Consider the following 57671-nt stretch of genomic DNA (forward strand, 5'->3'; position numbering starts at 1 on the left):
CTTCAACTCATACCGCTTATGACACCCGCTGATAATATTAGGGGCTAACTGTTCAGGTCCAAAAATTCTTGCAGCCTGTCAGTCCATTTAACGTAAAGCGCTCATTGAAGGCAATGATCTAAATTATTATTTCGCCGGACGTCTGATTAATTCCTCTTTATTCATTTCTAAAAAAGATGTGCATCTAAAAATAGACGCAGTATTTCAATAAGGTAAATATAAAACATTACCCATTCCCCAATCAGCATTCACCGCTTAAAAATGAACGGTCATCGTGTATAAGTCAGCGACTGGAGCATTGCTTTTAAAATATTCGCACGCATCACGTCTCTTATTGGTATATCGACATCAAGAACACTATGATCGATCGCGCTCAGCATCAGTCTTGCTTCCCTTTCACTAATCACCTGCTCCTCAAGCAAATGAATAATAATCGAATCAGCCATATTTTCAGTCAGTCTGTAATCAATTAAATTGATCATTTCATCAATTAAATCAGCATCCGTGACCGGTTGAACCTTGACGACCTGAATGTATCCGCCGCCGCCCCTTTTACTCTCGACCACATAGCCTCTCTCGATAGAAAAGCGAGTTTTAAGCACGTAATTAATCTGTGATGGTACGCACTGAAACTTTTCAGCAAGTTCGCTCCTCTTCAGCCTGATATTGTCGCTTGAGTTAAGTATTTCTTTTATATATTTTTCAATGATATCAGATATGTTCCTCATCGGGGCATCTCCTCCCTGACTTTGACTAACTTTGACTATATCACAATTATGACTGAATTTTGATAAATAATCAACTGCTCTTGTGCGGTCGATAATAGAAATATTCTGGAAGCCTTGTTTTCATATGATTCACCGCAAATTTTTACCTATAGTATTTAAAAGACATTAAAAGACGGTGCCTTTGCCTTTAGTGACAAAAACACCGCCTTTTAATAGCGCAATCATTAATAATGTTTTGTTCCAAATTATCAGCCTTGAAACAGTAAATGTAATGGAGCCTAGGAGGATCGAACTCCTGACCTCCTGCGTGCAAAGCAGGCGCTCTCCCAGCTGAGCTAAGGCCCCATAAAAATGATCGGGAAGACAGGATTTGAACCTGCGACCCCCACGTCCCGAACGTGGTGCTCTACCAAGCTGAGCCACTTCCCGATATGGTGCGCCCTAGAGAACTCGAATCCCCAGCCTTCTGATCCGTAGTCAGACGCTCTATCCAATTGAGCTAAGGGCGCAAAAACAGAATAAGTGGTGCCGAGGGCCGGACTCGAACCGGCATGGTAGTCACCTACCGCAGGATTTTAAGTCCTGTGCGTCTGCCAATTTCGCCACCCCGGCATAGCACAAAAATGGAGCGGAAGACGGGATTCGAACCCGCGACCCCCACCATGGCAAGGTGATGTTCTACCACTGAACTACTTCCGCATAATGATAATTGATTCTTATTAATAACAAATGGTGAGCCACGAAGGATTTGAACCTTCGACCCTCTGATTAAAAGTCAGATGCTCTACCCCTGAGCTAGTGGCTCATACCTCATGAAATGAGGAGTGCCGGTCAGAGGACTTGAACCCCCAACCTACTGATTACGATTCAGTTGCTCTACCAATTGAGCTAGACCGGCATAAAAATGGAGGATATAGGGCTCGAACCTATGACCCTCTGCTTGTAAGGCAGACGCTCTCCCAGCTGAGCTAATCCTCCAAATTGCCTGGCAGTGACCTACTCTCACAGGGGGACAGCCCCCCACTACCATCGGCACAGAAGAGCTTAACGGCCGTGTTCGGGATGGGAACGGGTGTGACCTCTTCGCTATAACCGCCAGACTAAATACCCGGCTCGAACGAGCCTTCAAAACCGGTAACGAACGAAACAAGCGCCTTGTCTTCCACAGACTGACCGTCTGGGTTAAGCCCTCGGCCGATTAGTATCTGTCCGCTCCACGCGTCACCGCGCTTCCACTCCAGACCTATCTACCTCATCATCTCTGAGGGGCCTTACTGGTTTGAAACCATGGGAAATCTCATCTTGAAGGGGGCTTCATGCTTAGATGCTTTCAGCACTTATCCCGGCCACACATAGCTACCCAGCGTCTGCTCCTGGCGGAACAACTGGAACACCAGCGGTGTGTCCATCCCGGTCCTCTCGTACTAAGGACAGCTCTTCTCAAATTTCCAACGCCCGCGACGGATAGGGACCGAACTGTCTCACGACGTTCTGAACCCAGCTCGCGTACCGCTTTAATGGGCGAACAGCCCAACCCTTGGGACCTACTTCAGCCCCAGGATGCGATGAGCCGACATCGAGGTGCCAAACCTCCCCGTCGATGTGAACTCTTGGGGGAGATAAGCCTGTTATCCCCAGGGTAGCTTTTATCCGTTGAGCGATGGCCCTTCCATGCGGTGCCACCGGATCACTAAGCCCGACTTTCGTCCCTGCTCGACTTGTGGGTCTCGCAGTCAAGCTCCCTTGTGCCTTTACACTCTGCGAATGATTTCCAACCATTCTGAGGGAACCTTTGGGCGCCTCCGTTACCTTTTAGGAGGCGACCGCCCCAGTCAAACTGCCTACCAGACACTGTCTCCGGACCGGATCACGGTCCCGGGTTAGAATGCCGGTATCGTCAGGGCAGTATCCCACGGGCGCCTCCCCCGAACCTAGCGGTCCGGCTTCTCTGGCTCCTGCCTATCCTGTACAAACGATACCCACATCCAATATCAAGCTGCAGTAAAGCTCCATGGGGTCTTTCCGTCCTGTCGCGGGTAACCTGCATCTTCACAGGTACTATAATTTCACCGGGTCTCTCGTTGAGACAGTATCCAAATCGTTACACCTTTCGTGCGGGTCGGAACTTACCCGACAAGGAATTTCGCTACCTTAGGACCGTTATAGTTACGGCCGCCGTTTACTGGGGCTTCGATTCAAAGCGGCTCCCCGAAGGGATGACCTCTCCTCTTAACCTTCCAGCACCGGGCAGGTGTCAGCCCCTATACTTCACCTTGCGGTTTCGCAGAAACCTGTGTTTTTGATAAACAGTCGCTTGGATCTTTTCACTGCGGCTCTCTGGGCCCGAAGGCCCGTCGAGCACCCCTTCTCCCGAAGTTACGGGGTGATTTTGCCGAGTTCCTTAACGAGAGTTCTCCCGAGCGTCTGAGAATTCTCTTCTAGCCCACCTGTGTCGGTTTCGGTACGGGCGCCGTGACACTCGCTAGAGGCTTTTCTTGGCAGTGTAGGTACAGGCCCTTCGGTACTCTATTTCCCTCCTCATCACCGCTCGGCTTCCTGCAGCGGGATTTGCCTCGCTGCCGGCCTCACGGCTTGAACGCACTCTTCCATCCGTGCGCTGGCCTTGCCTTCCTGCGTCCCCCCATCACTCAAACGTGTCTTGGCGGTACAGGACTTTCCACCTGTTGTCCATCGCCTACGCCTCTCGGCCTCGGCTTAGGTCCCGACTAACCCTGAGCGGACGAACCTTCCTCAGGAAACCTCAGGCTTTCGACGGAGGAGATTCTCACTCCTCTTTTCGTTACTCATACCGGCATTCTCACTTCCAAGCGCTCCAGCCCACCTTCCGGTGAACCTTCTACGCCCTTGGAACGCTCCCCTACCATGACCCATCGGGTCATCCGCGACTTCGGTGCTGTGTTTGAGCCCCGTTACATTTTCGGCGCAGCGCCACTCGACCAGTGAGCTATTACGCACTCTTTAAATGGTGGCTGCTTCTGAGCCAACATCCTGGTTGTCTGGGCAACGCCACATCCTTTCCCACTTAACACACACTTGGGGACCTTAGTCGGCGGTCTGGGCTGTTTCCCTTTCGACGACGGATCTTATCACTCGCCGTCTGACTCCCGGACGTAAGCGCCTGGCATTCGGAGTTTGACTGAACTCGGTAATCCTGTGGGGACCCCTTATTCAATCCGTGCTCTACCTCCAGGCCTCACGCGTCCGAGGCTAGCCCTAAAGCTATTTCGGGGAGAACCAGCTATCTCCGTGTTCGATTGGCATTTCACCCCTACCCACACCTCATCCCCGCATTTTTCAACATGCGTGGGTTCGGGCCTCCATTCAGTGTTACCTGAACTTCACCCTGGACATGGGTAGATCACACGGTTTCGGGTCGGCAACCCTAAACTCATTCGCCCTCTTCAGACTCGCTTTCGCTGCGGCTCCGCCTCTTCAGCTTAACCTAGCTTAGAATCGCCACTCGCCGGTCCATTCTACAAAAGGTACGCTGTCACCCCCCGAAGGGGGCTCCAACTACTTGTAAGCACACGGTTTCAGGATCTCTTTCACTCCCCTTCCGGGGTGCTTTTCACCTTTCCCTCACGGTACTGGTTCACTATCGGTCACTGGGGAGTATTTAGCCTTGGGAGACGGTCCTCCCTGCTTCCGACGGGGTTTCTCGTGTCCCGCCGTACTCAGGATCCACTCCGGAGGACGCGCCGCTTCGGCTACAGGGCGTTTGCCTTCTCTGGCCGGCCCTTCCAGGCCGTTCGCCTGCTGCGCGTCTTTCTGACTCCATGTGGAGTGTCCTACAACCCCAGGGGGCAAGCCCCCTGGTTTGGGCTGTTTCCGTTTCGCTCGCCACTACTCAGGAAATCGCATTTGCTTTCTCTTCCTCCGGGTACTGAGATGTTTCAGTTCCCCGGGTCTGCCTTGACGCGCCTATGGATTCAGCGCGCCATCCTGCCCGTTCGGGCAGGGGGTTCCCCCATTCGGAAATCTCCGGATCTCAGCTGACTTACAGCTCCCCGGAGCTTATCGGAGTTCGTTCCGTCCTTCATCGGCTCCCAGTGCCAAGGCATCCACCGTGCGCTCTTTAAAACTTAACCACTCGATCAAAGACGCCATCTTTGATGCTCGGTCGTTATGGAATGACTTGACTTGTTGCTTGTTTCTTTCGTTATCCAGTTTTCAAGGATCGTCCCACGCCCCCGAAGGGACGCCGGGTCTGAAGGAATGCTTCCTTCAAAACCAAACAAAAGCCCAAACGCTTCGCTGAGTCTCTTTTTCCTTAGAAAGGAGGTGATCCAGCCGCACCTTCCGATACGGCTACCTTGTTACGACTTCACCCCAATCATGGGTCCCACCTTCGGCGGCTGGGTCCATAAAGGTTCCCGCACCGACTTCGGGTGTTATCCACTCTCGTGGTGTGACGGGCGGTGTGTACAAGGCCCGGGAACGGATTCACCGCGGCATGCTGATCCGCGATTACTAGCAATTCCGGCTTCATGCAGGCGGGTTGCAGCCTGCAATCCGAACTGGGGGCGGCTTTATGGGATTGGCTCAACCTCGCGGTCTCGCAGCCCTTTGTACCGCCCATTGTAGCACGTGTGTAGCCCAGATCATAAGGGGCATGATGATTTGACGTCATCCCCACCTTCCTCCGGTTTGTCACCGGCAGTCACCCTAGAGTGCCCAACTCAATGCTGGCAACTAAGGTCAAGGGTTGCGCTCGTTGCGGGACTTAACCCAACATCTCACGACACGAGCTGACGACAACCATGCACCACCTGTCACTCCGTCCCCCGAAGGGGAAAGCCTGATCTCTCAGGCGGTCGAAGGATGTCAAGACCTGGTAAGGTTCTTCGCGTTGCTTCGAATTAAACCACATGCTCCACTGCTTGTGCGGGCCCCCGTCAATTCCTTTGAGTTTCAACCTTGCGGTCGTACTTCCCAGGCGGAATGCTTAATGTGTTAACTTCAGCACTAAGGGGTTGGACCCCCCTAACACCTAGCATTCATCGTTTACAGCGTGGACTACCAGGGTATCTAATCCTGTTTGCTCCCCACGCTTTCGCACCTCAGCGTCAGTAACAGACCAGAGAGCCGCCTTCGCCACCGGTATTCCTCCACATCTCTACGCATTTCACCGCTACACGTGGAATTCTACTCTCCTCTTCTGTACTCAAGCTCCCCAGTTTCCAATGGCCGCTTGCGGTTGAGCCGCAAGATTTCACATCAGACTTAGGAAGCCGCCTGCGCGCGCTTTACGCCCAATAATTCCGGACAACGCTTGCCACCTACGTATTACCGCGGCTGCTGGCACGTAGTTAGCCGTGGCTTTCTGGCCGGATACCGTCACTGCAAGAGCATTTCCTCTCTCACTCATTCTTCTCCGGCAACAGAGCTTTACGATCCGAAAACCTTCTTCGCTCACGCGGCGTTGCTCCATCAGACTTTCGTCCATTGTGGAAGATTCCCTACTGCTGCCTCCCGTAGGAGTTTGGGCCGTGTCTCAGTCCCAATGTGGCCGATCACCCTCTCAGGTCGGCTATGCATCGCGGTCTTGGTGGGCCGTTGCCCCGCCAACTAACTAATGCACCGCGGGCCCATCTGTAAGCGATGGCCGAAACCATCTTTCAACCCTGCACCATGCGGTGCAGCGTGTTACCCGGTATTAGCTCCCGTTTCCCGGAGTTATCCCCGTCTTACAGGCAGGTTGCCCACGTGTTACTCACCCATCCGCCGCTCACTTCCGGGGGCAAGCCCCCTTCCGTGCGCTCGACTTGCATGTATTAGGCACGCCGCCAGCGTTCGTCCTGAGCCAGGATCAAACTCTCCAAAAAATACTCTTCCAGGAAGCCGAAGCTTCCGCTTGTTTCTTTTTCGTTCTGTCGATCCTCAGCAAAAATTTTGAATTGACTTAAGGGTTTCACCCTTTAAATCACGCTTGGCTTTTGTTCAGTTTTCAAGGAACATTCCGCATCGCTTCTCTGAGCGACTTATCTATTCTATCAATAAAAGTTTTCTTTGTCAATAAAAAAATGACAAACGAAAACATTGCCGGTAACAGACTGGCGATACCTGCTTAGCGGAAAGCAGTTTTACTCCAAAATGCTTTTCTGCTTAACTTGCCATCTGCACAAAGACAAGCTCTTCAGCAACATTAAAGATATTATCAGCATTCCTCCGTTTTGTCAATGGGGCAAAGCACTGCAAAATTCATCGACAGCCGCTGCTGTATTTTCGTCACCCTATTAGAGTCTGTTCAAAAAGGCGACGAAGGAGGATGGTTGCAGGCTAAAACCGCAACATCGTGTTGCATCGCCTCATTCATGACCATCGGAAGGTCGAGACGGCGAAGTCCCAAGGATCGGAGCGTAGATTGACGCTACGTGAACGGGCAAAGGATGTGCTGACTTCTGCGTTGTACGCTGGCGCACTTCCGCAGGATACGGTGCCTTTTGCGTTGTAAGCAGGATGTGTACGTATTTAGCGAAAGATCCTTTCAACTAAAGCGGGCGTTGAGATTCGCCGCTGATCATTCGGTGATTTTTCGAACAACTTCTATATAAAAAAGCATAATTAAAAAGCTGCTCCCATCGGCCCAGTATCCGGCAGGAAACAGCTTTCATAGATCACTTTTACTTGACTTCACGATTCCTCATTTGAGGGAAGAGCAGCACGTCGCGGATAGAGACTGAATTTGTCAGTAACATAATCAGCCGGTCAATGCCGATACCCAATCCCCCGGTAGGCGGCATGCCATATTCCATCGCTTCGAGAAAGTCTTCATCGATAATCTGTGCCTCATCATTTCCCGCCTCTCTTTCGCGCATCTGCTCTTCGAATCGCGCGCGCTGATCGATCGGGTCGTTCAGTTCACTGAACGCGTTGGCATGTTCACGTCCGACAATAAATAGCTCAAACCGGTCGCTGAAACGGGGGTCATTAGGATCTTTTTTAGCCAGAGGGGAAATGACAACCGGATGTCCAAATACAAAAGTCGGCTGGATTAATGTCTCCTCCACTTTTTGCTCGAAGAATTCGTTGACAACGTGTCCATAAGTCATGTCATCTCTGACTTCTACACCGTTTTCAACTGCCAGTTTCCGGGCCTCTTCATCAGACATTTCGGGCCACAGATCCACACCGGTTGTTTCCTTAATGGCGTCAACCATGTGAACTCTCCGCCAGCTTGGTTTGAGATCAACTTTTTTATCTTCGTAAGTGATCTCCATCGTGCCAAGTACCTTTTTAGCCACTGAGGAAATCAGGCTCTCAGTTAGAACCATGATGTCCCGCAGATCATCATAGGCTGCATAGAGTTCAAGCATCGTAAACTCTGGATTGTGCTTCGTGTCGATGCCCTCGTTGCGATAGACGCGGCCGATCTCATAGACTTTTTCAAATCCACCGATAATCAGCCGTTTCAGGTGCAGCTCGATAGCAATTCTCATATAGAGATCCATGTTCAACGCATTATGATGCGTAATAAACGGACGTGCCGCAGCACCGCCGGGAATAGAATGCATCGTAGGCGTTTCTACTTCCAGATAATTCTCACCATCCAGATAGTCGCGGACGGTCTGGACAATCTTACTCCGCAAAACAAATGTCTTCCTGACCTCCGGATTCACAATCAGGTCCAAGTATCTCTGGCGATAACGCTGTTCCACATCTTTCAGCCCGTGAAACTTATCCGGCAGCGGACGCATTGCCTTTGAAAGAACGCTGAAGTTTGTGACCTTAATGGAAAGTTCACCTACATGCGTTTTAAAAATCGTACCCTCTACTCCAACAAAGTCTCCGATGTCGATACGCTTAAATATCTCGTACTGTTCGTCGCCTACATTGTCTTTTCTGACATAAAGCTGAATTCTTCCGTTAAAGTCCTGCATATCTGCAAAACCGGCCTTACCCTTGCGCCTTTTCGCCATTAAGCGACCGGCCATGACAACGGAAACAGGTTTTTCTTCCAACTCCTCTTCAGTCATCGAGCTATAGAGCGTGCGGATTTTTTCTGTATCATGGGTGCGCTCATAGCGGCCGCCGAAGGGATTAATCCCTTGTTCAATTAAATCCTTCAGCTTCTCGCGTCTTGCCTGAAGCTGATCGGTCAGATCTACTTCCTGACTCATGTGCTTTCCAACCTCCAGTCATTTCTTGCTGTACCGTGGCCTCTCCGGTTGATACAGCTTTAGCCAGCAATGCGGCCGTTGGATGAGGCCGGCAGCTGGCAAACTTTTTTTGCAACAAGTTTCTTCTTGACGATGCAGATTATTTATTAGATCATAAATAAAACTGCCAGTAACACCACCGGCAGTTTGATATCTATCAAAATTATAGAGAATTTCAGAATTACTGTCAACTTTGTCCGGCTGATGCCAATTCTTCCTCTGACTCCCGCGCATATTGCTTCAGCAGTCTGTGCAACTCATCAGCACCATTGCAAACATTGATTTTCTTTCTGACCTCATTTCCACCGCGCAGTCCTTTAACGTACCAGGCAGCATGCTTTCTCATTTCTAGAGCAGCAAGATGTTCTCCTTTTAATTTGATCAGCTGGTCAAAATGAAAAAGGCAGACATCTATTTTTTCCTTCGCTGTTGGTTCCGGACATAGTATGCCGCTTTCCAAATATTTCACCGTACGATAGAGCATCCACGGATTCCCGAGCGCACCCCGGCCAATCATCACGCCATCCGCTCCCGTTGTTTCCAGCATGCGTTTGGCATCCTGAGGCGTCTGGACATCGCCGTTTCCAATCACCGGAATGCCAACGGATTCCTTGACTTGGCGGATAATATCCCAATCGGCATTCCCTTCGTACATTTGTACTCTCGTCCTGCCGTGAAGAGCAACAGCCCGCCCGCCGGCTCTTTCTACAGCCTGTGCATTACGGACGGCAAAGATATGATCGTCATCCCAACCCTTGCGCATTTTGACCGTAACCGGCTTGTCCACGGCGTCAACGACAGCTGCAACCATTTCATAAATTTTGTCCGGATCAAGCAGCCATTTGGAACCGGCATCGCACTTAGTCACTTTCGGAACCGGGCAGCCCATATTGATATCAATAATATCGGCATTTGTATTTTTGTCGACATACTTTGCCGCCTGAACAAGTGTTTCTCTCGAACCACCGAAAATCTGTAGGCTGAGTGGTTTCTCGCGATCATCAACATACAGCATGTTCATAGTTTTTTTATTGTGATGAATGATTCCCCTGTCAGCCACCATTTCAGCACAGACCAAACCTGCCCCGAAACGTTTGGCAATCAACCGGAACGCAGAATTGCAGACCCCGGCCATCGGTGCAAGAACCACTCTGTTTTTCAATTCTACTGATCCTATTTTAAGCATGAGAGCACCTCATTATTTCAATTCATCTGTATTCGGAAATGGTTAACTATCAAAAGATGTGATGCAATTATAAATTTCTCATTTCCTTGACAGATATGCTCAGTTTATCACAAATTTTTTCAACAAGCTCTGCTGAAGGTTCTCGATTTTCTCTTTCGATTTCACCGAGAAAAGACAGCGAGATCTCTAGTTCTCGGGCCAATTCAATTTGCGTGTAGCCTTTCAATTTTCGAAAAGCCCGAATCTTCCTTCCCCATTGTTCTTTTTCCATAATCTTACTCCCTCTTCTGCATTAAGACTCTGCCAAAGCTCGATCACTGAGCGATTCATGCCTGGAACAATAACATGCGGGGCAATTTCGGAAAGAGGTTTTAGGACAAATGCACGACGGGGAATTTCCGGGTGTGGCAGGGAGAGTTTCTCCGTATTTATTCTGCACTGATTAAAGAGCAGTATATCGAGATCGATGGTTCTCGGACCCCAATGAATTTCACGCTTCCTCATCAGTGATTTTTCAATGCGCTGAATTTCTTCAAGCAAAGCCTGGGGCGGAAGCAGCGTCTCTATCTGTACCGCCATATTTAAAAATTTATCTTGCCCTACCGGCCCGTAAGGATCCGTTTCATAGATCGAGGAACAGCGGTCCAGCCGTACGCTGTTTATTTCGCTTAGTGCTATCAGAGCCTTTTTCAAAAAGTCTTCACGATCGCTGATGTTGGATCCCAGACCTAGGTAGGCCATTGAACGTTTACGTTCGATTTCCACGCCTACCGATTCATAGTGGCCGGCAATCGGCGGATCGGGTTTGGTCACCCGGATCCGGCAGGAAGCAGCCTGGGGAAAAGTTTTCAGGAGCCGCTCTGAGATGCGTTCGGCAACTGCTTCAATCAGTACGCAGGCAGGACCTTCAACAATTTTTCCGACCAGGTTGTAAACTTCCGCATAATCGACCGTCCGTTCGAGGTTGTCCGAGACGCCGGCCGCGTAAAGATCTGTATCCAACTCTACATCAACAATAAAACGCTGGCCTATCTTATTTTCTTCCGGCAAGGCGCCATGATAGCCATAAAAGCTCATTCTCTTCAAAATGATTTTATCAGCCACGGTGATCCTCCTGAAGCATCGTGTCCATCATCCTCGCCATCTGTGCGATTGGTTTGACATCGTGAACCCGCATAATCTGGCACCCCTTTGCAATAGCCAGACAGACGGTCGCGCCCGTACCTTCCACACGCTTGTCAACCGTCACATGGAGTGTTTTGCCAATGAACCCCTTCCTTGAAGTACCCAGCAAAATCGGATAACCCAGTTCATGAAAAGCTTCAATGTGATTCATAACGATTAGATTTTGTTCGTAATCCTTCGCAAATCCGATACCTGGATCAAGAATAATATTTTCAGGCGCAACTCCGGCATCAAGTGCCAAATTAATGCTAACCTGAAGATCCGTCTTCATATCTTCGATGATGTCCCGATAGTGATTATTGTCCCGATTGTGCATTAGAATGATTGGGGCGTTGTATTCGGCGGCGGTTGCAGCCATCTCCGTATCGGCTTTTGCGCCCCAGACATCATTAATAATGTCCGCTCCTGCATCCAATGCCTGTCGGGCTGTTTCTGCTTTATAGGTGTCAACCGAGATCGGAATATCCGTATGCTGTCTTATCGCTCGAATCATCGGCACGATCCGCTCAACTTCATCCTTCACCGACAACGGTGTATAACCCGGCCGTGTGGATTCGCCCCCGACATCGATCATATCTGCACCATCCTGCTCCATTTCCAGTGCGTGCTCTACTGCCAGATCAATCTTGTTAAATTTTCCACCATCCGAAAAGGAGTCCGGCGTGACATTTAAAATACCCATAATCACCGTTTTCACCTGATAATCAATGACCTTTTTTCTTGTTTTTAATAAATGATAGGGTGAAACCTGAAAGGAACATGCAGGCAATTCAAATCCTCCCTTACAAAGCTAATTCATCTTAACGTTGATAAAAACAGTATAGCACAGCGTCCCGTTTCCTCAGCCGTAAAATTTTCTGACGCAAGCCAAACCCGGTGCGCTGGACATACACAAAAGAGGACCCGCAGTCCCGGTCCTCTTCCTGAATCAACTTCACATTGTTACCTATTGTTACCTGATCAGCCGCTCAGTCTTCGGCCTGATACAGTGGTGTACTCAGATATCTTTCCCCGTTATCCGGTACGACCACAACGACTTTCTTTCCTTTTCCCAGCTGTTTTGCGACCTGTACACCGGCATAAATGGCAGCTCCACCGGAAATGCCGGACAAAACGCCTTCTTTTTTGCCCGCAAGGCGCGCATATTCGAAAGCCTGTTCATTCGAAACATCAATCACTTCGTCATATATTTCAGTGTTCAGCGTATCCGGGATGAAGCCGGTACCGATCCCCTGGATCTTGTGCGGTCCGCCTTTTCCGCCATTCAGCACAGGTGAATCCTTAGGTTCAACCGCAAAAATTTTAATATCTTTGAACTTTTCCTTGAGCGCTTTCCCTGTCCCGCTCAACGTTCCGCCGGTACCGACGCCGGCTACAAAAGCATCGAGGGAATCAAAAGCAGCAGCTATTTCTTTTCCTGTTGTCAGATAGTGAATCTGCGGATTTGCCGGGTTTTTGAATTGCTGCGGCAAAAAATAGCCTTTTTCTTCTGCCAGTTCCTGAGCTTTAGCGATGGATCCCTTGATCGCCTGGGCACCTGGTGTCAGAATGACTTCCGCGCCGTATGCTTTGAAAAGTTTGCGCCGCTCAATGCTCATCGTTTCCGGCATCACAAGTATCGCTCTATAGCCTTTGACCGCAGCAACAAGTGCCAAGCCTATCCCCGTATTACCGCTTGTCGGTTCAATGATCGTATCATTCGGCTTCAGTTTCCCGTCTTTTTCTGCAGCTTCAATCATGGCGAGCGCAATCCTATCTTTGACACTGCTCCCGGGATTGAAGTATTCGAGTTTCGCATAAAGCTCCGCATCATTTTCTTCCGTCAGGTGATTCAAACGGACAATCGGTGTATTCCCGATTAATTCAGTAACTGAGTTAGCAACCGTCATGTGCTCGCTCCCCTTTAATTAAAAATCGTAGTAATCATGTATGATTTATATATTATAGTATCAATATTCTTTTTTCTCGTCAATTTTGGAGAAAATAAAAAGGTCAGCGGCAGGCCGAACTACTTCAGCATGGCCTCTAATTCTTCTTCGGAAAAATGATAACTGTTTTTGCAGAAGCGACAGACAGCATCCGCTCCTTGATCCTCTCTGATCATCGTCTGAATCTCCTGAATGCCCAGTCCGGCAATTGAATGGCCAAATTTTTCTTTTGTGCATGTGCATTTAAAATGGACCGGTGCGTGTTCAAGAACCTGATAATCGTGATCCGGAAACAGATCTTCAAGCAGGTTATCCGCTGTACGGCCTTCATCAATCAGCCTGGAAATCGGCGGAATTTCGTTCAGGTGCTTCTCTACCTTCCCGATCACGGATTCCGGTGCTCCCGGAAGGACCTGTATCAGAAATCCTCCTGCCGCCTTGACCGAGTGGTCGGGATTGACCAGCACACCAACACCGACAGCTGAAGGGATCTGTTCAGATCTTGCAAAGTAATAGGTAAAATCATCGCCTATTTCACCGGAAACGAGCGGCACACGTCCAGTAAAGTTTTCCTTGAGACCAAGATCCCTGACAACGCTTAGAAAACCTTTTGATCCGACAGCCCGCGCAACATCCAGTTTACCTTTTTGATTGAGATCAAAATGAACCTCGGGATTTGTTACATAGCCGCGCACATTTCCTTGTGTATCCGCGTCGGCAACGATCACTCCTATCGGTCCCTCGCCTTGCACCGTGACCGTTATTTTCTCGTCACCTTTCATTTGAACTCCCATCATCATCGTTGCCGTCATCGTCCTGCCAATCGCGGCGGTCGCAGTTGGCCAAGTCCGGTGTCTTCGCTGCGCTTCACTCACGGTATCTGTTGTTACCGCTGTAATGACTCTTAATGTTTTATTGCAGGCGAGAGCCCTGACAAAATAATCACTCATTCGCACCCATCCTTACTCTTTTTCTTAGCAGTCACATATGCTGATTGCGCTGATAGATCAAATACAGCCCTTTTAGTGTCAGCAATTTGTCTACATGATCAATAGCATCTGTTTCTTTGGAAACCAATGTACATAATCCTCCCGTTGCCACCACCACCGGTTCGGAACCTGACTGCCTTTTCATACGTGATACAATGCCCTCAACCTGGCCAACGTATCCGAAAAGGACGCCTGACTGCATGGCATGAATCGTATTGCGTCCAACAATATCCGGCGGTTTTGCAATTTCAATTCTCGGCAATTTGGAAGCTTTTTCATAAAGAGCCTCAGTGGAAATATTAATGCCAGGGGCAATGGCTCCGCCGATATAATCGGATCTCTCATCGATATAACAATAGGTAGTCGCGGTTCCAAAGTCGATTACGATGATCGGCGGCCGGTAATCATGGATGGCTGCTACCGCGTTCACAATCCGGTCTGCACCGATTTCTCTTGGATTATCATATTTTAGATTTAATCCAGTTTTAATGCCCGGCCCAACGATCAGCGGGCTGACATGAAAATATTTCTCGCACATCCGTTCCAAGGCAAAAAGGAGCGACGGCACAACTGTGGAAATTGCCGCACCGCTGAAATCACTGAAAGACAAGCCGCTGTATTGCAATAAACTATTTACAACCATTGCAAACTCGTCTTCTGTTTTTTCACGATCTGTGGAAATCCTCCAATGGTATTCGAGCTTTCCGTTATTGAAAACGCCCATCATAATATTTGTATTACCGACGTCGCACACAAAAATCAAAACGATCACCACCATTTAAAAAGAGACACCTCCTGTTTGGAAATGCCTCTCTCATTATATCATGATACATTCATTGAATGACTATCAGAGTTTCCGGTCGTCCGGATGATTATTCCCGTCCTCTTCATTAGGTACACTGCTATCCTTTGGGAGGATGTTGACTTTGATATCAGTCGACGGATCAGAATCGGTACCTGCCGATGGCCGGGTATTCGGATTGGAAGACGAATCACTATTCGGTTCTTCTTTTTCCTGATCACCATTTTGATGACCATAACGGTTCTTGCTTGGTTCAATATATTTTCCTGTTTCATACAATGACTTGATCTGTCCCTCATCAAGTGTTTCAACCTTAAGCAGTGTTTGGGCAATCAGTTCAAGTTTATCGCGGTGCTCCGTAAGCAGCTTCCTACAGCGGTCATACTGTTCCTTCACAATTTCCTGGACTTCGGAATCAATTTCGAAGGCGATTGTATCACTGTAGTTCTGCTCATTCTGCAAATCGCGGCCCAAAAAGACTTGCCCACCGTCATTATTTCCATACTGGATAGGGCCCAACTTTTCACTCATACCGAATTCTGTAACCATTCGCCTGGCGATATTTGTGACACGCTGTAAATCATTGCTGGCACCCGTGGATATTTCACCGAAAATCACCTCTTCAGCGACACGGCCGCCGAGCAACCCGCAGATTTTCTCCTCAAGTTCGGGCTTAGTCATCATGCCGCGGTCTTCCTTAGGCAAAGACACCGTATAGCCGCCCGCCTGGCCACGGGGAATGACTGTCACTTTATGAACCTCATCGGCACCGTTCAGGGCCAGACCAACGATCGTGTGCCCGGATTCATGGTAAGCAACAATGTTCTGTTCCTTTTTCGAAATGACACGCGACTTTTTGGCTACACCGGCAATGACGCGCTCAACTGCTTCGTCAATGTCTTCCATGGTGATCACTTTTTTGTTCGCCCGGGCCGCAACCAGCGCGGCTTCGTTAAGCAGGTTTTCCAGATCGGCACCAGAGAAACCCGGCGTCAATTTTGCAACAGTCTTCAGATCAATATCTTTTGCCAGAGGCTTATTGCGCGCATGAACACGCAAAACAGCTTCGCGTCCGATAAGATCCGGGCGATTGACCGGAATCTGGCGGTCAAAACGCCCGGGTCGCAACAGCGCCGGATCCAGAATATCCGGACGGTTCGTTGCGGCAATGATAATAATACCCTCATTAGCTCCGAACCCATCCATTTCGACAAGCAACTGGTTCAGGGTCTGCTCACGTTCATCATGGCCACCGCCCAGTCCAGCGCCACGCTGGCGGCCGACCGCATCAATTTCATCAATAAAAATGATACATGGTGAATTCTTTTTTGCCTGATCGAAAAGATCGCGAACACGCGATGCACCGACACCGACAAACATTTCCACAAAATCCGACCCGCTGATTGAGAAGAATGGAACCCCTGCTTCTCCTGCAACAGCACGTGCAAGCAATGTTTTACCAGTACCTGGAGGGCCTTCAAGCAAAACACCTTTCGGAATTCTTGCTCCGAGAGCTACAAATTTCCTTGGATCCTTCAAAAAATCAACAATTTCCACAAGTTCCTGTTTTTCCTCATCGGCACCGGCGACATCTTTAAATGTAACTTTCTTTTTATCCTCGGAATAAAGTTTTGCTTTGCTTTTTCCAAAATTCATCACACGGCCACCGCCGCCCTGCGCCTGATTCAACAGGAAGAAAATCAGGAAGAAAATGATCGCAAACGGAACCAGCGAAGTAAGGAATGTAATCCATCCGCTCGTTTGCTGGGCAGGTTTGACATCGAGATTTAGCTTATGGTGCACCATATTCGTAACTTGGTTGACTGCCTGTTCGCTTGCCGGAATATACGTTTTAAATGTTGTGTTTGAATCATAACTCTTCAGTCGTCCGGTAACCGCATAAACACTTCCTTCAGGCTGAAGGACTGCTTGGTCCACCTGGCCAGCACTCAAATTCTTTTCAAAAGCCGTATAAGTCATCGGCCTGACGCTTTTATTGTTTTCAGTCAGCCAGCTGACAATGCCTATAATAACAACAAAAATAAACAAATATATAATGATGTTCTTAAAAAGTCGATTCATGCCTTACCTCCTCCCGCTCTAACAAAACCATATTTTATAGTACCACATACAACTGGACGGCCTCAAGAAAACAACCCATTACAACCTCAAAAAATATCTGCCGGAATATCCGAAACAGCAGCCGGTTCCCGCACCGGTTTCACGATTTATAAATTTCCGGCTTCAAAATGCCAATGAATGGAAGATTCCGGTATCTTTCAGCGTAATCAAGGCCATAACCGACAAGAAAGGCATCGGGAACTGCAAAACCGGTCATGTCAGGCATTACAGGCTTGTTCCTTCTTGAGGGCTTGTTCAGAAGTGTGACAATTTTAATCGACTTGGCCTTCCTCGTTTTGAACAAATCCACCAGATAGCTTAATGTCAGACCGCTGTCGATAATGTCTTCAACAATAAGGATTTCCCTGCCTTCTACTGAAGTATCCAGATCTTTTAATATTTTTACTTCACCGGATGAAACAGTTGAGTTGCCATAGCTTGAAACATCCATGAAGTCAATTTCAATCGGAACACTAATCTGTTTGATCAGGTCTGCCATAAAAGGAAGCGCGCCCTTCAGAACGCCGATAACGAGAGGGAAACGTCCCTTATATTCTTCAGAAAGTTCCTCTCCGAAATCACGAACCTTTTTCTGAATTTCTTCTTCCGTAATTAATATTTCCCTGATGTCTTCCTTCATCCCTGAGTCCTCCCAAAATCATCAGTCGGCATGAAAACCAGCTTAAGATACATCCTTTCACAATCCGCTGTTCTCTGCGGCAGCTCCCGGGCCCTTCTGAGCAGAGGCAGCCAGAGTATCGTACCCCTGCCATCAACCACGATCGGCCAGTTTTCGCGTTTCTCACGGTCAACCTTCTCATTGATAAAAATACGCTGCACTTTCTGTGCGTGGCTCATGCCGTTCGCATTCATCCGGTCTCCGGTTCGCCAGGTCCTGACTCTGAGAGGGGTCCTAACATCGTGCAAATCAAGGATCAGGCTGTTGCGCCCCCCGTCGGTCACCTGAAATCCTCCGTCCAGAAAATCTGCAATCATCTTCCCTCCTGGCAACACTGTCGTTCCCGGTACCTGTATCAGCCGATCATAACCTTGATCCGGGCTTTGGGGCGAGAATCCAATGATACAGACACCATAAGATTTTCTGGCGATAAGGTTTTTTGGAAAAAAAGTACCGCCGGAAGCCCGGTCGGAACGCATAAGCTGTATTAAATTTTCGATATGTATAGATTGATGCAAGGGCTTTATTTGTCGGTTCGTGTAAAGATAATTTAATATTAGATGAATCATTCTCCTTTGTAAAGGCAATGGAATCGATAACAAAGCAGAAATTGACAATTTTACCTGATCAGTCTTTTTTTTCAGGATGACCTTTTTCAGATCATCCTTTGCAAGTCGCAGCAGGAGATCTTCATCCTCCGCAATTCTTTCACTTTCATATTGAAATTTAAGATGAACGGTCGGATTTTCGTTTTTCAGAAAGGGAAGAACCACTTTTCTGAATCGATTACGTGTATGATTGTCGGAGTTATTGGAAGGGTCATAGCGTGCCTTGATACCCCGGGATGAGCAGTAATTTTCGAGATCGCTCTTTGTCTGAGACAAGAACGGGCGGATCAGTTCAGCACAGGCAAAAGGGCGCCGTATCGGAATCCCGGATCTTGACATGCCGAAGCTCCCCCTTGTCTCCCGCATCAGCATTGTCTCAATCTGATCGTCGCCATGATGAGCCAGAACCAGTGCATCGGCATGAAATAGATGAACGGCTTCTGCAAACGCCCGATAGCGAAGCTCGCGAGCACCGGCTTCAGTGCTTAGCTTTTCTTCCAGGCTGTAGCGCTGCGCATCCACTGTCCTTCCATAAAAAACAAGATCGTTCTTCCTGCAAAATGCCGCAACATATTCAAGATCTTTCTGACTCTCAGCACCCCTCAGCCGGTGATTAACGGAAACAACAGCGAGCTCAAGCCCCCATTTTTCCCTCATCCCGCACAGGAAACAGATCAGCGCCATTGAGTCGGTCCCCCCGCTTACTCCTGCGACAAGCCGCATACCGGGCACGATCAACTGATGTTCTTTAATAAATTGTAGCACCCGTTCTTCAAAAGTCATTGCCCTTTTTCTCCCTATGAAACTTCTGCCTTTCTCCTGTTTAAAACCACACAATCAGGAATGGTTGAATGAGAGCCGGGGAAGCGGCTGCTGCACCGCTAGAAAGAAAATTAATCCGGCTGCACTAATACTTCCTCACCAGCAGGAAGTCTTTCTGAAAGACTATGATTACATGATAAAGATCATTACAAAGATAACATAAAGGCCAAGCATCAGCGAAGCCGCCAGCCACGCTTTTGCCCAGTCCTTCTTTCCACTGCGTTTGGCTGTCCGTTTTGGGCCGGCGGATTTCACAGAATTCTGCTTCTCCATGATTTGGCTCAACAATTCACGGCGCATCTGGTCAGCCGACGCATATTTTCCCAACAGAGCGCTTGTAACAATCTTTTGATAGGGCCCAAGCTGCGGGATCGTTTTGATCACGTGAAGCAACTGCTGTGCAGGATGGGCAGATTTCTCGAACCGGTGGCCCAGCGAAGCATAGATCATGATCATCCCGCATGCAAATAAATCGTAGGCTGGATCGGCTTTACGGGTGCCGAGTCCCCAATAACCGCGGTCATAAAACTCAGTATATTCTCTAATGGATCTTCCCACACGTGTCGCGCCTCCAAAATCAAGGCAGCGGATCTGATGTCCGGGGTCCATAAGCATTAGATTTTCAGGCTTTAGATCACCAAATACGTATCCCAAATTGTGGAGATTTTTCAACTGTCTTAATAACTGTACAAGAAAAACAGCAGTCCAGTCAAACGATTTCTGCAGCAATGCCTCATTCAGTGCTTTGCCTCTAAGATATTCCATGGCGCAGAATGCTATAGTTCTGCCTCCGCCCGACCAATCATCGGTATCATATAAACAAGGTCCCAGCGGCTCACCGCCAAGCCGGCTGAACCGTTTCAGAACATTCATTTCGGATATCAGCGAACCGCGATCTTTCGCCAATTTTACGGCTACAATACCCTGGTCTGTACTTGCCAGATAGACCGTCCCCTGCGCACCGCTTCCGAGCCTCCTGATCAATCGATAAGATTTTCCGTGCCATTTTCCATGCAGAATGGTTCCCGGCAGCAGCCGAAAATCATCTTGGTCCATCGTCATAGGCTTCATCTTCGAAAATCATGTCCCGCTTTGAAAGCAGTTCGAAACTTTTTGCCGCTTCCCTGATCGCCGGCCCTGTCGGTGTCACGCCATGTGTATCAATTTTAGAGAATACCCGGTCAATACTTTCAAGCTGTGGTGTCCAGCCAATCACTTTATGAACCGGTTTTCTTTTCCCGGGAAATAAATAAAGGCAGAACTGATTACTCCCGGTCCTCGCAGATAGGCTCAGCGACAGGTCCGTCAGTGCTTCCCGTACAGTTGGGAGCTTCGTTTTCATGCTCGCACTGGTGTCAACAAGAATGCAGACGTCAAGATCAATCGTCTCGCCCATCTCGTCAATGACTTCCATGACTTTACCCTGTTTTTCAGGAGGCAAATCCTCTACGGTTCCTGTATCCCCGAGTATATCCTGCAGTTCCTGATTGATCACGCCTTTAATTGTTTGCGTCATTGCCTGTTTCGTCACCATCTGCACGGTTTGTGCCAACTGTTTCGTCTGCACAATTTGGCTGATACCGCCGCCGGCACGGGCAATCTCTTCCACTTCGCGGAGTCCCCTGCTGTCTTCGGAATCGAAATGATCAAGAACACCAATCACGTTGACTGCGATGCCCTGTTCCCTGGCCAGCGCCGCCATTGCCGCCGGATCTTCTCCCTGATTGGAGCAGCCGTCAGTGATTAATAGAATCTGTTTTAAGTTTCCTTTTTTCATGATTTAAGCACCCCTTCCTGAATCTAGCATCATCTTAGACAGGAAAGGCTTTTTCTATACAGGCTCAGCTAACGTTTCTCATGTCTGGCCAACCCGCTCCTTCCTTAAAACTGTCGTTTCTTTTTCAGCACCCGGGGAAATCGAGGACCATTTTGGAATATGGTGGCTAATCCGTGCCGCAATAACCGTCATATCGTCATTAATTTGACCATCCGCCATTCGGATCACTTCTTCAAGAAGTAAATCAGCAATTGCTTGAGGATTATCTGTCTGCAGTTCTCTAATCTTTCTTTTAACCCATGCTTCTTTATTTTCAATCTGTTTCTGCGCATCAAAAATACCGTCACTCATCATGATCAGTAAATCCCCCGATTTCAGTTGCTCGGTCCGGACATCGACATCGAACTCTTCAATCATTCCGATCGGCAGATTTCCCGCGTCAAGCATGAAGACGTGACTGCCACGCTTAACAAAGCTGGGATTAGATCCAATCTTCAAAAATTTTGATTTCGCATTCTGCAAATCAATCAATGCCAGATCCAGAGTTGCAAAAATCTCTTCTGTCGAGCGCAGCGACAAAATAGAATTAATAGATTTAATGGCCAGGGTTTCATGAATGCCAGACTTTAACACTTTTGCCAGAAGCTGAAGTGTCTCTTTGCTCTCGGCATCTGCACGTTCTCCATTGCCCATTCCGTCACTGATTGCCAGCGCATACTTCCCAGAACCGATATCAAAAAGTGCAAAGTTGTCCCCTGATACAAAACCACCCCCTCGCGCTGCTGTTGCGGCACCGGTTTCTATGTCATACGCTTTAGCAGAAGCAAAAGCCGCACGGCACGGCCCTCCAGAAAACTCGGAGCTGCTCCTCTTCTCAACGACTATTCCCTCCCCTAAAATTCCCGATAACATGGGCGCAATCACTTTTTCACACGCTTGATAATCATCCTGCGGCAACAGCATCTCAATGTCCACTGCTCCGGACTCAAGACTGTATATCTCTACACTTTCCACCAGCAGCCCGGCCCCGTTCAGTTTCGCAAGAATGATTTCTTCCTGCCAGTCATGAAGTCCGCGTTCACGCTTCATCTCGCCTGCAAAATCGCGCATAACCTGGGAAACACCATGCAGCTGATCGGCGACCAGCCTGCGGCTCTCCTTGACTTGCCTCATCATCCGCTTCCTCACTTCCTCCAGCCCCTGCTCCCGTGAAATCAAATCCATTGTCTTTTCTGATCGGGCACAGTGATCCCGCCATTCGCGGTGGAGCCTGGCATTCTCCCCTTTTCGCCCGGCACGGGATTCATCCCTGAGCTGCAGCATCAGCTGCCGTGTCTGTGCAGCATTCTTTACCCAACAGTATTCTTTCTTGAAACAATTTCTGCAGGACTTTGCCGTCACTTTGCTCAAAAAAACTTCTTCTTCCCCCGGAACTTCTTCGGCAGGCGGTGAAAAACTTTTAGCCAGCATCTGAAACAGGCTTGAAAATTGTTCAACACGGCTTACCGTTGCATCTCTTAATTTTCGGATATATTGCTGCTGCTCTTTCTGATACTCCCGTGTTCCGGGAATATAAAAAGAAAGCCGTTGGATCAGTTCCTTCGGTGTTGCCAGAAAGAGAAGCACAGCAGTCAGTGAATCAATCACTTCTCCACTCAGGTTACTGTAACCGCCTCCATACAGGCCAATCAGAAGTGTGGCAATGATTAGCCCTGCTGCTGTCCCCATTTTCCCTGCTTCTTTCATCAGGCCCCCCAGCACACCCGAAAAAGCAAGAAGGCTCATCTGATAGAGGCTGGTCACACTCGCCATACCGACAACCAGCCCGATTACAACACCGACGGTCGAACCGATAGCTGCCCCACCCGCCGATGCGAAAAGCAGAACAGCGTACCGCGCCAGGACATGATCGACCGATATGCCCAAAGTCGTCCAGCCGATTGTTCCCGCTAGAATTGAAGAGAGCAGAATAACAAAACAAATCATCTCCTCATTTTTGTAGAGCTTGCGGCTAACCCTTGCTGATAAAAGAGGCACACTCTGCATGAAAATCAACATCACCAGAAATGCGAGGGAAGATTCTGCGGCAGCTGTCAGAGCATCCGACCAGACAAGGTCCAGTGTGAAAACCGCCTGATACAACAGCCGGACAAAAAAACCAATAAGGAGGACAAGAACAGGGAGCCATCTGCCCTCTTTATTTTTCATCAAAGTCTGCATCATTTTCCAGGCAACAAGAAAAGCAAGGAGTGCAAGTACAGCATAAAAAGCCTGTCCGACCGATACAGTGAGCGCTCCGGCTATTGGAGCAGCTGAAACTCTCCATTTTTTCCTTCGGTTCAGCCAGAAGATCGTTGCAAAAAAAGGCAGGATAAAGGGAGTCAGGGTGGAAAGGATCACTGCTCGTCCGAGTAAAAAGCCTGCGATCAGAAAGAAAAATTCCGTACGGCAAAAAAATTTCAAGACCGCGGTGCGCAGTGCCCTGATTATTCTGTGGTTTCCTTGGACAGGCTGTCTCCCGGCTTCCATCGAGCCTGACACTCTTTCTCCAAAACTGAATGATCTTTGAATCATGCCTCTCGCCACCCTCAGCTTAATATTGTATGATCCATTAAAGCACATCAGTCAATCATAATTTGTCATAAAAGCAACGCCCGCAGCAAAAAAACTTCGACGTGATTCTTCCGTGTTAGCCATGTTGAATGCCGATGCGCCGGACCCGTCGCGTTTTCTCACGCCAATCATCCCATACTCATGCGGAAAGCGGGCGAATCATCCCTAACGTGCAAAAATAAAGGCACTCAGAATATTGTTCTGAGTGCCTGATGACGCGTTATATTATACGATCGGCCGAATAACCGCTTTACCCTCGGCGTGCACCGCGGCCGCCCCGTTTGGATTCAGTCTGGCGCTTAATAGTCGAAAGCCGGTCTTCACTTTCTTTTAGATAGCGGGAGATTTTGTCCTCAAAGCTGGGCGCATGTGTAAACCGTTTTCCACCATTTTTCGGGGCCCGCGACGTACTTCTAGGCCTTTCGGGTTTATCAACAGCTTTGCGGATCGACAGACCAATCTTTCCGTCAGGTGCAACCTGCAGCACTTTCACTGTGACTTCATCACCGATTGACAGAACATCGTGAATGTCTTTAACATACCGATCCGCAACCTCACTGATATGAACCAGCCCGGTCTTGCCATCGGGCAAATCAACGAAGGCTCCAAAGTTTGTAATCCCCGAAACTTTACCCTTCAGCTTGCTGCCTGCTTCAATTGACATAAAAAAAAGCTTCCTCCTAAAATGGTATCCCTCATTATTGTATTATACATAGTAAAAAAAGAGCCTGTCAATGTCCGCTATGGCTCGGTTTTGAAAAAATAATTTCGCCTTTTTTAGATAACAAATAATCCTGGTGTGCAATTTCGCCAATATAGTTCTTGTTGTGTAAGAGGTTGATGCGTTTTTTAAGCTGTGCGATGTTTTGTTCTGAGACGCTGACCTGTTTCTCCAGCGCGGCTTTCTGCTCCAGTGTACGATTTAGCTGGTGGCTCTGTGAGGCAAGAGATGACAGCATAAATGAACCTGCTGCAGCAACAATAATCGCAAAAGCGATCAGGCGCCGGATGAGACCCTTTCGATGCTTTCTCACCCTTTTTTCTGCAATCTCCTGCGACCGGAAATAATCTGTCTGAAGATGCATTACTCGCTGCGATTCTGCCTGGTTCATTCCCATCCCCCTATCTACGCCTCGTAATCACCGCCACCCATTTCATGATCTTCCGGCGGATTCCAATCATCTTTTTTTCCATGCTGGCCAACCATTTCCCCGGCAGAAGCAATCGAGCAATCCCCCGAAGAACTTTAAACGGCAAGAGCAACAGAAACAATAAGATTTTCAGAATAGCGTTTACTGTCATTCTACACAATCTATAGACGAGCTTCAATAGAAAATAAAGAGGATAGAGCAATAAAATATAGACAGACTTTATAATAAAACGTCCTAATCGGACAACGACTGCCAAAATACTGTCGAAGAAGTACAGAAACGGTCTTTCCAGAATCCATTTATAAAAAGAAAACCCAAGAGCGACACCCAGAAACAAATAAAAACGCAGCACACCCTCATTTGCAGGCAAGAGTAGGGCAAACAGCAGCAATGCCTGAATGATCCAGAAAAGAGGATCGGTCGCCAGCAGAATCCAGCGCTTTTTTCCACGCGGATGAACAAAATGCTGATAAATCGAAAAAGAAGCGCCTATCCATACACCCATCAGAACCATCAGGCCAAGGGATCCGAATTGTTCATTCAGCGTCATCGAAACAGTTTTCCGAAAAAGCCCTTATTTGACTCTGCGGCCGGCTCATCCAGATAGCTGATTTCGAGTATTTTCCCTTCGATTGCCACCATACCCTGCTCAACATTCAAATTCTGCATTTTTAACGCCGTACCTTTAACCGCGAGAAAACCCATCACCGTCTCCAGCAGGAATTCTTCGTGGTCAAAGCTTTCTACATGCTTGACGCCTGTTATTTCAATCGTTTTCCTGTTTTTTACCACAATATCATGATTTTGCAGCGGCTTGTCTTTATTGGGTGCCTGAGATGGATAGAATTGATTCATTGGACTCCCTCCTCTTTTCCATACCGTATGAGGAAGCTGTCCAGTTTAGAACCCAAGTCAGGCCCTGCCCGAAAAAGCTGTTACCCTTTATTATCTGCCTGCTGTTCACTGATTAATTCGTACAGAGAGTCAGCTTCTTCTTTTTTTACCGATTCTTTCAGAAGTGTAACCTTCACTTTTGTCTGCTTCTGACCGAAGTGAAGAGTCAGCATGTCACCTGCACTGACATTGGAGCTTGCCTTACCTGGCTGGCCGTTTATATCGACACGACCCTGGTCCGCCAGTTCCTTGGCAACCGTGCGCCTTTTGATCAGGCGAGAAACTTTCAAAAATTTATCAAGCCTCATTTTTTTACAGCATCCTTCAGTTTATTCCCCGCCCTGAATCCCGGAACTTTTGTTGCCGGTATGGTAATTGCTTCGCCTGTCTGCGGATTGCGCCCGGTGCGGCTGGCTCTTTCCCTGACTTCAAAAGTTCCGAATCCAACAAATTGAACCTTCTCGTTTTTGTTTAATGCAGAAATGATTTCCTCCAGTGTTTCATTAACGATTTTTTCCGTTTCTTTCTTAGATACCCCGGTTTGTTCTGATACTTTCTGAATCAGTTCGTATTTGTTCATGCTTTATTCCTCCGTTTATATTACAGATATCTGCCCGATTCAGACATCTGCCTGTTTTTTTCTTCACTCTAGCATAACACAAGCCACGATCACAGTTCATCTTACCCGCATCCGTGCAATGGACTTTCTCCCCCCTCGTTTTTTTTTGAGGACTTTCAGAAGGCAGAGACCCAGCCGGTCGCCAATCATTGGATAGCGGTGTAGCTCTGCCGGGCTGAAATAACATAAAGCCGGCAGCAAAGTGTTGATAGGAGACCCGATACACCATTCAACTTTTTTGAAGAACAGTGCTGCGCCTGTCAGATCAGGCAGCTCTCTTCTTTTGTTTCCAGTACCAATGCCCTCCACCTTTGCCCTGAATTCTAAAATGGATTATACCATAAGTTATCTATTTTGATGGAATATGAAAAGAGTTTTATTTTTGTCCACAGGGACAGTAAAAAAAGAGGCCATATCCTGCCTCTTTTCAGATTTTTTCATTTACATTTCAAAATTGTGCCCAATGACGCTTTTTCTCAATGTTCCATCTGCCGTCCCAGAAATCCGGCTGCGGTCTCCGACAATTTTACTTCCACATCGCCAAGCGACCCCTGATCCTTATCAACCAAAATCACCGTGCCGATGGGATCACCGCCCGCAATAATCGGGGCGATAACATATGGGCCCACAGCCGTATTCTGTCCTTCAACCAGCGGTTCATTTTTGCCCTGCTCAATTGTGGTCTGGCGGAATTCCATTGCCCTTTCCGGTGCTGCAAGAATACGCTTATCAAGAAAATCCTTTTTGGGTCCGCCGGCGAGTGCGATCACTGCGTCACGGTCGCTGATGATCGCCAGTTTGCCCGAATTGTCTGCCAGTGATTCGGCATACTCTTTTGCGAAATCACCGAGTTCGCTCATCGGTGAGTATTTTTTCAAAATGACTTCCCCATCATGGTCAACAAAAATCTCCAGGGGATCTCCTTCCCGGATGCGCAGCGTACGGCGTATTTCTTTCGGGATCACAACACGCCCAAGATCATCAATTCGGCGGACAATACCAGTTGCTTTCATATTAAGGATATCCTCACTTTCCATTGTGGAGGCTATTCAGATCTTTGATGATCGGCAACGGTTGCTTGCCCAGCTTTATACCCGCGCCTGATCTGAACGCCCGTTCATGATCATCTATTCCTTGAAATTATTATCTGCGCACCCGGCCAATCTATGCATGTTCCGCCAAAATTAACCGGCTTTTTCCGGTGTCTTTTGCATTTTAATGATCTCTTTCAGCAGATCCAGTGCTGCATCAAGCACTTGGCTGTTCATCGCACTTTCTTTTATGGTGAGTTTCATCTTCGTATTGGCAGAACCGAGGCCGATCCCAGGCCCCATCCGGCTGATTGACTTGAAAAGCAATTCCCGATCCAGTGATTTCCAGCCTTTTTCCGAGAATACGACGCTCAGTCCGCCATTTGTCTGCTTGATGTCTTCAATCATCAGTTGGTCCGCAATCACACGCAGCAAAGCTGCTTTGAGCAGGTCAGCCACTTCCTGCGGATAATCTCCGTACCGGTCAATCATCTCGTCTTCAATATCCTGAATAGACTGCATGCTGTCCGCTGCCTTAAACCGCTTGTACATATCAATCTTCTGAATCGAATCCTTAATGTAGCTGTCGGGGATATAAGCATCGGCGTCAATTTCAATGGATGCACTGACTGGTCTTTCGGCGGGCTTCTGAATGCCCTTCCGTTCATCGACCGCATCTTTAAGCATCTGCGAGTACAGATCGAAACCTACAGAGTCAATAAATCCATGCTGCTGGGCGCCAAGCAGGTTGCCAGCACCTCTGATCGACAAATCCCGCATCGCTATCTTGAATCCGGAACCGAGTTCCGTGAACTCCTTAATGGCCTGCAGGCGTTTCTCGGCAACTTCGTTCATCACCTTGTCCCGTTGATACGTAAAGTAAGCATAAGCGACACGGTTCGAGCGACCGACCCGTCCGCGTAATTGGTAAAGCTGCGCCAGACCCATTCTGTCCGCATCATAAACAATCAATGTATTGACGTTCGGAATATCAACCCCGGCCTCAATAATCGTCGTGCTGACCAACACGTCGTCCGTGCCGTCGAGAAAATCGATCATTGCCGATTCCAGCTCAGATTCCTTCATCTGGCCATGTGCAAAAGTCACCGCAGCATCCGGAACAAGAGAAGAGATCAGCTCCGTCATTCTTTGAATCGTTTCAACACGATTGTAAAGAAAATAGATCTGCCCACCGCGTGCCATTTCCCTCTCGATAGCTTCCCGGACGAGCATTTCATTGTATTCTGTCACATAAGTCTGGACAGGGAATCGATTTTCCGGCGGTGTTTCAATAATCGACAGATCCCGGACGCCCAGCATCGACATGTGAAGTGTCCTAGGAATAGGTGTCGCCGTCAGTGTCAGGACATCAATATTCGCTTTCAGCCGTTTAATTTTTTCCTTATGGGTCACACCGAAACGCTGTTCTTCATCGACAATCAGCAGCCCCAAGTCCTTAAACTTCACATCTTTTGAGAGCAGACGGTGCGTTCCGATTACCATATCAACTGTTCCGGTTTTCAGACCTTTAAGCGTATCCAGTTGCTCTTTTCGTGAGCGGAAACGGCTCAGAACTCCAATCGATACAGGGAATTCTTCGAAGCGTTCGCGTGACGTTTCATAGTGCTGCTGAGCAAGAATCGTGGTCGGGACAAGAAAAGCTACCTGTTTCCCATCGGCTATCGCCTTGAATGCGGCCCTCAGTGCCACTTCGGTTTTCCCGTAGCCAACGTCTCCGCAAAGCAGCCGATCCATCGGTTTCTCTTTTTCCATATCTTTTTTTATCTCATCTATGGCTTGGAGCTGATCCGCTGTTTCCTGATACGGAAAAGCCGCCTCAAACTCGTGCTGCGCCGGGCCGTCTTTTGTAAAGGCATGCCCCTTGCTGGCTTCACGCTGCGCGTACAGTTTGATCAGGTCGTCGGCAATGTCCTGTATTGACGATTTTGCTTTGTTCTTGACCTTTTTCCATTCACTGCCGCCCAAAGCATAGACTTTTGGTTCTTTACCTTCGGAACTGACGTATTTCTGAACCTGATCAATATGCTCAACGGGTACAAAGAGTTTGTCGTTTCCTTTGTAGATAATTTGCAGATAATCTTTGTGCGTGCCGTTAACCTCAAGCGTTTCAACACCCGCGTAGCGGCCGATTCCGTGGTCGACATGCACTACATAGTCGCCGACTTTTAGTTCGTTATAATTTTTCAAGCGTTCCGCATTGGATATTTTTCTTCCTCTGCGTTGTGTTTTCGGCGCTTTTTTCGTAAAAACCTCTTTCTCGGTAATGACAGCAAGCTTCTGAAGAGGTAATTCGAAACCGTTTTCCAATCCCCCTGCGACAATCTGGATACGGCCGAATGCCGGCAATGCATCCGCTTCCGCAGATTCAGCTTTGATTCCATAATCCTCAAGTACCCGTGTCAGTCGTTTTGCCCGCTCCTGATCAGAAGCCAGAAAAACAACGGCAAATTCACTTTTCAACCATCGGTCGGTTTCGGTTTTCAGCAAATTAATCTGCCCGTGAAAATTCTGCATGGAACGACAGGTAAAATTGATGACGTTCTGCGGCTGAAACTGCCCGTGATAGCGCAAAAACAAGGAAAGAAGAAGCAGCGGCCGGTGCAGATGTTCAGCCAGTGCCGACCCGTCCATGGTCAGCGGTACGCCCCCGACCATTTCTCCTTTCTGCAGCATTTCCACCAGCCATTCGGCTTCCTCACGATCCAGCTGCTGTGTCATTTCCTGTATCCTGCTGATCTCATCCAAAATGATCAGTGCGTTCTGAGGCAAATAATCGGAAATCGTTGTCGCTTTATTATAAAAAAGAGCTGTATATTTGGCCATATTCTGAAAAGACTGATGCTGCTTCAGCGCTTCAATGTCTGCTCCGGTCCGGTCATTCAGCAGATTCCTGACCTCAGGATCACCAGTCCTTGATAGCGCTTTAATCAGAGCAGCTTCAAGTGCAGTTGCTGCACGATCAAATCCTTCATCATAAAGGAGAAGTTCGCGGGCAGGGCCAATAACAGGCGCCACATTCAGCATGTCCAGTGATCGCTGTGTTTCACTGTCAAAGAACCGAATTGAATCCACTTCATCATCAAAGAGTTCAATTCTAAGCGGATGTTCCTCCGTCAACGGAAATATGTCCACAATGCCGCCTCTAATGCTGAACTGGCCGGGCCCGGTAACCATTGATTCCCGCTCATAACCCAGCGCAGAAAGTTTTGTGGCCAACTGATCAAGATCAACCTGTGCCCCATTCTTCAGGCGGATCAAACTGGCCTTCCACAAATACGGAGGTGCAAGCAAACGTTTCAATCCGGCTACCGGAATGACAATCAGGCTTTTCTTTTCCTCCGCCAAATGATTCAGCACGTCAATGCGCTGGGCTAGCAATTCCGGACTGGCAACGGCCATTTCTGATGCGATCAGATCATTCGTCGGGTACAGAAAAAGCTCCTCCGGGTCCACCAGCCCCGACAAATCATTATATAGTTTCTGCCCCTGATAAAGATTATGTGTTACAGCAATGAGTGTTCCCGGCCGCTCGCGATACATCGCGGCAATCCAGAGTGACTTTGCGCTTCCGGACAGCCCCGACACGAGTTGCTGATCCATACCGCTTTCGTACCCGTCGAGAACGGTTCTAATTTCATTGATCTTCCGTTCATAAAAGGTGCTCAGGCCAAACATTGGCAGTCCTCGCTTTCATTAAACCGAAAAACGCTTTGGCACGCTGCCAAAGCTTCTGCATTATTTCTGTTTTGATTATTTCCATGCAAAGTTTCACTTATTCGCATTATATTCGCTCATCACTTTCGGAAAAGGTATAGTCAGCCAGGCGGCCGCCGCTTCAGAAGCACGTTCAACCGCTTCTGTAATTGGCGCTTTTTCCTCTTCTGTAAAACCATTCAGCACATAATTAACGACCGCCTGTCGGGATCTTTCCGGATGACCGACACCTACCCTAATTCTTGCGAATTCCTGAGTGTGGAGATGCTGGATCAATGACTTTACGCCATTGTGACCTCCTGAGCCACCTTTCTGCCTCAAGCGGATTTTTCCTACTGGCAAATCCATATCATCATGAACAGCAATAAGATCTTCGGCAGTCAGTTTGTAGAAGCGAGTCAGTGGCCCAACAGCCTCTCCTGAAGCATTCATATAAGTGAGCGGCTTAACCAGTAACACTTCTTCTCCGTCGATAGTCCCTTTGCCGAACAGAGCATTGAACTTGCTGCGAGTCAGGCTGATACGATATTTAGCGGACAGTTCATCGATCACTTCAAATCCTATGTTATGCCTCGTATGCGCATATTCAGAACCAGGATTGCCCAGCCCGATAATGATTTTCACAATTTTCCCTCACTTTCCCCCGGGTAGTCGTAGAGAGCCCGGGGATCGGCAGAAATTCAGGCGCAGCCATCAGCGACCCGCTCTGCCGTTTTATGCCAGCCGTGCGCTATCCCATGGTATGAAAAAAGACGTAACTCAAATCGTTACGCCTCGTTTCATTTTGTGACGGAACCGCCTTATTCAGCAGGCGTTTTTTCAGTTGACGAAGTTTCAGTACTTGTTGCCGGAGCTGCTTCAGTTTCTTCAGTATTTTTGCCACTGTAGGATACAGATACAACAACGTCTTCAGGTTCGCCAAGAATCTTGTACCCGGATTCGGGAGCAATATCGCTAATTCTGACATTGTCGCCAACTGTCATTTTAGAAACATCGACTTCAATAGCGTTCGGCAAATCTTTTGGCAACGCGCGCACCGTCAGTTCAGACAGTTGGTGGTTAACGACAATTTCGCCAACTTCAACAATTTCAGCGCCCTTGATGACGACAGGGACGACAGCATCAATCGTTTCATTTACATTGATTGCCAGAAAATCAATATGCTGAATCGTGCCTTTTAGACTATTGTACTGGAGATCATGAGCCATCACCGTATACTTTTTACCATCAGCAATGTTCAGAGTAATAATTGCATTTCTGCCTTCATTGCGAAACAGTTTGCTGACTTCACCGGCATTTACCGAGATGGACTCGCTTTCCGTTGTCTTGCCATAGACTACTGAAGGAATTTTACCTTCCCGTCTCAATTGCTTTGCGATCGATTTTTTTGAATCATCGCGAATGGCCGCATTTAATGTTGCCATGTATTGCACATCCTTTCAAACCCAATAATTATATTTTTTAAGCAGCCTTGTCCAGCTGAATGGAAACCCGTATCCTGCCAGACAACCACCCTGCATCAGTTAAACAGACGGCTGACCGAAAGTTTCTCATGAATGCGGATGATCGCTTCACCAATGAGCGGGGCAACAGACAGCTGAACAATCTTTTCGATTTTCTTTTCTTCAGGCAGCGAAATAGTGTTGGTAACAACTAGTTCGCTGATTGCAGATGCCTGGATCCGTTCGATGGCAGGTCCTGATAGAACAGGGTGCGTACAGCAAGCATACACCTTTTTTGCGCCGCGCTCAACCAGAGCATTTGCTGCCAGCGAGATTGTTCCAGCGGTATCAATAATATCATCAATGATGATCGCCGTTTTACCCTGAATATCCCCGATAATGTTCATGACTTCCGAAACATTCGGGCGCGGGCGCCGTTTGTCGATAATCGCAATCGGCGCTTTCAGTCGATCAGCCATTTTTCTCGCACGGGTTACGCCGCCGTGATCCGGAGAAACAACGACAACGTCATCGATCTTCTTGCTTAAGAAATATTCGGACAGTGTTGGGACACCCAGCAGCTGATCAACCGGAATATCAAAGAAGCCCTGAATCTGAGGCGCATGGAGATCCAATGTCAAAATTCTTGTAGCACCGGCCGTCTCCAGCAGGTTGGCAACAAGTTTCGCGGTAATCGGTTCCCTGGAGCGGGCTTTGCGGTCCTGTCTCGCATAGCCATAATACGGAATGACAACATTAATTGTTTTCGCGGAAGCTCTCTTCAGCGCATCAATCATAATCAGAAGTTCCATCAGGTGCTGATTGACGGGATCGCAGGTCGACTGAATGACGTAAACCTCACTGCCCCGGATGCTCTCTTCAATGCTGATCTGAATTTCACCGTCACTGAACGAGGAAACAAGACATTTACCGAGTTTAATCCCGATGTGCTCGGCAATTTGTTTGGCGAGATCGGGGTTGGAATTAAGACTGAATACTTTCAAATTAGGATCTAAATAGCTGACCATCCTGATAGTTCCCTCCAGTTAGTTGTTTGTTCTGTAATTCAGCTTCAGCGCATAGTTCTCTTTGTTTGTTTGCCGCGACCGCGCAATCGCCAGCGCATCCGCATTTACAGATTCTGTAATCGTGGATCCGGCAGCAACAAACGCACCGGTCCCGATCGTTACCGGTGCGACAAGATTGGCATTGCACCCGATAAAGGCACCGTCCCCGATGATGGTCGCAAATTTATTTTTTCCATCATAATTCACAGTAATGGTACCGCACCCCATATTAACATCTGCTCCCAGCGTCGCGTCACCAAGATACGTTAAGTGAGACGCTTTGCTTCGCTCGCCGACTTCGGATTTTTTCACTTCGACAAAGTTGCCAATCTTCGCCTGATTGTGAATTCTGGACAGCGGACGGATATGAGCGAACGGCCCGATCTGTACATCATCGCCGATCCAGCTGTCTTCCAGAACCGACTGATCAATCTGAGTATCAGAACCAATGGTGCAGTTCGTAATCTCGGTATGGGGGCCGATGACGCATCCGCTACCGATGTTCGTATCGCCCTTAATGACCGTACCCGGATAAATGATCGTGTCTCCACCAATGGAGCATTCGGCGGACAAGTAAGTGGTTTCCGGATCAATCAGTGTGACACCCTGTTCCATATGTTTCCTGTTGATCCGCATCCGCATATATTTTTCGGCTGCCGCCAGCTGCACGCGATCATTTACCCCGACTGTTTCCTCAAACCGTTCCGTAGGGTAGGCAAGAACCTTCTCAGACGCCTTCACCAGAAGGCCAATGACGTCAGGCAGATAATATTCTCCCTGCGCATTGTTATTGCCCACCTTGCTAAGCAGTTTAAACAGCAAACGATTATTAAAGCTGTAAATTCCGGTATTGATTTCCTTTACCTTTTTCTCTTCATCCGTAGCGTCCTTGTCCTCGACAATTTTCTCCAGGCTTCCGGTAGCGGAACGGATGATCCGGCCGTACCCTGCAGGGTCTTCCAGCCTTGCGGTCAAAACAGCTGCTGCTGCGTGCTCTTTTTCCTGAAAATCAATTAGTTTCTCAACCGTTTCATGAGTGATCAGCGGCGTGTCGCCATAAAGCACGATCGTCGTTCCATCCAAACCGCCCAACTGTTCCGAAGCTTGCAAAACCGCGTGAGCCGTGCCCAGCTGTTCTTTCTGAAGAATGCAATCAGCGTCGTTTCTGACACAAGAACGGACGTCTTCAGCTCCATGGCCTACAATCACAAACACTTTTGAGAAACGTGCCTGCCCGATCTCATCAACCACATGGCGAATCATCGGTTTCCCACAGACTTGGTGCAGCACTTTATATAATTTCGATTTCATTCTGGTTCCCTTGCCGGCAGCCAGAATGACCGCATACCGAGTTGACATGATAGACCCCCATAATGAACCTAAACTCCTTTTTAGACTATAGCTTAAATAACGCCCTTTTTCAAGGAGGATAAGCACGTAGCCGGAGGGCAAAAAGCTGTTGCCGTAGTGCAGAATATACTGAAACGCAATCTGTTCGAAGACTATTCCCGCAGTACATTTTGAATAAAAAAATGGGAACCAAATCAATTGGCTCCCTTCCGAAATGATGCTTGTTTTAGGATGCACCCGCCTGCTCAAAGGACGGATCCTCCGCACATGCCTGCTGATATTCGGCCAGTACCGCAGCCTGTATTTTTTCGCGTGTTCCCGGTGTAATCGGGTGTGCTATATCCCTGAATTCACCATCAGGCGTTCTCTTGCTCGGCATGGCGACAAACAGCCCGTTATTCCCATCAATGACGCGGATATCATGCACAACAAATTCTTTGTCAATTGTTATTGAAGCAATCGCCCTCATTCGGCCATCTGTATGAACCAGCCGCAGCCTGACATCTGTAATTTCCATCATTCAGACACCACCCTTTCATGAAATCCAAAGCCCCTTAATAGAGGTTTCAACATGAAAGGGTGAATTCCTGCAAATAGCAATAGGTATTTCAAATATTTTCAAAGTATTTCCATCGCTCGGATCGTTCATGCCTGCTCTTTCGGCGGTTTCATGTTCCGGACCACTTCCATGACATTGCCATCTTCCATAAACAGCCTGTCTTCCTGCTCAATAATGGATAACTTTAATAACGAGATATAGTGATCCACCAGCTTGGGCTGCTCATCTTTCTTTTCAACAAAAACCGCCATTCCTGCGACAGTCGCGCCAAATTCCTTGGTCAGATTCATCATGCCCTTCATCGTCCCGCCGGCTTTCATAAAATCATCGACGATCAGAACGTGTGCCCTTTCCTTCAGACTTCTTCTGGGCAAAACCATAGTCTGAATCCTTTTCGACGATCCTGAAATATAATTAATGCTGACAGTCGATCCTTCAGTCACCTTGCTGCTCCTGCGAACGACAATGACCGGAACATTGCACTGTGAGGCAACTGCATAAGCCAGTGGAATACCCTTTGTTTCCATAGTCATGATCGTATCAACCTTATCCTCAGCATAAACCGAAGCAATCAGGCGGCCAATCGCATTAACCACATCAGGTCTTCCCAGAATATCCGTCATGTACAAATAACCGCCAGGAAGCAGCCGGTCGGGATTTGTCATTTGTTCTTTCAAATCCCCCAGCAAGATCCGGGCTTCACTGCAGCTCATGCATGGCAGATAGCTGACACCGCCCGCAGCTCCGGCTAATGTCTGAAGTTTGCCGACGCCCTGTGATTCAAAGTTCTCTTTTATAATGGTCAAATCCTCACTGATTGAGGATTTTGCTGATTCATACCGTTCGGAAAAATAAGAAAGCGGGATAATCTGGTGCGGATGTTGCAGCAGAAATCCTGTCATATCTACTAGTCTGCTGCTTCGCCTGAGTTTCATGGTAATCCTCCAAACACGAATAATTTAAAACAATTCTACTCCATTATTCGTATTTAGACAAGAGTGTAAACGGTTTACACAGACGGACGGCATAGACTTGCGAACAATAACCCTTCATGCCGTTCAACAGTCTCTGCATCCGTGATTCGTGTTGTGTCAGCCCGAACACCGTCGGACCGCTTCCACTCATCAGAATCCCTTCCGCCCCAATTTGCCGCATGTGCTCTTTGATTTTTGCAATTTCAGCCACTTTTTTCATTGTTACTGTTTCAAGTGTATTGCCAAGCAGCCGGCAAATGGCAGAAAAATTATTTTCCGCAATCGCCTCAACCATCGCATCCACGTCGGGATGCATCGCCGGCAGCGTATCCCATTCTTTATAAATTTGTCCCGTCGCAACTGAAACATCAGGTTTTACCAGAATGACCCAGCAAGGCGGCAGTTCAGGAAGCAGACTGATTTCTTCGCCCCTGCCCGTCGCAAGCGCCGTCCCTCCTTTAACGCAAAAAGCTACATCCGATCCGATTTCTCTGGCTACTTCAAGCATATCTTCATAGCTCATTCCAAGCTGCCAGAGTCGATTGAGCGCCCGGATAGCCGCGGCCGCATCGCTGCTTCCGCCCGCGAGCCCGGCTGCGACGGGAATGCGCTTCAGTATCGTCATTTCTATGCCTCTGCGCACAGAATACCTCTCTTTGATCAGCTGCGCGGCCTGATAGGCAAAATTCCGGTCATCTTCAGGAACATAGGGGGCAGACGAATGCAGAATAATCCGGTCATCACCCGGAAGGTCGCTGCATTCCAGTCGATCCGCCAGATCAATCGTCGCCATGACCATACGCACTTCATGATAGCCGTCGTTTCGCCTGCCAAGCACATCAAGGGATAAATTTATTTTTGCCGGCGCTTTTTCAAGTACTTTCAAACAATCCCCCCGCTTTATTTTCACTCTCTCCCTATTCATAATAAATGAAACCGTCTATAAGAAAAAGGGGTCCGTACCCTTATCGGGCAGAAACCCCTTTTTTCATGCTCAATCATTGTGCTTTCCAGCGCCAGTCAGCTGCTGTTCAGCTATTTCGATGGCGCGCCGTACCATATTTCCCGCATCGCGGGCCCGGATACCGCCCCATCCTTCATTCTTGACCGTATCATAAAAACCCAGCTCTTTGGCAAGCTCAATTTTAAACGATTCAGACATGATGCCTCTCCGTCTGGCCATGACCGGCACAACCCCTTTCGAATGGTCGAGCAGAAATAGGCTGTGCCAAATAGCTTTCCTCTATTCATGAAAAGTGGTAGAATGATTTCTGATGAAAAGGATTTCAGACAGCATAAACGCGCATTGCTACTTCATTCCTCTATGTCTGGGAACAAGGCGCATGCGCGTATCCGCTCAGTTAATCAATTGTCTTCATTCGGAAAAAGAGTGGGAAATCTTTATTGCCCGCTTGCCATTTCCTCTAAAAAGGTGAGTTCTACCGAGTCTGTCAGTACATCCGTATAGCTGTAGGAAACGCGGTCATACGCGTTTGAATCCTTATCAAGCCGGACGATGAATACTGACGGATAGGTCCCTTCCAAAACACCAATGCGTTGAATCGTTTTGCGCCTGCCCCCATTTGCTTTAAGGGTTAAACGTCTGCCGACGCGTTCATCTAAAGCGCCTTTGATATCATCAATGGTTTTTCCCATCCCGACAATCCACCTCGCTTAATTTTAAGTGTAACACAATGGACGTCAAAAAGCAAATAGCTTGAATTATATCAAGAAACCATTAGCGATGTCAATGCTTTTGCTAATAAATTTTTGCCCATTTTGAACATCTTTTGTTAGTATGCGCCTGGTAACTAAGTAAAATTCCTTTTTGCAGAAGGAAAAATGAAGTGCATACTTTTTTTCGTGATAAGAAGCACTCAATCCGATGGAAAAGGCAGCCCTGTCCGCAGCATGCCCCTGCTCTCAACTCCACCCAGCCCGCCGGCTCCTGTCAAAGTATTGCGCAATACCTCCCAGACGTTAACACTATCCATGAAAGAAGTGAAACTGATTTTGGCAACGAGGTAAACCGGATCCAGTGCATGAATATTCACGCGGTCGGGAGAACTGGCAAAATTGGCACCGGCGCGGATCAGCAATTCAAAATTTGACTGGCAGGCACCAGCAAAAATCACCATCTGATCCAGGCTTGGCCAGTGAAACCGGACTTCTTTTACTGTGCGGATGAAGTGCCCCGAATGCCGGTATGCCTTGATCTCTTCCGTTGTTCCTTTGTTTTTCATAAAAGCGTCATGACCAGTCAGCACCAGAATATCCGGGCGGATCTGCCCTGCCAGCTTCGGCACTCTTTCCGGCATATCCGACTCCATCATGTACTTCCCAATAACCGGAATCCTCAGCCTCTCATAGACAGCCAGGCATTTCTTCAGATAGAATGGATCACCGTCAATATGCAGTACGCGCCCGGGCATTTCAAAATAAGAAGCGTCCGACCGGTAGCCGCTGGTTGCCGTATATTCCCGCTTCATCCTCATCTGCTGATAATCCTGCCTGAAAAGTTTGTACGACTCCGCTTCTTTGGATCTTGTGATTTTTTCGTATTTCTCACGCTCGTCTTCTGTGACGGTAATTAAATCATCAAGAGGCGCATCCGCAAAGAGCCGAAGATCGTGGCCGGTCAGTTCGGCCGTTTCCGTTTCGGCGTGAATTTTCACGACACGAAAAGGCAGATCGCAATGATATGACGTCCGCGCCACGATATCTCCCACCTGAATCGCCATTTTCCCGTTCCCCTCTTCCCGAAAGCACCGCTGATATGTCCAAAATCGGAACCATCCTTGCATTTTATGCGAGCAGAACGACAGTTATGTCCGCAAGGATAGATAGGTGAACCGAAAGTTATTGGGTCGTTGCCTGCCGTTTTTTTCAATTTCAGACGAATCGAAGCATGCAAAAAGCGGCCGCAACAGCGAACCGCTTTTCTATTTTGCCGTTATTAAATGCCGCAGACTGTCACTGAGCTTCGCAAATTCTTCAATCGTCAGTGTTTCGCCCCGGCGCCCCGGATCAATACCCGCTGCACTAAGAGCCAACAAAATTTCCGGCTTCCGGTCTTTGGAAAACAGATTGTTCATCAGATTATTCATTAATGTTTTCCGCCTTTGAGCAAAGCTGGCTCGCACCAGCCTGAAGAAGAAATCCTCATCTGCCACTTTCACTTTTTTATCCGGACGTATTTCCAGACGGATCACGGCCGAGTCAACATTGGGCTGAGGAACAAAAACGGTTTTCGGCACAGTCAGGACGATCTCAGGATCAGCCACGTACTGGACGGCGATGGACAGCGATCCATAGCTTTTTTCGCCTGGTGCCGCTCCGAGCCTGCCCGCCACCTCTTTCTGAATCATCACAACAATGGTCTGTATCGGCACATCGGCGGTAAGCAGTTTCATCAGAATCGGTGTTGTCACATAATAAGGCAGGTTGGCAACAACTGTAACCGGGACACCCGGCGGACATTCCTCAGCGATCACCTGCTGAAGATCCATTTTCAGCACATCGCCGAATCGAATCGAAACATTGTCATACCCTTGAAGGGTTTCCTCCAAAATCGGTTTCAGGCGTTGATCAATCTCAACCGCAATAACTTTTTGCGCGCTTTCAGCCAGATACTGCGTCAGCGCACCAGCTCCCGGACCGATTTCGAGCACGCAGCTCCCCTTGCTCAGTCCGGCAGCCTCGACGATCTTCTTAAGAATATTCTCGTCAACCAGAAAGTTCTGGCCCAAACTCTTCTTCAACGTAAATCTGTGCTGGCGAATGACATCGTGTGTTACTTTCGGTGAAGAAATCCGTTTAGTCACCGGCAGGACCTCCCCGTTTTATTGAAGCCATCGCCCGTTCCAGTTCTTCCGGAGTAATCTGAAACATTCTCAGCCGTTTGTACAGCTGTTTTCCATTTGCATAGCCGATTTTCAGCGAATCACCAAGCTGCTGGCGAAGTGCCCGTGACCGAGGACCGCCCAGCAGTTCATATGCTCTGAGCTGCTCGAGAGAAATCTGTTCTTCCGGCTCGTCGAACTGTGTGTAAACCCTGGAAAGTGCTTCCCGAATCGCAGCAGGTGACGCATGCTCGATACCGAGGCTTTCATTCGCGGCGCCCTGGCCCTGTTTCCGTGTAATAAAAGCGTGTTTGCACCCGGGAACTTCTCGGCTGACGATTTTTCGGATCCGTTCGCCCGGATAATCCGGATCGGTCAGCACGATCACGCCTCGCCTTTTCTGTGCGTGTCGGATGGTTTCAATTGTACGCCTGCTGACACGGGACCCGTTCGTTTCGATCGTATCAGCATCCAAGGCGCGGCGGATGGCTTCGGTATCACTTTTTCCTTCCACAACAATTATTTCTTTTACAATCATTTATTTTCCCCTTGTTTTATGATCGCTTTCATTTTATTAAAAAAATTCATCGGATATGAAAACAGCGATTGGCATTTTCCGTGGTGACCTTCGCCATGTCATCAAACGACAGTCCCTTGATTTCAGCCAGTTTTTCTGTTACCAGACGGACTCTTGCCGGTTCGTTGCGCTTGCCGCGGAAGGGATGCGGGCTGAGATACGGGCAGTCCGTTTCAACCAGCAGCCGGTCAAGCGGCACTTCGGCAGCAGTTTCCCGCTGCAGCTGCGCATTTTTAAAAGTCAGCAGTCCGCCAAAGCTGATGTAAAAATTCAGGCTGATAAACTTTTGTGCCCATATCCAGTTGTCGCTGTAGCAGTGCATAACGCCGCCAACGGTCTCCGCATGTTCCTCCCTGAGGATGCGTTCTGTATCTTCCGTGGCTTCGCGATTATGGATGATGATAGGCAGATCAGCTTCTTTCGCAGCACGGATCTGGCGCCTGAAAATATCATGCTGCACCGGTTTCGGTGATTTATCCCAATGATAGTCCAAACCGATTTCGCCAAGTGCCACGATCTTTGGATGTTTCAGGTTGCTTTTGATCCACGCAAAATCATCATCGGTCATGTCTATTGCATCTTCCGGGTTCCAGCCGATCGCGCCGTAAATTAAGTCATGCCGGTCAATAATCGGAAAAACACGCTCCATTGACGGACGGTCAACACCAATAACGATCATCCGGCCAACACCAGCTCCTTTGGCCCGCTGAAGAACATCTTCAAAATCTTCGTCAAATGCCTCGTCATTAATATGTGTGTGTGTATCGAACAGCACGGATCTCACCCCTCTCAGTAAAAAAAGCGGGAAGCTTGTGAGCGTTCACACCTGCCCAGGACTTCCCGCCTGCCGCACGGCTTGTTTGTCACACGGCTGAATATTTTATCATTAGAGACGTTCGCAAAGTTACCGAATGATAGGCGGCAAATCTCTTTGTTGGTTCATTTTCCCGTCCTTCGCGTCGGATCATTCTACGCTCCGGTCCTCAAAACTTCGCCGCCTCGACCTTCCAGCAGTCATGGATGACCCCCGTGCAGGCTAGAAATGCAACACGATGTTGCATTTCTAGCCTGCAATCGTTCTCTTTCGCCCCTCTGTCGAACAGACTCTATTAGCGAATTTTTGTTCCGTTTGGGAGCGATCCGGCGACCGTCGCTACTTTTAGCTTGCCGTTCGCTTCCCCCGCGAGAAGCATGCCCTGTGAAATCTCACCGCGCAGTTTGACCGGTTTCAAATTGGCTATCACAATAATCTTTTGCCCGACGAGCTCTTCAGGCTTGTAATACTCAGCAATGCCGGAAACGACCTGCCGCTTTTCATACCCAAGATCCAACTGCAGCTTCAGCAATTTGTCGGCTTTTTTCACCTTTTCCACTTCAAGAACTTCCGCAACACGAAGGTCTATTTTTTGAAAACTATCGAGATCAATTTCTTCCGGAGCCTTTACCTTCGATTTTTTCTCCTTATTGCCATTCGGCTTAGTGCCTGTTGCGCCGCGCATCTGCGACTTGATATAGGCTACCTCCTCGTCAATTTCAAGGCGCGGAAAAATCGGATCAGCCTTGTGAACGGTCCAATCACCTTTATTAACGGCGAAATCATTCAGCGTATCCCACGCCCTGTCAACCTGATCCGTCACACCGAGCTGGCGAAAAATTTCAGCCGGTGTCGACGTGAAGAAGGGCTGAATCAGAATTGATACCGAGCGGATGGTATTGACTAAATGGGCCAGAACAGAATCCAACTCCGCCTTTTTGGCATCTTCCCGGGCAAGAATCCATGGCTGCGTGTCGTCAATATATTTATTGGCCTGGCCGATCAGCTTCCAAATCGCAGTCAGAGCTACAGAAAACTGCAGATTTTCCATTTGTTCTTCGACGGTTGATACTGTTTCTGAAAGTGTGTCTTCCAAAGCTTTGTCAAAAGCCGTGACCTGTCCTTCATAAGCCGGCACATTTCCCTTGCGGTACTGTTCCACCATAGCCACCGTCCGATTCAGCAAGTTGCCGAGATCATTGGCGAGATCAAAGTTAATCCGCTCCACAAAAGCTTCTGGCGTGAACAAACCGTCCGAGCCGAACGGCACTTCGCGCAGCAGATAATAGCGCAGAGCGTCAAGACCATAGCGATCGATCAGCGGCTCGGGATCGACAACATTGCCCTTCGATTTGGACATTTTGCCGTCTTTCATCAGCAGCCAGCCATGACCGAACACCTTTTTCGGCAGCGGCAAGCCGAGCGCCATCAGAATGATTGGCCAATAGATCGTATGAAAACGAACAATTTCCTTGCCAACGAGGTGAACATCCGCCGGCCAGAATTGTTTGAATTTTGTTTCGTCATCAGAACCATAACCGAGCGCTGTTATATAATTAATAAGCGCATCCAGCCATACGTAGACCACATGCTTCGGATTGTTCAGAACCTTGATTCCCCATGTATAAGAGGTCCGCGAAACCGCCAAATCTTCCAGTCCGGGTTTGATGAAATTATTGATCATTTCATTTTTCCGTGACTCCGGCTGAATAAAATCCGGATGCTCTTCATAATACTTCAAGAGACGTTCTGCATATTTGCTCATCTTAAAGAAGTAACATTCTTCCTTGACCTTTTCCACTGCGTGGCCACTGTCCGGGCTTTTCCCGCCAATGATTTCGCCTTTTTCATTCTTCTCAATATCTACAAGCTGTGAAGCCGTATAGTACGTTTCATCCGGAATGCTGTACCATCCCTCATACTCACCCAGGTAAATATCGCCCTGATCCAGAAGCTGTTTGAAAATCTTCTGAACAACTTTAGTATGGCGTTCCTGCGTCGTCCGGATAAAGTCATCATACGAAATATCAAGCTTCTTCCAAAGTTGTCTGATCTGCGCAACCATATTGTCGACATAGGCGATTGGCGTGACATTCTTTGCTTCAGCTTTTTCTTCAATCTTCTGGCCGTGTTCATCGGTGCCTGTCAGAAACATGACATCGTAACCGCGCAGTCTTTTGTAACGGGCCATTGCATCGCCCGCCACCGTTGTATACGCATGGCCGATATGTAACCGTCCGCTTGGATAGTAAATGGGTGTTGTTATATAAAATGATTTTCTCTCTTCTGTCATAAAGCCTGAACAGCCTCCTTAATCATGCGCCCTTCCTTTTTTAACGCTACCTAAAAAAACTATAAGGTTCACGTGAATGAATGTCAAGAAAACGCTAAATCCTATAACTGCGCGATCCGGAGCCGTTGTAAGCATTTTCTCAACGCCTGTAAATCGCCGATATTAAAAAACCAGGCTTCTGCTTCACCGGCCTGATTTCAAGATTCTTCAATGTGATGATAGATTCGGTAAACGTCGCGTTTCGGCAGCGAACGGTCGACTGCCGCTTGCTTGATCGCTTCTTTGAGCGTCAGTCCCCCGGCGTCCATATAACGTGCGACATGCTCCGGGATATTCAGTGTCTCCCACCATAGATCTTCGGGTTTTTTTTGTGCTTCCGGGCAACCCTCGACAACCAGGCAGAACTCTCCCTTCGGCTGCCCGCTCCGGTTCAAAAAAGCAATCAGCTCTTCGAGTGTCCCTCTAACAAAGGTCTCATATCTTTTGGTCAGCTCCCGTGACAATGAAATCCTGCGATTCCCGAAACTTCTTTTCATGTCTGTCAGCGTGTCGAGTACACGATAGGGCGACTCATAGAAAATCAACGTGCAGGGAATCCTGCTTAGATCAGTAAGTGCCTGTTTCCGTTCTTTTTTCGGCCTCGGGAGAAATCCATAAAACAAAAAATGATCTGTCGGCAGGGCAGACGCAATCAGACTTGTAATCGCGGCGTTCGCGCCCGGCAGCGGAACAACAGTGATCTGCCGGACAGCACATTCAGCCGCAAGGTCGGCTCCCGGGTCCGAGATGCCCGGTGTTCCGGCATCGGTGACAAGTGCCACGCTTTTCCCTGCTTCCAGCTCAGCAATCAGTTTTTTACCGCTGGACTTTTTATTGTGCTCATGGTAGCTGACCAGAGGCACATGAATGTCAAAATGCGTGCACAGCTTCATCGTATGACGTGTATCCTCTGCGGCAAGAATATCCGCTTTTTTTAACACATTAAGGGCCCGGAAAGTGATGTCGTCCAAATTGCCGATCGGCGTTGGAACAAGATAGAGCGTCCCCATGCTGTTATTTTCCTGAAAGCTTTTCTGTTCCCACATCGGTTCCGCCCCCTTGTATCAATGCCTCTTTCTTTTCCCTTGGTAAGTGCTTAATTGCCCATTCCCGCCGCAGCGCCTCAGATTTGCCTGGAAATGTTTCTTCGTAGACAATGCGTAACGGTTTATGGCTCCGCGTATACTTTGCACCTCTGCCGCTGCAGTGCAATGCAAACCTTTGCCGCACATCCACAGCATAGCCCGTGTATAAACTGCCGTCTGCGCATTCCAATATGTAAACACTGTAGTTTTTCATTGGTTCAGCCACACATCCTCCGTATAGTGCCCGTCTGCTCCATACACAGTAATCGGAGGCAGAACAGCGAGACCGGGACGTCCGCCCTTCGTGCCCTCAACAAGCACCATGTTGGCCGGTTTGCCGATCTTCGGATGAACAAACTGCAGCCTTTTAGGTTCCATGCCTTCCCGGTGCATGCCGTCCAGAATTTCGACCAGACGTTCCGGACGGTGTACCATCGCGAACTTCCCACCCTGCCTCAGCAGTTTGCCTGCAGTTTCCAGTACATCCGTAAGCTTAATCAAAATTTCATGGCGTGCGATCGCAAGGTGGCGGTTCAATTTCAAATCGCGGGCTGCTTCTTTGTTAAAATAAGGAGGGTTGCAGGTCACTACATCGCAGCAATGACAACCCGTTTTCTCAGGCAGTGCCTTTGCATCCCCGCATATAAAAGCAACCCGTTTTTCCAGATGATTGATCACGGCGCCGCGTTCAGCCAAACTACAAACCTCCGGCTGAATGTCTATGCCGGTAATATCACCTTTTGTCCTCTGTGAAAGCAAAAAAGGAATGACACCGTTTCCGGAACACAGATCAACAAGCCTGCCGTGCTGAATCGGGACATACACAAATCGCGCAAGCAGAACAGAATCCAGAGAGAATGGAAAAAGATCATTCGATTGTATAATCTTAAGATCCGTATTAAAAAGGTAATCGACACGCTCATTCCGGCTGATGCTTTCCACACTCATTCCCCGCTATTCTGAAAGTGCACGATAATGACGAAAAAAAGCCAGTAAGACAAGACGATCATTTTCAGCCGTGACATCACAAGTGTGCTATTCGTCATTTTTTATTCAGGAATGACAGACAGAACAGGCAGTCCCCATCCTTGCGAACACTGCCGTAATGTAAGTTGCAAATGTGGAAACCCTCTTTGTAGAGTCTGGCCAGATTATCATAGCCTTCACCTACGCCTGATGCCGAGAGTGATGAATCAGGTTCTGGCTTGGGCCCCTCATCCTGCCGGCTGGCCATTTCATCTGTTTTGATCCGCTCTCTTAAATTATGATTTTCAAGAGTCAGGTTCTGGTTTTCTTCCAACATTTCCGTCAGTTGGGCCTTCACGGTACCGAAGTCTACATAAACCTGACCAAGCTGTTCTTCCAAATGACTGATCTGTGAGAAAAGATCCTTTTTCTCCAAGCTCATTCACCTCTTATTCGGCGGGAGAAATAGCCCCTTCTTCAATTAGTTCATCCAATGTATAGTCAACGACTTTATTCTGATCTTTTAATTCAATCTGAACCAGATGTTCCAGAATGTTTAACCCAACTACCCGGCCGGGTCCGTAATGGACATTAATCTCTTCACCCAAATCGGGAAGCGCTTTTTTCGCCGACTCATACTGATCATTTTCATATTTAAGGCAACACATCAGGCGCCCGCAGACACCGGAGATTTTTGCCGGATTGAGTGACAGGTTTTGATCCTTAGCCATTTTAATAGAAACCGGTTCAAAATCCCCGAGAAAGGTCGAGCAACACAACATGCGGCCGCACGGGCCGATACCACCCAACATCTTTGCCTCGTCACGAACGCCGATCTGGCGCAGTTCGATTCTGGTTTTGAACACTGCGGCAAGGTCCTTCACAAGCTCACGAAAATCAACCCGCCCGTCTGCAGTAAAGTAAAAAATAATTTTATTTCGGTCAAATGTATATTCAACATCCACCAATTTCATTTCCAAATGGTGGCTGTAGATTTTTTGAAGGCAAATATCCATGGCCGCTTCTGCGTCCTCTTTGTTTTTGCGTACTTGCAACTCATCTGATTCCGTAGCAACCCGGATCACCTTTTTCAACGGCAGTACAACGTCATCCTCGTCCACCGTTTTTCGGTTAATGACGACCGTGCCGCACTCGACACCTCTTGTCGTTTCCACGACTACCTGAGCATCTTTGGACACTGCCAGCTGTTCGGGATCAAAATAATAAATTTTTCCGGCCTTCTTGAAGCGAATGCCAACAATATCGTATTTCATCCTTAACGGATACCTCCTAACCTGATCACCAGTCGTTCAAGAACGCTCAATCCGTTTACATGGGCATCCAGCTGCTTCCGGGCTTCCAGAATCAGTGCCATGGACTGAAGCACCTGATCCGGAGACATGCGGATTACCAGGTTTTTGAGCACTTCAACCTGATCATCGTAAATCACCGCTGCATCAGAGCGGCCCAATTGCAACGATAGAGCGTCCCTGTACCAGAACAGCAACAAATCCAAACCAATGGTCATTCTTTGAATACTATCGAAATTGGGAGAAAACTTTTCATAAATAAAAGGCAAAACAGGTTCGGAAGAATTATTCATACTCTGGACTAATTGTAACACTTGCGAACGCGCTCCCGCAAACCATGGATCCGTGCATAAATCGGCAGCTTCTTCAGCATTATGCGTCAATTCAGCGGCAAGCCGGGACAGCTGGTGTGGCTGATCAACCTCTTCCAGCCCCTTTTCCACTGCCCGATCAGACAACGGTTTAAAAGTCAATACCTGACACCTCGAGATGATCGTGTCAAGTAGCTGGTGAATATGGTCCGCAGTCAGCAGTGCCAAGGTCCCAGTGTGTGGCTCCTCGATAAACTTCAGCAGGCTGTTTTCTGCCTGAATCGTCATCTTCTCTGCTCCTTCAATGATGAAGATCTTTCGGCTTGATTCCACACCATGTAAAGCAAATTCCTTCATCAGATAAGCAATCTGCTCTTTTTTAATAGCCGCCGCGCCTTCATCAGGACTGACCCGGATGACATCGGGATGGTTCCCTGAGGCAATCCGTCGGCAGTTGCGGCATTGCTGGCAAGGTTCGCCGTTTTTCGGCGTCTCACAGAAAATTGTCTGCGCCAGCAGCAAAGCAGCCTGGCGTTTTCCCGTCCCCCGGGGCCCCTCAAGCAAATAGGCATGAGCCAGTTCACGCCTTTGCAGTGCATGCTGCAGAACCCGCGACACAATCTGCTGCTGTTTCGTTAAAGTCTTCCAATCCATGCCGGCCATCTTCTCACTCACTAACTAAGCATGTTCTTATGGGCAGCTTCTCCCAGTATTACCAGGGTCAAACATAAAGGTTGATCAGCATACCCCTGATTTCATCCAGGTGATCTAGAAGCCCCAGCTCATCTTTATTTTTATCCAATAAGTTGTCGGTCAGAGCAATCAGCTTCTGGTCAATAGTCTTGATTAGGGTCTGCCGCACCCCGCCCCGCTGCCATGAGCGCGATTGTTCCGACTCCAATCCCGCATGGACAGCTTCCTGTATAAAAGCCTGAACATATTTTTTATAAATCTGCACATCATGAACCGTTCGCGAGACAGAAACCTTTTGAGCCTGTTCATCCACTTTATTCAGTAGCTCTTTCAGGGCATCCATTTTCATGGAAGCTTTCTGTCCCGCTAATGTGCTTTCAAACGAAACGGGAACCCTGGCGACAGACGATCCCTGTTTCAGAACCGGATCCTTCATGCCGGATCCCCGGCTGATTTTAATCCCCATCGTTATCTCTCCTCCGGAAATACGCCGGTTTAGAACTGTTTAAATTGATCCACATCCAGCACAAAAACCGTCGCACCGCCGACCTCCACTTCAACCGGATGCATGACATAACCATCGGCACTGCCGTCCAGAGATGAAATCGGCGACATAATCTGCGTCCTGCTCTTGCAATGGTTGCGGATTAGATCCAGCAGATCATTGACCTTTTCATCCTTAGTACCAATCATGAACGTCGTGTTGCCCGCCCGCAAGAAACCGCCTGTGCTGGCCATTTTTGTCGTATGAAAATCAGCATCAATCAGTGCTTCCTGCAAACTGCTGCTATCTTTATCCTGAACAACCGCCAAAACTAATTTCAAAGGAATCACCCTTTCAATCCGTTTTTCCATGCCAGTGTTTCAGCGCTCTTTCGAAGTCGTGCATGATTGTATCAAAAACAATTTCCGGTCGATTTTCGCCGTTTATCAATAGAATACGTTGTTTATTTTCTCTGTAAAGAGCAAAAAACCCTTCTCTGACCCTTGCGTGATAAGCGAGCGCCCGCCGTTCGATCCGGTCAAGATCCCCGGCAGCCCGAGTGATGCCGGCTTCCGGTCCGCTGCGTGCTCTCATCCGCCTGCGCCCGGCCTCAGGGGACACGTCAATCATATAAGTCCGGTCCGGCGACAGTCCGCCTGTTGCAAACCTGTTGATAGTTTTTATTGTATCAATCGACTGTACAAGACCGTACCCCTGATAGGCAATGGACGCGTCAACAAAGCGGTCGCACAGTACGATTTTCCTTTCATGAAGTGCCGGCATGATTTTTTCTTTCACATGCTGGCTTCGGGAGGCAGCGTACAGCAATATTTCCGTCGTATCCTCCAGACGCAGGTTTTCGGGATTCAGAATAATCGCGCGGATTTTATCGCTGATTTCTGTTCCACCCGGCTCCCTGGTCAACAGATAAGGCAATTTCCGCCTTTCCAGCTCATCGGCCAGTTTTCGGATTTGGGTCGTCTTGCCCGAACCGTCCGGTCCCTCAAATGTAATAAACAATCCCTTATTATCCATGCTTACAACGCTCCTGCGCGATAAATAGTGATTTTCCCTTGATTAATACTTTCATTCTGAAAAGCTGCACCGGCGGTCAACCAGTTTTTTACCGCCCCGATCTGCACTTTCGTGATCCGTTCGCCCTGAACGATAATCGGTATTCCCGGCGGATAAGGGATCACATGCTCCGCGGCAATCTGTCCTGCCGCGTGATCGAGATCTGTTTTTTTACGTTCCATGCGGTCCAGCTCATCATACGGACATTCCAGTGTACTCCACATCGGAAAAACATAGGAACTTTTCAGCTCGTACGCCCGCCCCTGATGGAATTTAAAGAGGCACGCGCCGATCTTTCCAAGCGCCGTTTTGTAATCAATTCGGCCTGTCAGTCCAAGAGTGAACAAAACGCGGTGCGGATCAGCCATCTCCGGATAAATCCCAGCTGCGAGCAACTGTTTCTGAAAATCAAACCCTGTTTCTTCGGTCTTAAGCTCAAGTGTAATTTTAAAAGGATCGAGAAGAAACTGTCCCGGCTCTGCTTCCATAACTTTTATCTTTTTCAGACGCTGCAGGCCTTTTACAAACTGATTCCGATGAGTGATCCACTCATTCAGCTGTCCGCTGCTTAAATGGGCAAGATAATAACGGGCAAGATCAAGCGAAGCCATGATCGGGTAAGAAGGACTGGATGTCTGCATCATCTCGCGCGCAGACGTTACCCTTTCTTTTGCAACGCGGTTCGAATTTACGTGCAGGAAAGCCCCCATGGTCATGGCCGGCAGCATTTTGTGGGCGGAATGCACCACCAAATCTGCCCCCATGTCCAGTGTACTGGGCGGAACCGGTGCCCCCAGCCTGAAATGCGGACCGTGAGCTTCATCGACCAGCACTGCTGCACCGCACGCGTGCGCTTTCGCAATCAGTGTCCGCGCAGCTGATGCCGCCATTCCGTAATAATTCGGATAGGTCAGGATCAGCGCCTTGGGTTTCGGAAAACGACGAATGGCCGCTTCCCAGGCGCTGTCATCGACTCCTGTCGCTAATCCCGTGTCAGCATCGACAGCAGGAGATAGAAATACCGGCCGCACGCCGGCCAGTTTCAGTGCATTGAAAATTGATTTATGACTGTCGCGCGCGACAAACACGGCATCTCCACGTCGGCAGGCAGCTAGAACCATAATCAGGTTCCCGGCAGTCGATCCATTGACCAAAAAATAGCTTGCGCGCGTTCCATAATAATCACTGAGAAGCTTTTCTCCGTCTCGAAGAATCCCCGCCGGATGATAAAGTTCATCCAGCCCCGCGACTTCAGTCGCATCAATCGAAAGCAGCTGTCGAAAGATTGCGGTGGCCTTTTCCGGAAAAACCAAACCGTCTTTGTGGCCGGGCACATGAAATGAAAAATGCTGATCCGCTTTATACTTGAGTAATCCGTCAAAAACCGGTGTGCTATGCTGATCCATGATCCATGTCCTTTAAAAACTTGGCGGGAGCCAGCCCTTTGGCGCAGACTGATGCTTTGCTGCCCTTATGCCGTCGCTTGATTTTTTATTTTCTGACAGCGTTAAAAAACTGTAACTCTGCAATTATTCTCTTCCCCCTTATTCTAGCATAACTCCTAAAAAATCAGTTAATGAAATAAAATGTCAGGGCAACTGCTAAACTTATATGTATGCAAAACAAAAACGGAGAAACATCAGGATCAATCGATGTTCCTCCGTCTTCGCTGTTATCTCATTTTGCTTTCTCAGCCGGCTCTTTGACCCTTGTAAGTTTCAGGATGGACAGTTTATCCATATAATAGCGGTATTTCCAGTCTGTCACATCGGTTGCTACAATTTTCTTCTGGCAAGAATCACAGATTAATTGATTACAGATATGGATGCCTCCTGGCTTGATCTGTCCGCAAATAACGCAGTTTTCACCAGCCGGCTGATGCTTCTGCATCGCCATCTTCCCCACCTCCAGTTACAGGATGGCCCAGTCCCTCGCAAACTATGCAGCTGTTTTCTGAAAATATCCTAAGCTATCTTTTCCCGAGCGATCCACACATTCGCTATTATACGAAATGGTTGCATTTCGGGTGCCTGGACCGACCGCCGAAATCTGGTTATCCGATGGATTTTTACTGTAGGAATCGGCATTGACATCCATACACAATAATGATTATAATTTATTAAAATTATTAAAAAATTCAAGACTTTATTGCTATAAAAAACCTTATTGACCCATTACAGTTTTTATTTCTAGTTTGGGAGGAGGTCCATCATGTTTACCATTGATCATTCGAAAACGGACTGCTACAACGAAATGTTTTCTCCTGATGGACAGATCAGATCCCATTATCAGAATCTGTATCGCCGCCTGAAGACAATCGGCGGCTCTGAGCTGCTTGAGCGTTCAGTGAAGATTCAGCAGCAGATGATCCGCCAGGGCATCACATTTCAGCTCTATTCCGGCAATCAGACTGGAGAACGGACGATACCCTTTGACATCATTCCGAGAATCATATCGGGGAAAGACTGGGAAATGATTGAGACCGGACTGAAGCAGCGCGTGTCTGCACTCAACCATTTTTTATATGATGTCTACCATGACCAGCATTTCATCAAGGATGGGCTGATTTCCCGGCGCAGGATTATCAACAATCCCTATTTTCTCCCCGAAATGGTCAATCTCAATGTTCCCAAGAATGTATATATTGCCTTATCCGGTATCGATATCATTCGGGACGAAAAGGGGAATTATTATTGCCTGGAAGATAATCTGCGCACACCTTCAGGGCTTTCCTATGTTTTTAAAAACCGCTATCTGATGATGCACTATTTTCCCGATCTTTTTTTCTCCTCCCATGTCCGGAATATTGAGCACGGCACACAGGATCTGCTGACCGCGCTTCATGACCTGGCGCCGCACCACAAGAATAATCCGGTCGTCGTTCTTCTCACACCCGGGCGCTATAACTCTGCATATTTTGAACATGTTTTTCTCGCTCAACAGATGGGTATCGATCTTGTTGAAGGATCAGACCTCCGCGTAGAAGATCAGAAAGTCTTCCTGAATTCCATTGAAGGCAAAAAGCAGGTGGATGTCATCTATCGGCGGTTGGACGACAATTTCCTTGATCCACTCGCTTTCAATCCCAACTCCGTAGTTGGCGTTGCCGGCCTGATGAATGCCTACAGGGCCGGAAATGTCGCCATTGCCAACGCGCCAGGAACGGGCGTCGCAGACGACAAGGCCGTCTATACAAAGGTCCCGGATATGATTCGCTATTTTCTGAACGAAGAGCCTATATTGAAAAACATTCCGACTTATCAACTTGGAAAAAAAGAAGACCGCGAGTTTGTCCTCTCACAAATGGAAAAGATGGTTATCAAGCGAACGGCCCTGTCCGGTGGCTATGGCATGCTGATTGGTCCTCAAGCCGACAAAAAGACAATTGAGGTATTCAGAAACCAGGTTCTGGAACACCCCGGCCGTTATATTGCCCAGCCGACGATCAGCCTGTCCTCTTCGCCGACATTGGCCGGTGGAAACATCGAGAATCGCCATATTGATCTTCGGCCGTTCATTATTCAAGGCAAACAGATTTCCGTGATACCCGGCGGACTGACGCGTGTGGCGCTGAACAAAGGGTCGCTGGTCGTCAATTCCTCACAGGGCGGCGGGAGCAAAGATACATGGATTGTCTGATCGCCCGGCAAGCGACCAATCGCTGAATATTTTTCATGTGTGCTGCGAAAATTTAAGGGAGAATTAAGAGGGGATTACTATGATCGGTAGAATTGCAGAATCTCTATACTGGCTTGGGCGCTATCTCGAGCGCATCGAAAACCATGCCCGCCTGATCGATGTAGACTATCATATGCAGACCTCGCATGAAGACAGGGATCAGTATCCTTGGAAAGAACTCATGGAGACGATTGGAAATATCAGCGATTTTCAAAATAAAAAACACAGTTTCACTGAGTCTGATGTGCTCAGCACAATCGTCTTCGATAAAGACAATAGCAACTCAATCATCTCCTGTGTTGCCAATGCGCGGGTTAATACCCAGACTGTCCGTGAGCGCCTGCCCAGCGAGATGTGGGATGCGATCAACGGTTTCTATCTTTGGCTGAACAGCCGGAAACTGCACGATCTTCTTTTATACCCCCACACCTTTTTCGAGCAGATTAAAAATCAGACCTCCCTGTTTCAGGGCATCGCAACGTCGACGATGCTGCGCGGCCCGGAATGGCATATGCTTCAGGCCGGAAAGTATCTGGAACGCGCTGAAAACACACTGCGCATTTTCAGGGTAGTTTACTCCGACAACCATCAGGATATGCCTTATGACGATGCAATTGCTCTGTTAAAATCGGTCAGTGGCTATGAAGCTTTCCGAAAATGCCTGTCCAATAAGGTCAGCATTGAAAATATGCTTGATTTCCTGATTCTGAATGCCATTTTCCCGAGATCCACCCGGTTCTCGCTCGGGCATCTGAAAGATCACCTCGGCTGCCTTTATGTATCGCGCGGTGTGATATCACCTGAATTTGGCCGCGTGGTGAAGTCCATCGGCAAATTTTACTCACAGCTCGCCTACATGGATCCTGCCGAGATCAGCCGCGCCGGTGTAATTCCTTTTCTCGAAAAGGAAATCGGACGGTGCAATACGATTGGTTCGGAAATTGGAAAAATGTTTTCTACAAAGGGGGTCAATGTGCTATCCTTCTGATTCTGCCGAATCACTCCGGGCACATGCCATGCGATGAAATTTCAAATTCTTCATATTACGCGCTATAAATATGCAACAGATATTGCGGACAGTGTCAACGAAATCCGCCTGTCACCGCGCACAAACCATAACCAGTCCTGTTACCAGCACATGATTAATCTGTCCCCTCACGCGCCGCTGTACGCCTATGAAGATTATTTCGGCAATCTGGTGCATGCCTTTTCGGTTTCCGAACCGCACAGTGAACTTGCCATCAGCGCACACTCGATCGTAGTGACCAATGATCAGTCCAAACCCGGAAAAAGTATCCTCCCTTACAGTCAGGAAAGAGCCATTCTTGACAGCGAGCCCTTTCTTAATCAGTTTGCCGAGTATCTGAACCCGACAGCTTATACCCAGATCACTGGAGATGTGCAGGAAATTGCCGCTCATTTTCTGGGCGCGCAGACAATTGAATCCGTGTCGCAGCTGCTCTCATTAATTACCACCGGCATCAAGCGCGACTACATTTACGACCCATACGCGACGCAGGTTCAGACCAAGATTGATGAGATGATCAAGCTCCATCGCGGTGTCTGTCAGGACTTCGCCCATCTGATGATCGCCCTGTGCCGATGCATGAGCATACCCGCACGCTACGTGAGCGGTTATCAATATATCACCGACCTGAGCGGCGGCAACGCGGATTTTGAGCAGGCCTCCCACGCTTGGGTAGAAGCCTATATTCCGCAGATCGGATGGACAGGATTTGATCCGACAAACGATGTTCCGGTCACCTGGCGTTACATCATCCTGGCCTACGGACGGGATTACAAAGATATTGTGCCTGTCAAGGGAGTCTATCACGGGACGCCTCAACAGGAACTTAAAGTCAGTGTCGACGTAAAAAAAATCAGCTGACAGATCATTACTTTCACTTGAAAAGAGAGCAGGCGCATGACCTGCTCTCTTTTCATTTTATTTATTTTGCAATCTGTTCCAGAATATTGCTGATCCCATGCGTAGCGCTCTGAGCTGCCACCATCCGGTCAATATAATCGTAGCGGGTCCGGTAAACATCCGCTATTGTTTTCTGCAGCTCTTCTGCAGTCAGTGAATCATTGTCCAGCACCTCGCAGAGCCCTTTTTTCTTAAAAGAGTCCGCATTCAGAATCTGATCACCACGGCTCACGCGAAGCGGAAGCGGGATTAAGATCATTGGCTTTTTCAGGGCAAGGAACTCAAAAATTGCATTCGACCCGGCCCGTGACAGAATAATGGACGCGGTAGCCATCACGTCAGGCAGTTCCTTGTCAACATACTCATACTGCCGGTAACCTTCGATCCCCTCTAATTCCGGATCAATATTGCCTTTTCCGCACAAGTGAACAATCTGATATTTTTTCAGCAGTTCGGTCAACGATGCACGGACTTCCTCATTGATTTTCTTTGCTCCAAGGCTGCCCCCCATAATGAGAAGCACCGGTTTTACTGCCTGAAAGCCCAGGAACTGAAGTCCCGCCTCTTTTTTGCCCTTAAAAAGTGCATCGCGAATTGGAGCGCCTGTATAAACGACTTTATCTTTCGGAAGATTAGCCGCCGCTTCTTCAAAAGTTACAAAAAGCTTCGTCGCAAATTTCACTGCAATCCGGTTGGCAAGACCCGGGGTAATGTCTGATTCATGGATATAAACAGGTATCCTGTTCAGCCAGCCGCCAATCACAACCGGGACGGAAACAAACCCGCCCTTTGAGAAGATAACATCAGGTTTGATCTTTTTTAAGATCAGATAGGCCTGCATGACTCCGGCGAGGACTTTAAACGGATCCTTAAAATTTTTCATATCGAAATAACGGCGCAGCTTCCCGCTTGAAATCGAGCGATAGGTAATGCCGTGTGCCTGCACGAGATTTTTTTCGATTCCGTTTTTGGAACCGATATAAGTGACCTCCCACTGATCTTTTAACCGATCAATGAGTGCCAGATTAGGCGTTACATGCCCGGCTGATCCTCCACCAGTAAAAACTATTTTTTTAACCATTGCTGTTCCCCGTTTCTTTCTTGTCTTTACTTTAAAAAGTTTAATACACACAGCCTGAAAGTAAAAGAGGGTGTTCAAAAAGTCCGGGAAAAAGTAAGAAGGATCTTCTGCTGATTACATGCACGTCCTGAAGTCACTACATCCTGCAGAAGTACGCGCAAGTAGCTCGAAACGGCATTTCCTTGACCTTCGATTATCAGGACGATCTAGTGCGGCCTGGCTTCGACCCTTTTTGTCCCCCTGATGCAACGATGCGCTGCATTCACTGAAACAGGACTGCCTTCCCCAATATCCTGCGTTCGTAAAACAATTGTTTTCATTCTGATTTTCCTGCAATTTCTCTATTTTTTTGGAGTGCCAATTGAATGGCGCTGTCTGTAAAGTGAGATATGCTGATACCCGCTGCCTCCATCATACGAGGATATCGACTATAGCTGGTGAAACCGGGTATAGTATTCACCTCATTAAAGACAACTTCATTTTTAGAAGTAAGGAACATGTCTACCCGCGCCAGCCCGGTACATCCGAGCACACGGTAAACCTGCTTTGCCATGCGTTTGATAAGTGCCTGGGTCTCCGGTGGTAAATGCGCTGGTACATTAACAACTGAATTTTCCGATCCTTTTTCCGGGTGCACTTCCTGATGAATATGAAAAAAACCGTGAGATAACTCGATCTGATCGACTTCACCAACAGTCAGTTGTGTATCATTTCCGAGAATGGCACACCCGACCTCGCAGCCATCGATTGCCTCTTCAATACAGACCTTACAGTCGTATTTCTGTGCTTTATTGATTGCTTCTAAAAGATTAGCGGGATCCATGACTTTGGTAACGCCGAACGAGGAGCCTCCATTCGCTGGTTTGACGAAGATCGGAAAGGTGAATGCAGCAATGATTTCATCTATCTGTTCCAAGGAAACTACGCCGGTAAGGGAAACCGTATCCGGGACACGAATCCCTGCAATCTTAACGATATGATGTGAAATATCTTTGTCCATGCAAATAGCTGAACTTAAAACACCGCAGCCAACATAAGGAATACCTGCCAGTTGCAA

Annotated in this window: 53 protein-coding genes, 8 tRNA genes and 3 rRNA genes (1 of these 64 running past the window's edge); 3 read left to right on the plus strand and 61 right to left on the minus strand. The window is 48.2% G+C overall.

Annotation, left to right across the window (positions count from 1 at the left end; all coding sequences use genetic code 11):
- Positions 1-269: 269 nt before the first annotated feature.
- The 59 genes from COP04_RS02010 to COP04_RS02305 all read right to left on the minus strand — a co-directional run bounded on the left by COP04_RS02010 (position 270) and on the right by COP04_RS02305 (position 51824).
- A complete protein-coding gene (locus COP04_RS02010; RefSeq protein ID WP_100486475.1) occupies positions 270-728 on the minus strand; it encodes a CtsR family transcriptional regulator in 459 nt (152 codons plus the stop codon).
- A 272-nt stretch (positions 729-1000) separates the two neighbouring features.
- Positions 1001-1073: transfer RNA gene (locus tag COP04_RS02015), tRNA-Ala, on the minus strand.
- A 10-nt stretch (positions 1074-1083) separates the two neighbouring features.
- A tRNA-Pro gene (locus COP04_RS02020) sits at positions 1084-1157 on the minus strand.
- 3 nt (positions 1158-1160) lie between these two features.
- A tRNA-Arg gene (locus COP04_RS02025) sits at positions 1161-1237 on the minus strand.
- A gap of 14 nt (positions 1238-1251) precedes the next feature.
- Positions 1252-1340 (minus strand) — tRNA-Leu (locus COP04_RS02030).
- Between the two features lie 12 nt (positions 1341-1352).
- Positions 1353-1427 (minus strand) — tRNA-Gly (locus COP04_RS02035).
- 31 nt (positions 1428-1458) lie between these two features.
- Positions 1459-1533, minus strand: a tRNA-Lys gene (locus tag COP04_RS02040).
- Between the two features lie 20 nt (positions 1534-1553).
- A tRNA-Thr gene (locus COP04_RS02045) sits at positions 1554-1626 on the minus strand.
- A 7-nt stretch (positions 1627-1633) separates the two neighbouring features.
- Positions 1634-1706, minus strand: a tRNA-Val gene (locus COP04_RS02050).
- A 5-nt stretch (positions 1707-1711) separates the two neighbouring features.
- Positions 1712-1828: ribosomal RNA gene (gene rrf / locus COP04_RS02055) — 5S ribosomal RNA — on the minus strand.
- Between the two features lie 78 nt (positions 1829-1906).
- Positions 1907-4837: ribosomal RNA gene (locus tag COP04_RS02060) — 23S ribosomal RNA — on the minus strand.
- A gap of 186 nt (positions 4838-5023) precedes the next feature.
- Positions 5024-6574, minus strand: a 16S ribosomal RNA gene (locus COP04_RS02065).
- Together the 16S, 23S and 5S rRNA genes with 8 tRNA genes alongside form the textbook arrangement of a ribosomal RNA operon.
- A gap of 798 nt (positions 6575-7372) precedes the next feature.
- Positions 7373-8869, minus strand: coding sequence for a lysine--tRNA ligase (lysS, locus tag COP04_RS02070; RefSeq protein ID WP_100486476.1), 1497 nt, complete (start codon positions 8867-8869; stop codon positions 7373-7375).
- Positions 8870-9095: 226 nt separating this feature from the next.
- Complete coding sequence (gene dusB, locus COP04_RS02075) at positions 9096-10094, minus strand: tRNA dihydrouridine synthase DusB (RefSeq protein WP_100486477.1); 999 nt, start codon at positions 10092-10094, stop codon at positions 9096-9098.
- A 67-nt stretch (positions 10095-10161) separates the two neighbouring features.
- Complete coding sequence (locus COP04_RS02080; protein WP_100486478.1) at positions 10162-10365, minus strand: helix-turn-helix domain-containing protein; 204 nt, start codon at positions 10363-10365, stop codon at positions 10162-10164.
- Complete coding sequence (gene folK, locus COP04_RS02085; protein ID WP_100486479.1) at positions 10317-11198, minus strand: 2-amino-4-hydroxy-6-hydroxymethyldihydropteridine diphosphokinase; 882 nt, start codon at positions 11196-11198, stop codon at positions 10317-10319. The genes COP04_RS02080 and folK overlap by 49 nt, the downstream gene beginning before the upstream one ends.
- Positions 11191-11961 (minus strand): dihydropteroate synthase, encoded by a 771-nt coding sequence (folP, locus tag COP04_RS02090; RefSeq protein ID WP_100489481.1) that lies wholly within the window; start codon positions 11959-11961, stop codon positions 11191-11193. Before folP ends, folK begins: the two co-directional genes overlap by 8 nt.
- 286 nt (positions 11962-12247) lie before the next feature.
- Entirely contained in the window at positions 12248-13168 is a 921-nt protein-coding gene (gene cysK, locus COP04_RS02095) for a cysteine synthase A (RefSeq protein WP_100486480.1), read from the minus strand.
- Between the two features lie 119 nt (positions 13169-13287).
- Positions 13288-14157, minus strand: a complete 870-nt coding sequence (gene hslO / locus COP04_RS02100; RefSeq protein WP_100486481.1) for an Hsp33 family molecular chaperone HslO — start codon at positions 14155-14157, stop codon at positions 13288-13290.
- A gap of 31 nt (positions 14158-14188) precedes the next feature.
- A complete protein-coding gene (locus COP04_RS02105) occupies positions 14189-14959 on the minus strand; it encodes a type III pantothenate kinase (RefSeq protein ID WP_100489482.1) in 771 nt (256 codons plus the stop codon).
- An 84-nt stretch (positions 14960-15043) separates the two neighbouring features.
- Positions 15044-17080, minus strand: a complete 2037-nt coding sequence (gene ftsH / locus COP04_RS02110) for an ATP-dependent zinc metalloprotease FtsH (protein WP_100486482.1) — start codon at positions 17078-17080, stop codon at positions 15044-15046.
- A 139-nt stretch (positions 17081-17219) separates the two neighbouring features.
- The gene (gene hpt, locus COP04_RS02115) at positions 17220-17759 is read right to left on the minus strand and encodes a hypoxanthine phosphoribosyltransferase (protein ID WP_100486483.1); all 540 of its coding nucleotides are present in this window, start codon (positions 17757-17759) and stop codon (positions 17220-17222) included.
- Positions 17756-19189, minus strand: coding sequence for a tRNA lysidine(34) synthetase TilS (tilS, locus tag COP04_RS02120; protein WP_100486484.1), 1434 nt, complete (start codon positions 19187-19189; stop codon positions 17756-17758). The genes hpt and tilS overlap by 4 nt, the downstream gene beginning before the upstream one ends.
- Before the next feature lie 168 nt (positions 19190-19357).
- Positions 19358-20290 (minus strand): serine/threonine protein kinase, encoded by a 933-nt coding sequence (locus tag COP04_RS02125; RefSeq protein WP_100486485.1) that lies wholly within the window; start codon positions 20288-20290, stop codon positions 19358-19360.
- On the minus strand, positions 20271-21005 hold the full coding sequence (locus tag COP04_RS02130) for a vWA domain-containing protein (RefSeq protein WP_100486486.1): 735 nt from the start codon (positions 21003-21005) through the stop codon (positions 20271-20273). Before COP04_RS02130 ends, COP04_RS02125 begins: the two co-directional genes overlap by 20 nt.
- 78 nt (positions 21006-21083) lie before the next feature.
- A complete protein-coding gene (gene spoIIE, locus COP04_RS02135; RefSeq protein ID WP_239984733.1) occupies positions 21084-23579 on the minus strand; it encodes a stage II sporulation protein E in 2496 nt (831 codons plus the stop codon).
- Positions 23580-23868: 289 nt separating this feature from the next.
- Positions 23869-24282, minus strand: coding sequence for a S1 domain-containing RNA-binding protein (locus tag COP04_RS02140; RefSeq protein WP_100486488.1), 414 nt, complete (start codon positions 24280-24282; stop codon positions 23869-23871).
- A 67-nt stretch (positions 24283-24349) separates the two neighbouring features.
- Positions 24350-24730, minus strand: a complete 381-nt coding sequence (locus COP04_RS02145) for an FtsB family cell division protein (RefSeq protein WP_100486489.1) — start codon at positions 24728-24730, stop codon at positions 24350-24352.
- Between the two features lie 10 nt (positions 24731-24740).
- Positions 24741-25319 carry a spore cortex biosynthesis protein YabQ gene (yabQ, locus tag COP04_RS02150; RefSeq protein ID WP_100486490.1) on the minus strand — a complete coding sequence of 193 codons (579 nt, stop codon included), beginning with the start codon at positions 25317-25319 and terminating at the stop codon, positions 24741-24743.
- Positions 25316-25624, minus strand: a complete 309-nt coding sequence (yabP, locus tag COP04_RS02155) for a sporulation protein YabP (protein ID WP_100486491.1) — start codon at positions 25622-25624, stop codon at positions 25316-25318. The genes yabQ and yabP overlap by 4 nt, the downstream gene beginning before the upstream one ends.
- 80 nt (positions 25625-25704) lie before the next feature.
- Positions 25705-25971 (minus strand): RNA-binding S4 domain-containing protein, encoded by a 267-nt coding sequence (locus tag COP04_RS02160; protein ID WP_100486492.1) that lies wholly within the window; start codon positions 25969-25971, stop codon positions 25705-25707.
- Complete coding sequence (locus COP04_RS02165; protein ID WP_100486493.1) at positions 25968-26243, minus strand: HU family DNA-binding protein; 276 nt, start codon at positions 26241-26243, stop codon at positions 25968-25970. The genes COP04_RS02160 and COP04_RS02165 overlap by 4 nt, the downstream gene beginning before the upstream one ends.
- 515 nt (positions 26244-26758) lie before the next feature.
- Positions 26759-27295, minus strand: coding sequence for a stage V sporulation protein T (gene spoVT / locus COP04_RS02175; protein ID WP_100486495.1), 537 nt, complete (start codon positions 27293-27295; stop codon positions 26759-26761).
- 171 nt (positions 27296-27466) lie between these two features.
- Positions 27467-31009, minus strand: coding sequence for a transcription-repair coupling factor (gene mfd, locus COP04_RS02180; protein WP_100486496.1), 3543 nt, complete (start codon positions 31007-31009; stop codon positions 27467-27469).
- Positions 31010-31102: 93 nt separating this feature from the next.
- Positions 31103-31672 carry an aminoacyl-tRNA hydrolase gene (pth, locus tag COP04_RS02185; protein ID WP_100486497.1) on the minus strand — a complete coding sequence of 190 codons (570 nt, stop codon included), beginning with the start codon at positions 31670-31672 and terminating at the stop codon, positions 31103-31105.
- Positions 31673-31848: 176 nt separating this feature from the next.
- The gene (locus COP04_RS02190; protein WP_100486498.1) at positions 31849-32472 is read right to left on the minus strand and encodes a 50S ribosomal protein L25; all 624 of its coding nucleotides are present in this window, start codon (positions 32470-32472) and stop codon (positions 31849-31851) included.
- Between the two features lie 95 nt (positions 32473-32567).
- A complete protein-coding gene (locus COP04_RS02195; RefSeq protein ID WP_100486499.1) occupies positions 32568-33518 on the minus strand; it encodes a ribose-phosphate diphosphokinase in 951 nt (316 codons plus the stop codon).
- 18 nt (positions 33519-33536) lie between these two features.
- Positions 33537-34916 (minus strand): bifunctional UDP-N-acetylglucosamine diphosphorylase/glucosamine-1-phosphate N-acetyltransferase GlmU, encoded by a 1380-nt coding sequence (gene glmU, locus COP04_RS02200; RefSeq protein WP_100486500.1) that lies wholly within the window; start codon positions 34914-34916, stop codon positions 33537-33539.
- 217 nt (positions 34917-35133) lie between these two features.
- The gene (gene spoVG, locus COP04_RS02205) at positions 35134-35424 is read right to left on the minus strand and encodes a septation regulator SpoVG (protein ID WP_100489483.1); all 291 of its coding nucleotides are present in this window, start codon (positions 35422-35424) and stop codon (positions 35134-35136) included.
- Between the two features lie 128 nt (positions 35425-35552).
- Positions 35553-36401: a pur operon repressor gene (purR, locus tag COP04_RS02210; RefSeq protein ID WP_100486501.1), complete on the minus strand. Its 849-nt coding sequence runs from the start codon at positions 36399-36401 to the stop codon at positions 35553-35555.
- A 43-nt stretch (positions 36402-36444) separates the two neighbouring features.
- Positions 36445-37326, minus strand: coding sequence for a 4-(cytidine 5'-diphospho)-2-C-methyl-D-erythritol kinase (gene ispE, locus COP04_RS02215; protein ID WP_193437381.1), 882 nt, complete (start codon positions 37324-37326; stop codon positions 36445-36447).
- Between the two features lie 108 nt (positions 37327-37434).
- The gene (locus tag COP04_RS02220; RefSeq protein ID WP_100486503.1) at positions 37435-37623 is read right to left on the minus strand and encodes a small, acid-soluble spore protein, alpha/beta type; all 189 of its coding nucleotides are present in this window, start codon (positions 37621-37623) and stop codon (positions 37435-37437) included.
- 218 nt (positions 37624-37841) lie between these two features.
- Positions 37842-38096 carry a Veg family protein gene (locus COP04_RS02225; RefSeq protein ID WP_100486504.1) on the minus strand — a complete coding sequence of 85 codons (255 nt, stop codon included), beginning with the start codon at positions 38094-38096 and terminating at the stop codon, positions 37842-37844.
- Between the two features lie 221 nt (positions 38097-38317).
- Positions 38318-39181: a sporulation peptidase YabG gene (gene yabG, locus COP04_RS02230; protein WP_100486505.1), complete on the minus strand. Its 864-nt coding sequence runs from the start codon at positions 39179-39181 to the stop codon at positions 38318-38320.
- Between the two features lie 201 nt (positions 39182-39382).
- Positions 39383-40264: a 16S rRNA (adenine(1518)-N(6)/adenine(1519)-N(6))-dimethyltransferase RsmA gene (rsmA, locus tag COP04_RS02235; protein ID WP_100486506.1), complete on the minus strand. Its 882-nt coding sequence runs from the start codon at positions 40262-40264 to the stop codon at positions 39383-39385.
- Positions 40257-40820, minus strand: a complete 564-nt coding sequence (gene rnmV, locus COP04_RS02240; RefSeq protein WP_100486507.1) for a ribonuclease M5 — start codon at positions 40818-40820, stop codon at positions 40257-40259. Before rnmV ends, rsmA begins: the two co-directional genes overlap by 8 nt.
- Positions 40821-40866: 46 nt before the next feature.
- Complete coding sequence (locus COP04_RS02245; protein ID WP_100486508.1) at positions 40867-41634, minus strand: TatD family hydrolase; 768 nt, start codon at positions 41632-41634, stop codon at positions 40867-40869.
- Between the two features lie 334 nt (positions 41635-41968).
- Positions 41969-43966, minus strand: a complete 1998-nt coding sequence (gene metG, locus COP04_RS02250) for a methionine--tRNA ligase (protein ID WP_100486509.1) — start codon at positions 43964-43966, stop codon at positions 41969-41971.
- 197 nt (positions 43967-44163) lie between these two features.
- Positions 44164-45051, minus strand: a complete 888-nt coding sequence (rsmI, locus tag COP04_RS02255) for a 16S rRNA (cytidine(1402)-2'-O)-methyltransferase (protein ID WP_100486510.1) — start codon at positions 45049-45051, stop codon at positions 44164-44166.
- Positions 45020-45304, minus strand: coding sequence for a GIY-YIG nuclease family protein (locus tag COP04_RS02260; RefSeq protein WP_100486511.1), 285 nt, complete (start codon positions 45302-45304; stop codon positions 45020-45022). The genes rsmI and COP04_RS02260 overlap by 32 nt, the downstream gene beginning before the upstream one ends.
- The gene (locus COP04_RS02265) at positions 45301-46032 is read right to left on the minus strand and encodes a tRNA1(Val) (adenine(37)-N6)-methyltransferase (protein ID WP_420852776.1); all 732 of its coding nucleotides are present in this window, start codon (positions 46030-46032) and stop codon (positions 45301-45303) included. Before COP04_RS02265 ends, COP04_RS02260 begins: the two co-directional genes overlap by 4 nt.
- A 100-nt stretch (positions 46033-46132) precedes the next feature.
- Positions 46133-46492: a DNA replication initiation control protein YabA gene (yabA, locus tag COP04_RS02270; protein ID WP_100486513.1), complete on the minus strand. Its 360-nt coding sequence runs from the start codon at positions 46490-46492 to the stop codon at positions 46133-46135.
- A 13-nt stretch (positions 46493-46505) separates the two neighbouring features.
- Complete coding sequence (locus COP04_RS02275) at positions 46506-47330, minus strand: PSP1 domain-containing protein (protein WP_100486514.1); 825 nt, start codon at positions 47328-47330, stop codon at positions 46506-46508.
- 2 nt (positions 47331-47332) lie between these two features.
- Positions 47333-48331, minus strand: a complete 999-nt coding sequence (gene holB / locus COP04_RS02280) for a DNA polymerase III subunit delta' (RefSeq protein ID WP_100486515.1) — start codon at positions 48329-48331, stop codon at positions 47333-47335.
- A 67-nt stretch (positions 48332-48398) separates the two neighbouring features.
- Positions 48399-48836, minus strand: a complete 438-nt coding sequence (locus COP04_RS02285; protein WP_100486516.1) for a YaaR family protein — start codon at positions 48834-48836, stop codon at positions 48399-48401.
- 29 nt (positions 48837-48865) lie between these two features.
- Positions 48866-49195, minus strand: a complete 330-nt coding sequence (locus COP04_RS02290) for a cyclic-di-AMP receptor (protein WP_100489484.1) — start codon at positions 49193-49195, stop codon at positions 48866-48868.
- A gap of 13 nt (positions 49196-49208) precedes the next feature.
- A complete protein-coding gene (tmk, locus tag COP04_RS02295; protein WP_100486517.1) occupies positions 49209-49889 on the minus strand; it encodes a dTMP kinase in 681 nt (226 codons plus the stop codon).
- A gap of 2 nt (positions 49890-49891) precedes the next feature.
- Complete coding sequence (locus COP04_RS02300; protein WP_100486518.1) at positions 49892-51334, minus strand: aminotransferase class I/II-fold pyridoxal phosphate-dependent enzyme; 1443 nt, start codon at positions 51332-51334, stop codon at positions 49892-49894.
- A 271-nt stretch (positions 51335-51605) separates the two neighbouring features.
- Positions 51606-51824, minus strand: a complete 219-nt coding sequence (locus tag COP04_RS02305; protein WP_100486519.1) for a sigma factor G inhibitor Gin — start codon at positions 51822-51824, stop codon at positions 51606-51608.
- Between the two features lie 315 nt (positions 51825-52139).
- Here COP04_RS02305 and COP04_RS02310 point away from each other — a divergent pair, with 315 nt between their 5' ends.
- The 3 genes from COP04_RS02310 to COP04_RS02320 all read left to right on the plus strand — a co-directional run bounded on the left by COP04_RS02310 (position 52140) and on the right by COP04_RS02320 (position 55494).
- On the plus strand, positions 52140-53567 hold the full coding sequence (locus tag COP04_RS02310; protein ID WP_100486520.1) for a circularly permuted type 2 ATP-grasp protein: 1428 nt from the start codon (positions 52140-52142) through the stop codon (positions 53565-53567).
- A 79-nt stretch (positions 53568-53646) separates the two neighbouring features.
- Entirely contained in the window at positions 53647-54594 is a 948-nt protein-coding gene (locus tag COP04_RS02315; RefSeq protein WP_100486521.1) for an alpha-E domain-containing protein, read from the plus strand.
- Positions 54595-54627: 33 nt separating this feature from the next.
- On the plus strand, positions 54628-55494 hold the full coding sequence (locus tag COP04_RS02320) for a transglutaminase family protein (protein ID WP_100486522.1): 867 nt from the start codon (positions 54628-54630) through the stop codon (positions 55492-55494).
- A 61-nt stretch (positions 55495-55555) separates the two neighbouring features.
- Here the strand turns inward: COP04_RS02320 and COP04_RS02325 are convergent, their stop codons facing one another.
- Together COP04_RS02325 and COP04_RS02330 are read right to left on the minus strand one after the other, a co-directional pair.
- Positions 55556-56614 carry an undecaprenyldiphospho-muramoylpentapeptide beta-N-acetylglucosaminyltransferase gene (locus tag COP04_RS02325; protein ID WP_100486523.1) on the minus strand — a complete coding sequence of 353 codons (1059 nt, stop codon included), beginning with the start codon at positions 56612-56614 and terminating at the stop codon, positions 55556-55558.
- A gap of 316 nt (positions 56615-56930) precedes the next feature.
- Positions 56931-57671, minus strand: partial view of a D-alanine--D-alanine ligase family protein gene (locus tag COP04_RS02330; RefSeq protein ID WP_100486524.1) — the 3' portion only. 348 nt of this gene lie beyond the right edge of the window; 741 of the gene's 1089 nt are visible here — the last part of the coding sequence; the start codon falls outside the window, past its right edge; its stop codon occupies positions 56931-56933.

This window comes from Sporolactobacillus pectinivorans (assembly GCF_002802965.1).
GTDB classification, from domain to species: Bacteria; Bacillota; Bacilli; order Bacillales; family Sporolactobacillaceae; genus Sporolactobacillus; species Sporolactobacillus pectinivorans.

What these genes read in the sequence shown, in the direction of transcription:
- rsmI (WP_100486510.1), bottom strand. Translation starts at nt 45,051, where the DNA reads ATGTGGGAACAGAAAAGCTTTCAGGAAAATAACAGCATGGGGACGCTC.
- tilS (WP_100486484.1), bottom strand. Translation starts at nt 19,189, where the DNA reads ATGACTTTTGAAGAACGGGTGCTACAATTTATTAAAGAACATCAGTTG.
- metG (WP_100486509.1), bottom strand. Translation starts at nt 43,966, where the DNA reads ATGACAGAAGAGAGAAAATCATTTTATATAACAACACCCATTTACTAT.
- hslO (WP_100486481.1), bottom strand. Translation starts at nt 14,157, where the DNA reads ATGAGTGATTATTTTGTCAGGGCTCTCGCCTGCAATAAAACATTAAGA.
- tmk (WP_100486517.1), bottom strand. Translation starts at nt 49,889, where the DNA reads ATGGATAATAAGGGATTGTTTATTACATTTGAGGGACCGGACGGTTCG.
- COP04_RS02220 (WP_100486503.1), bottom strand. Translation starts at nt 37,623, where the DNA reads ATGGCCAGACGGAGAGGCATCATGTCTGAATCGTTTAAAATTGAGCTT.
- COP04_RS02160 (WP_100486492.1), bottom strand. Translation starts at nt 25,971, where the DNA reads ATGAGGCTTGATAAATTTTTGAAAGTTTCTCGCCTGATCAAAAGGCGC.
- holB (WP_100486515.1), bottom strand. Translation starts at nt 48,331, where the DNA reads ATGGATTGGAAGACTTTAACGAAACAGCAGCAGATTGTGTCGCGGGTT.
- folP (WP_100489481.1), bottom strand. Translation starts at nt 11,961, where the DNA reads ATGGGTATTTTAAATGTCACGCCGGACTCCTTTTCGGATGGTGGAAAA.
- yabP (WP_100486491.1), bottom strand. Translation starts at nt 25,624, where the DNA reads ATGAATCAATTCTATCCATCTCAGGCACCCAATAAAGACAAGCCGCTG.
- yabG (WP_100486505.1), bottom strand. Translation starts at nt 39,181, where the DNA reads ATGGCGATTCAGGTGGGAGATATCGTGGCGCGGACGTCATATCATTGC.
- hpt (WP_100486483.1), bottom strand. Translation starts at nt 17,759, where the DNA reads ATGAAGGAAGACATCAGGGAAATATTAATTACGGAAGAAGAAATTCAG.
- yabQ (WP_100486490.1), bottom strand. Translation starts at nt 25,319, where the DNA reads ATGACGCTGAATGAACAATTCGGATCCCTTGGCCTGATGGTTCTGATG.
- spoIIE (WP_239984733.1), bottom strand. Translation starts at nt 23,579, where the DNA reads ATGATTCAAAGATCATTCAGTTTTGGAGAAAGAGTGTCAGGCTCGATG.
- COP04_RS02195 (WP_100486499.1), bottom strand. Translation starts at nt 33,518, where the DNA reads ATGGTCAGCTATTTAGATCCTAATTTGAAAGTATTCAGTCTTAATTCC.
- COP04_RS02275 (WP_100486514.1), bottom strand. Translation starts at nt 47,330, where the DNA reads ATGAAATACGATATTGTTGGCATTCGCTTCAAGAAGGCCGGAAAAATT.
- COP04_RS02315 (WP_100486521.1), top strand. Translation starts at nt 53,647, where the DNA reads ATGATCGGTAGAATTGCAGAATCTCTATACTGGCTTGGGCGCTATCTC.
- COP04_RS02125 (WP_100486485.1), bottom strand. Translation starts at nt 20,290, where the DNA reads ATGACGATGGACCAAGATGATTTTCGGCTGCTGCCGGGAACCATTCTG.
- cysK (WP_100486480.1), bottom strand. Translation starts at nt 13,168, where the DNA reads ATGACGGTTGCTAACTCAGTTACTGAATTAATCGGGAATACACCGATT.
- spoVG (WP_100489483.1), bottom strand. Translation starts at nt 35,424, where the DNA reads ATGGAAATTACAGATGTCAGGCTGCGGCTGGTTCATACAGATGGCCGA.
- COP04_RS02300 (WP_100486518.1), bottom strand. Translation starts at nt 51,334, where the DNA reads ATGGATCAGCATAGCACACCGGTTTTTGACGGATTACTCAAGTATAAA.
- COP04_RS02305 (WP_100486519.1), bottom strand. Translation starts at nt 51,824, where the DNA reads ATGGCGATGCAGAAGCATCAGCCGGCTGGTGAAAACTGCGTTATTTGC.
- COP04_RS02190 (WP_100486498.1), bottom strand. Translation starts at nt 32,472, where the DNA reads ATGGCAACATTAAATGCGGCCATTCGCGATGATTCAAAAAAATCGATC.
- ftsH (WP_100486482.1), bottom strand. Translation starts at nt 17,080, where the DNA reads ATGAATCGACTTTTTAAGAACATCATTATATATTTGTTTATTTTTGTT.
- purR (WP_100486501.1), bottom strand. Translation starts at nt 36,401, where the DNA reads ATGAAACTCAGGCGAAGCAGCAGACTAGTAGATATGACAGGATTTCTG.
- COP04_RS02310 (WP_100486520.1), top strand. Translation starts at nt 52,140, where the DNA reads ATGTTTACCATTGATCATTCGAAAACGGACTGCTACAACGAAATGTTT.
- COP04_RS02145 (WP_100486489.1), bottom strand. Translation starts at nt 24,730, where the DNA reads ATGAACCAGGCAGAATCGCAGCGAGTAATGCATCTTCAGACAGATTAT.
- mfd (WP_100486496.1), bottom strand. Translation starts at nt 31,009, where the DNA reads ATGTTTGGCCTGAGCACCTTTTATGAACGGAAGATCAATGAAATTAGA.
- lysS (WP_100486476.1), bottom strand. Translation starts at nt 8,869, where the DNA reads ATGAGTCAGGAAGTAGATCTGACCGATCAGCTTCAGGCAAGACGCGAG.
- COP04_RS02320 (WP_100486522.1), top strand. Translation starts at nt 54,628, where the DNA reads ATGAAATTTCAAATTCTTCATATTACGCGCTATAAATATGCAACAGAT.
- rnmV (WP_100486507.1), bottom strand. Translation starts at nt 40,820, where the DNA reads ATGATTGTAAAAGAAATAATTGTTGTGGAAGGAAAAAGTGATACCGAA.
- COP04_RS02260 (WP_100486511.1), bottom strand. Translation starts at nt 45,304, where the DNA reads ATGAAAAACTACAGTGTTTACATATTGGAATGCGCAGACGGCAGTTTA.
- COP04_RS02325 (WP_100486523.1), bottom strand. Translation starts at nt 56,614, where the DNA reads ATGGTTAAAAAAATAGTTTTTACTGGTGGAGGATCAGCCGGGCATGTA.
- COP04_RS02080 (WP_100486478.1), bottom strand. Translation starts at nt 10,365, where the DNA reads ATGGAAAAAGAACAATGGGGAAGGAAGATTCGGGCTTTTCGAAAATTG.
- COP04_RS02285 (WP_100486516.1), bottom strand. Translation starts at nt 48,836, where the DNA reads ATGGGGATTAAAATCAGCCGGGGATCCGGCATGAAGGATCCGGTTCTG.
- COP04_RS02140 (WP_100486488.1), bottom strand. Translation starts at nt 24,282, where the DNA reads ATGTCAATTGAAGCAGGCAGCAAGCTGAAGGGTAAAGTTTCGGGGATT.
- spoVT (WP_100486495.1), bottom strand. Translation starts at nt 27,295, where the DNA reads ATGAAAGCAACTGGTATTGTCCGCCGAATTGATGATCTTGGGCGTGTT.
- COP04_RS02010 (WP_100486475.1), bottom strand. Translation starts at nt 728, where the DNA reads ATGAGGAACATATCTGATATCATTGAAAAATATATAAAAGAAATACTT.
- COP04_RS02225 (WP_100486504.1), bottom strand. Translation starts at nt 38,096, where the DNA reads ATGGGAAAAACCATTGATGATATCAAAGGCGCTTTAGATGAACGCGTC.
- COP04_RS02130 (WP_100486486.1), bottom strand. Translation starts at nt 21,005, where the DNA reads ATGAAAAAAGGAAACTTAAAACAGATTCTATTAATCACTGACGGCTGC.
- dusB (WP_100486477.1), bottom strand. Translation starts at nt 10,094, where the DNA reads ATGCTTAAAATAGGATCAGTAGAATTGAAAAACAGAGTGGTTCTTGCA.
- COP04_RS02165 (WP_100486493.1), bottom strand. Translation starts at nt 26,243, where the DNA reads ATGAACAAATACGAACTGATTCAGAAAGTATCAGAACAAACCGGGGTA.
- glmU (WP_100486500.1), bottom strand. Translation starts at nt 34,916, where the DNA reads ATGTCAACTCGGTATGCGGTCATTCTGGCTGCCGGCAAGGGAACCAGA.